52 protein-coding genes and 2 pseudogenes (2 of these 54 cut by a window edge) are annotated in these 57,671 nt (G+C 57.8%); 17 read left to right on the top strand and 37 right to left on the bottom strand.

Annotated features, from left to right (window positions below):
* A protein-coding gene (locus DBP26_RS03065) for an MFS transporter (RefSeq protein ID WP_108236314.1) crosses the window boundary here: on the top strand, nucleotides 1–1,085 show its 3' portion. Its footprint begins 136 nt before the window's first position; 1,085 of the gene's 1,221 nt are visible here — the last part of the coding sequence; the start codon falls outside the window, past its left edge; the stop codon is at nucleotides 1,083–1,085.
* Here the strand turns inward: DBP26_RS03065 and DBP26_RS03060 are convergent.
* The 23 genes and pseudogenes from DBP26_RS03060 to rpmH form a co-directional block, all read right to left on the bottom strand.
* Nucleotides 1,075–1,299, bottom strand: a pseudogene (locus DBP26_RS03060) (hypothetical protein); the annotation flags it as partial. The gene DBP26_RS03065 and the pseudogene DBP26_RS03060 sit on opposite strands and share 11 nt — an antisense overlap.
* 118 nt (nucleotides 1,300–1,417) lie before the next feature.
* Nucleotides 1,418–1,555 (bottom strand): annotated as a pseudogene (locus tag DBP26_RS27190) (IS3 family transposase); the annotation flags it as partial.
* Nucleotides 1,556–1,638: 83 nt separating this feature from the next.
* Nucleotides 1,639–3,474: a glutamine--fructose-6-phosphate transaminase (isomerizing) gene (gene glmS, locus DBP26_RS03050; RefSeq protein ID WP_108236316.1), complete on the bottom strand. Its 1,836-nt coding sequence runs from the start codon at nucleotides 3,472–3,474 to the stop codon at nucleotides 1,639–1,641.
* Between the two features lie 9 nt (nucleotides 3,475–3,483).
* Nucleotides 3,484–4,254, bottom strand: a complete 771-nt coding sequence (locus DBP26_RS03045; RefSeq protein ID WP_177411001.1) for a DeoR family transcriptional regulator — start codon at nucleotides 4,252–4,254, stop codon at nucleotides 3,484–3,486.
* A gap of 148 nt (nucleotides 4,255–4,402) precedes the next feature.
* A complete protein-coding gene (gene glmU / locus DBP26_RS03040; RefSeq protein WP_108236318.1) occupies nucleotides 4,403–5,767 on the bottom strand; it encodes a bifunctional UDP-N-acetylglucosamine diphosphorylase/glucosamine-1-phosphate N-acetyltransferase GlmU in 1,365 nt (454 codons plus the stop codon).
* Between the two features lie 114 nt (nucleotides 5,768–5,881).
* Nucleotides 5,882–6,307, bottom strand: a complete 426-nt coding sequence (locus tag DBP26_RS03035) for a F0F1 ATP synthase subunit epsilon (RefSeq protein WP_108236319.1) — start codon at nucleotides 6,305–6,307, stop codon at nucleotides 5,882–5,884.
* 44 nt (nucleotides 6,308–6,351) lie between these two features.
* The gene (gene atpD / locus DBP26_RS03030; protein ID WP_108236320.1) at nucleotides 6,352–7,728 is read right to left on the bottom strand and encodes a F0F1 ATP synthase subunit beta; all 1,377 of its coding nucleotides are present in this window, start codon (nucleotides 7,726–7,728) and stop codon (nucleotides 6,352–6,354) included.
* Nucleotides 7,729–7,756: 28 nt separating this feature from the next.
* Nucleotides 7,757–8,617, bottom strand: a complete 861-nt coding sequence (gene atpG / locus DBP26_RS03025; RefSeq protein ID WP_108236321.1) for a F0F1 ATP synthase subunit gamma — start codon at nucleotides 8,615–8,617, stop codon at nucleotides 7,757–7,759.
* A gap of 50 nt (nucleotides 8,618–8,667) precedes the next feature.
* Nucleotides 8,668–10,212 (bottom strand): F0F1 ATP synthase subunit alpha, encoded by a 1,545-nt coding sequence (gene atpA / locus DBP26_RS03020; protein ID WP_108236322.1) that lies wholly within the window; start codon nucleotides 10,210–10,212, stop codon nucleotides 8,668–8,670.
* Nucleotides 10,213–10,233: 21 nt separating this feature from the next.
* The gene (locus tag DBP26_RS03015) at nucleotides 10,234–10,770 is read right to left on the bottom strand and encodes a F0F1 ATP synthase subunit delta (RefSeq protein WP_108236323.1); all 537 of its coding nucleotides are present in this window, start codon (nucleotides 10,768–10,770) and stop codon (nucleotides 10,234–10,236) included.
* A gap of 12 nt (nucleotides 10,771–10,782) precedes the next feature.
* Nucleotides 10,783–11,253, bottom strand: coding sequence for a F0F1 ATP synthase subunit B (locus DBP26_RS03010; RefSeq protein WP_108236324.1), 471 nt, complete (start codon nucleotides 11,251–11,253; stop codon nucleotides 10,783–10,785).
* A 57-nt stretch (nucleotides 11,254–11,310) separates the two neighbouring features.
* Nucleotides 11,311–11,568 carry a F0F1 ATP synthase subunit C gene (gene atpE / locus DBP26_RS03005; protein ID WP_002555987.1) on the bottom strand — a complete coding sequence of 86 codons (258 nt, stop codon included), beginning with the start codon at nucleotides 11,566–11,568 and terminating at the stop codon, nucleotides 11,311–11,313.
* Between the two features lie 135 nt (nucleotides 11,569–11,703).
* Complete coding sequence (atpB, locus tag DBP26_RS03000) at nucleotides 11,704–12,573, bottom strand: F0F1 ATP synthase subunit A (RefSeq protein ID WP_108236325.1); 870 nt, start codon at nucleotides 12,571–12,573, stop codon at nucleotides 11,704–11,706.
* A 16-nt stretch (nucleotides 12,574–12,589) separates the two neighbouring features.
* The gene (locus DBP26_RS02995) at nucleotides 12,590–12,997 is read right to left on the bottom strand and encodes a F0F1 ATP synthase subunit I (protein ID WP_108236326.1); all 408 of its coding nucleotides are present in this window, start codon (nucleotides 12,995–12,997) and stop codon (nucleotides 12,590–12,592) included.
* Between the two features lie 146 nt (nucleotides 12,998–13,143).
* Nucleotides 13,144–14,016, bottom strand: coding sequence for a ParB/RepB/Spo0J family partition protein (locus tag DBP26_RS02990; RefSeq protein ID WP_108236327.1), 873 nt, complete (start codon nucleotides 14,014–14,016; stop codon nucleotides 13,144–13,146).
* Between the two features lie 9 nt (nucleotides 14,017–14,025).
* Nucleotides 14,026–14,820, bottom strand: coding sequence for a ParA family protein (locus DBP26_RS02985; RefSeq protein WP_108236328.1), 795 nt, complete (start codon nucleotides 14,818–14,820; stop codon nucleotides 14,026–14,028).
* A gap of 18 nt (nucleotides 14,821–14,838) precedes the next feature.
* Nucleotides 14,839–15,483 (bottom strand): 16S rRNA (guanine(527)-N(7))-methyltransferase RsmG, encoded by a 645-nt coding sequence (gene rsmG, locus DBP26_RS02980; RefSeq protein WP_108236329.1) that lies wholly within the window; start codon nucleotides 15,481–15,483, stop codon nucleotides 14,839–14,841.
* Nucleotides 15,480–17,378 (bottom strand): tRNA uridine-5-carboxymethylaminomethyl(34) synthesis enzyme MnmG, encoded by a 1,899-nt coding sequence (gene mnmG, locus DBP26_RS02975; protein WP_108236330.1) that lies wholly within the window; start codon nucleotides 17,376–17,378, stop codon nucleotides 15,480–15,482. The genes rsmG and mnmG overlap by 4 nt, the downstream gene beginning before the upstream one ends.
* Before the next feature lie 519 nt (nucleotides 17,379–17,897).
* Complete coding sequence (mnmE, locus tag DBP26_RS02970) at nucleotides 17,898–19,268, bottom strand: tRNA uridine-5-carboxymethylaminomethyl(34) synthesis GTPase MnmE (RefSeq protein ID WP_108236331.1); 1,371 nt, start codon at nucleotides 19,266–19,268, stop codon at nucleotides 17,898–17,900.
* An 80-nt stretch (nucleotides 19,269–19,348) separates the two neighbouring features.
* The gene (gene yidC, locus DBP26_RS02965) at nucleotides 19,349–21,025 is read right to left on the bottom strand and encodes a membrane protein insertase YidC (protein WP_108236332.1); all 1,677 of its coding nucleotides are present in this window, start codon (nucleotides 21,023–21,025) and stop codon (nucleotides 19,349–19,351) included.
* 2 nt (nucleotides 21,026–21,027) lie between these two features.
* Nucleotides 21,028–21,273 carry a membrane protein insertion efficiency factor YidD gene (gene yidD / locus DBP26_RS02960; RefSeq protein ID WP_108236333.1) on the bottom strand — a complete coding sequence of 82 codons (246 nt, stop codon included), beginning with the start codon at nucleotides 21,271–21,273 and terminating at the stop codon, nucleotides 21,028–21,030.
* The gene (gene rnpA / locus DBP26_RS02955; RefSeq protein ID WP_108236437.1) at nucleotides 21,266–21,667 is read right to left on the bottom strand and encodes a ribonuclease P protein component; all 402 of its coding nucleotides are present in this window, start codon (nucleotides 21,665–21,667) and stop codon (nucleotides 21,266–21,268) included. Before rnpA ends, yidD begins: the two co-directional genes overlap by 8 nt.
* A 16-nt stretch (nucleotides 21,668–21,683) precedes the next feature.
* Complete coding sequence (rpmH, locus tag DBP26_RS02950) at nucleotides 21,684–21,818, bottom strand: 50S ribosomal protein L34 (protein WP_003290924.1); 135 nt, start codon at nucleotides 21,816–21,818, stop codon at nucleotides 21,684–21,686.
* A 587-nt stretch (nucleotides 21,819–22,405) separates the two neighbouring features.
* Here rpmH and dnaA point away from each other — a divergent pair.
* The 6 genes from dnaA to DBP26_RS02920 all read left to right on the top strand — a co-directional run bounded on the left by dnaA (nucleotide 22,406) and on the right by DBP26_RS02920 (nucleotide 32,808).
* Nucleotides 22,406–23,947, top strand: a complete 1,542-nt coding sequence (gene dnaA / locus DBP26_RS02945) for a chromosomal replication initiator protein DnaA (RefSeq protein WP_108236334.1) — start codon at nucleotides 22,406–22,408, stop codon at nucleotides 23,945–23,947.
* A gap of 35 nt (nucleotides 23,948–23,982) precedes the next feature.
* Nucleotides 23,983–25,086, top strand: a complete 1,104-nt coding sequence (gene dnaN, locus DBP26_RS02940) for a DNA polymerase III subunit beta (protein ID WP_108236335.1) — start codon at nucleotides 23,983–23,985, stop codon at nucleotides 25,084–25,086.
* Between the two features lie 14 nt (nucleotides 25,087–25,100).
* On the top strand, nucleotides 25,101–26,204 hold the full coding sequence (recF, locus tag DBP26_RS02935; protein WP_108236336.1) for a DNA replication/repair protein RecF: 1,104 nt from the start codon (nucleotides 25,101–25,103) through the stop codon (nucleotides 26,202–26,204).
* A gap of 4 nt (nucleotides 26,205–26,208) precedes the next feature.
* Nucleotides 26,209–28,626 (top strand): DNA topoisomerase (ATP-hydrolyzing) subunit B, encoded by a 2,418-nt coding sequence (gene gyrB, locus DBP26_RS02930; RefSeq protein WP_108236337.1) that lies wholly within the window; start codon nucleotides 26,209–26,211, stop codon nucleotides 28,624–28,626.
* 280 nt (nucleotides 28,627–28,906) lie between these two features.
* Entirely contained in the window at nucleotides 28,907–31,549 is a 2,643-nt protein-coding gene (locus DBP26_RS02925) for a glucosidase (protein WP_108236338.1), read from the top strand.
* 71 nt (nucleotides 31,550–31,620) lie between these two features.
* Nucleotides 31,621–32,808 (top strand): MFS transporter, encoded by a 1,188-nt coding sequence (locus DBP26_RS02920; RefSeq protein ID WP_108236339.1) that lies wholly within the window; start codon nucleotides 31,621–31,623, stop codon nucleotides 32,806–32,808.
* Nucleotides 32,809–32,992: 184 nt separating this feature from the next.
* On the opposite strand, the gene DBP26_RS02915 is transcribed toward DBP26_RS02920, so the two are convergent.
* Genes DBP26_RS02915 through glyQ form a run of 4 tightly spaced genes read right to left on the bottom strand, consistent with a single transcriptional unit; the run spans nucleotide 32,993 to nucleotide 37,387 of the window.
* The gene (locus DBP26_RS02915; protein WP_108236340.1) at nucleotides 32,993–33,763 is read right to left on the bottom strand and encodes a lysophospholipid acyltransferase family protein; all 771 of its coding nucleotides are present in this window, start codon (nucleotides 33,761–33,763) and stop codon (nucleotides 32,993–32,995) included.
* Between the two features lie 57 nt (nucleotides 33,764–33,820).
* Entirely contained in the window at nucleotides 33,821–34,372 is a 552-nt protein-coding gene (gmhB, locus tag DBP26_RS02910) for a D-glycero-beta-D-manno-heptose 1,7-bisphosphate 7-phosphatase (protein WP_108236341.1), read from the bottom strand.
* A 16-nt stretch (nucleotides 34,373–34,388) separates the two neighbouring features.
* Complete coding sequence (glyS, locus tag DBP26_RS02905) at nucleotides 34,389–36,443, bottom strand: glycine--tRNA ligase subunit beta (RefSeq protein WP_108236342.1); 2,055 nt, start codon at nucleotides 36,441–36,443, stop codon at nucleotides 34,389–34,391.
* Nucleotides 36,440–37,387, bottom strand: coding sequence for a glycine--tRNA ligase subunit alpha (gene glyQ, locus DBP26_RS02900; RefSeq protein WP_108236343.1), 948 nt, complete (start codon nucleotides 37,385–37,387; stop codon nucleotides 36,440–36,442). The genes glyS and glyQ overlap by 4 nt, the downstream gene beginning before the upstream one ends.
* Nucleotides 37,388–37,469: 82 nt before the next feature.
* Here glyQ and DBP26_RS02895 point away from each other — a divergent pair, with 82 nt between their 5' ends.
* Nucleotides 37,470–38,024 (top strand): DNA-3-methyladenine glycosylase I, encoded by a 555-nt coding sequence (locus tag DBP26_RS02895; protein ID WP_108236344.1) that lies wholly within the window; start codon nucleotides 37,470–37,472, stop codon nucleotides 38,022–38,024.
* A 69-nt stretch (nucleotides 38,025–38,093) separates the two neighbouring features.
* Nucleotides 38,094–38,981 carry a lysophospholipid acyltransferase gene (locus tag DBP26_RS02890; RefSeq protein ID WP_108236345.1) on the top strand — a complete coding sequence of 296 codons (888 nt, stop codon included), beginning with the start codon at nucleotides 38,094–38,096 and terminating at the stop codon, nucleotides 38,979–38,981.
* Between the two features lie 135 nt (nucleotides 38,982–39,116).
* Here the strand turns inward: DBP26_RS02890 and DBP26_RS02885 are convergent, their stop codons facing one another.
* The 5 genes from DBP26_RS02885 to def form a co-directional block, all read right to left on the bottom strand.
* Nucleotides 39,117–39,428 (bottom strand): tetratricopeptide repeat protein, encoded by a 312-nt coding sequence (locus DBP26_RS02885; protein WP_108236346.1) that lies wholly within the window; start codon nucleotides 39,426–39,428, stop codon nucleotides 39,117–39,119.
* Nucleotides 39,429–39,442: 14 nt separating this feature from the next.
* A complete protein-coding gene (gene trkA / locus DBP26_RS02880) occupies nucleotides 39,443–40,816 on the bottom strand; it encodes a Trk system potassium transporter TrkA (RefSeq protein WP_108236347.1) in 1,374 nt (457 codons plus the stop codon).
* Between the two features lie 133 nt (nucleotides 40,817–40,949).
* Nucleotides 40,950–42,269 carry a 16S rRNA (cytosine(967)-C(5))-methyltransferase RsmB gene (gene rsmB, locus DBP26_RS02875; RefSeq protein ID WP_108236348.1) on the bottom strand — a complete coding sequence of 440 codons (1,320 nt, stop codon included), beginning with the start codon at nucleotides 42,267–42,269 and terminating at the stop codon, nucleotides 40,950–40,952.
* The gene (gene fmt / locus DBP26_RS02870) at nucleotides 42,266–43,225 is read right to left on the bottom strand and encodes a methionyl-tRNA formyltransferase (protein ID WP_108236349.1); all 960 of its coding nucleotides are present in this window, start codon (nucleotides 43,223–43,225) and stop codon (nucleotides 42,266–42,268) included. The genes rsmB and fmt overlap by 4 nt, the downstream gene beginning before the upstream one ends.
* Nucleotides 43,226–43,357: 132 nt before the next feature.
* Entirely contained in the window at nucleotides 43,358–43,864 is a 507-nt protein-coding gene (gene def, locus DBP26_RS02865; RefSeq protein ID WP_108236350.1) for a peptide deformylase, read from the bottom strand.
* A gap of 136 nt (nucleotides 43,865–44,000) precedes the next feature.
* On the opposite strand from def, the gene DBP26_RS02860 reads away from it, so the two are divergent.
* The 3 genes from DBP26_RS02860 (at nucleotide 44,001) to DBP26_RS02850 (ending at nucleotide 46,860) form a co-directional block, all read left to right on the top strand.
* Nucleotides 44,001–45,026 carry a LysM domain-containing protein gene (locus tag DBP26_RS02860; protein WP_108236351.1) on the top strand — a complete coding sequence of 342 codons (1,026 nt, stop codon included), beginning with the start codon at nucleotides 44,001–44,003 and terminating at the stop codon, nucleotides 45,024–45,026.
* 124 nt (nucleotides 45,027–45,150) lie between these two features.
* Complete coding sequence (gene dprA, locus DBP26_RS02855; RefSeq protein WP_108236352.1) at nucleotides 45,151–46,263, top strand: DNA-processing protein DprA; 1,113 nt, start codon at nucleotides 45,151–45,153, stop codon at nucleotides 46,261–46,263.
* A gap of 39 nt (nucleotides 46,264–46,302) precedes the next feature.
* Nucleotides 46,303–46,860 (top strand): L-threonylcarbamoyladenylate synthase, encoded by a 558-nt coding sequence (locus DBP26_RS02850; protein ID WP_108236353.1) that lies wholly within the window; start codon nucleotides 46,303–46,305, stop codon nucleotides 46,858–46,860.
* Nucleotides 46,861–46,973: 113 nt separating this feature from the next.
* On the opposite strand, the gene DBP26_RS02845 is transcribed toward DBP26_RS02850, so the two are convergent.
* Nucleotides 46,974–47,951 carry an NADPH:quinone reductase gene (locus DBP26_RS02845; protein ID WP_108236354.1) on the bottom strand — a complete coding sequence of 326 codons (978 nt, stop codon included), beginning with the start codon at nucleotides 47,949–47,951 and terminating at the stop codon, nucleotides 46,974–46,976.
* Between the two features lie 158 nt (nucleotides 47,952–48,109).
* Here DBP26_RS02845 and hemF point away from each other — a divergent pair, with 158 nt between their 5' ends.
* Both hemF and aroE read left to right on the top strand, forming a co-directional pair.
* Nucleotides 48,110–49,030 (top strand): oxygen-dependent coproporphyrinogen oxidase, encoded by a 921-nt coding sequence (gene hemF / locus DBP26_RS02840; RefSeq protein WP_108236438.1) that lies wholly within the window; start codon nucleotides 48,110–48,112, stop codon nucleotides 49,028–49,030.
* Complete coding sequence (gene aroE / locus DBP26_RS02835; protein WP_108236439.1) at nucleotides 49,030–49,857, top strand: shikimate dehydrogenase; 828 nt, start codon at nucleotides 49,030–49,032, stop codon at nucleotides 49,855–49,857. Before hemF ends, aroE begins: the two co-directional genes overlap by 1 nt.
* 107 nt (nucleotides 49,858–49,964) lie before the next feature.
* Here the strand turns inward: aroE and choX are convergent, their stop codons facing one another.
* A complete protein-coding gene (gene choX, locus DBP26_RS02830) occupies nucleotides 49,965–50,894 on the bottom strand; it encodes a choline ABC transporter substrate-binding protein (RefSeq protein ID WP_108236355.1) in 930 nt (309 codons plus the stop codon).
* A 38-nt stretch (nucleotides 50,895–50,932) separates the two neighbouring features.
* Nucleotides 50,933–52,438, bottom strand: coding sequence for a choline-sulfatase (gene betC / locus DBP26_RS02825; RefSeq protein WP_108236356.1), 1,506 nt, complete (start codon nucleotides 52,436–52,438; stop codon nucleotides 50,933–50,935).
* A gap of 114 nt (nucleotides 52,439–52,552) precedes the next feature.
* Here betC and DBP26_RS02820 point away from each other — a divergent pair, with 114 nt between their 5' ends.
* From DBP26_RS02820 to DBP26_RS02810, 3 genes are all read left to right on the top strand, one after another.
* Nucleotides 52,553–53,503 (top strand): LysR family transcriptional regulator, encoded by a 951-nt coding sequence (locus DBP26_RS02820; RefSeq protein WP_108236357.1) that lies wholly within the window; start codon nucleotides 52,553–52,555, stop codon nucleotides 53,501–53,503.
* Between the two features lie 447 nt (nucleotides 53,504–53,950).
* Nucleotides 53,951–54,877 (top strand): hypothetical protein, encoded by a 927-nt coding sequence (locus DBP26_RS26825; RefSeq protein ID WP_146749659.1) that lies wholly within the window; start codon nucleotides 53,951–53,953, stop codon nucleotides 54,875–54,877.
* A 171-nt stretch (nucleotides 54,878–55,048) separates the two neighbouring features.
* Nucleotides 55,049–55,378, top strand: coding sequence for a DOPA 4,5-dioxygenase family protein (locus tag DBP26_RS02810; RefSeq protein ID WP_108236359.1), 330 nt, complete (start codon nucleotides 55,049–55,051; stop codon nucleotides 55,376–55,378).
* Nucleotides 55,379–55,795: 417 nt separating this feature from the next.
* Here the strand turns inward: DBP26_RS02810 and trpA are convergent, their stop codons facing one another.
* Nucleotides 55,796–56,608, bottom strand: coding sequence for a tryptophan synthase subunit alpha (gene trpA / locus DBP26_RS02805; protein WP_108236360.1), 813 nt, complete (start codon nucleotides 56,606–56,608; stop codon nucleotides 55,796–55,798).
* Nucleotides 56,608–57,671 carry the 3' portion of a tryptophan synthase subunit beta gene (gene trpB, locus DBP26_RS02800; RefSeq protein ID WP_108236361.1) on the bottom strand. The gene runs 163 nt beyond the window's last position, so 1,064 of the gene's 1,227 nt are visible here — the last part of the coding sequence; its start codon lies beyond the right edge, outside the window; its stop codon occupies nucleotides 56,608–56,610. The genes trpA and trpB overlap by 1 nt, the downstream gene beginning before the upstream one ends.

The raw sequence follows: 57,671 nt of genomic DNA, 5'->3' as shown, positions 1-57,671 counted from the left end.
ATCCGATTTATCAAAGCACTTGGCATTTTTCAGCGGTCATCATCACGATCATTTTCAGTGTCTATGCGCTCTCGGTTCTAGCGGCGTTGCTAGTATTCGGCAGAGTGTCGGATTACATCGGTCGCCGACCTGTCTTGCTTGTGACGACGATCATGCAAGTTGTGGCCATGTATTGGTTAGGAACCGCCTCGGGGCTGTGGGACTTGATCGCCGGACGGGTGCTTCAGGGACTTTCCACAGGCGCCGCCGTGTCAGCTGTCGGCGCCGGGCTGATTCAGCTTCACGCACAGCGTGGCGCCATCGCAAATGCAATCGCGCCTGTGAGCGGCAGCGCTATTGGCGCGCTTTTGGGAAGTCTGATGGTGCAATTCATTCCTTTCCCCACCCATACGGTATTTGCCTTCCTTGCCGTGGTACTGACGATTCAGTTCATTGGGCTGGTGTTACTGAGAGACACTCAACCCGTCCGACCCGGAGCGTTGCGTTCGCTGATTCCTCAATTCGGCGTGCCTCCTCAAGTACGCTCTGCAATGCTGATTGCGGCATCAGTCTTTATTGCCGGGTGGGCAGTCGCCGGCTTCTACGCCTCACTGGGGCCTGCGCTGATCAAGCATGTTTTTGAAGTCTCTTCGTCCTCGATAGGCGGCTTGGCACTGGCGACGTTTTCAGGCAGCGGGGTGGCAGCGATTCTTGTATTGCGCTCGCGTTCTGCGCGCACGTTTGCCTGGGTTGGAAGCCTGGCACTCATGCTCGGGATGATGACTGTACTCGTCTCATTGCAATTGAAATCGTTCGTGTTTTTCTTCTACGGCATTGGTATGGCTGGGATTGGGTTCGGAGCGGGGTTTCAAGGCGGTATCCGTATGGTCGTTGCTGCCGCACGCCCTGCTGAACTGGCGGGTGTGCTGTCTGTTTCGTTCCTGTGCTGCTACCTGGGCATGGGCGTTCCCGCGATTGCAGCGGGATATGAGGTGGCTAAAGGTGCCGACATCATGTTTACCGCGCAGATGTTCGGTGCGGTAATCGTAGTGCTGGCCGCTTTAGCAACGTTTGGACTTATCTGGACACGAACCGTTAAAGATTGAGTGATGCAGTGGTCAACTCATTCCGGACACAGTTTTGAGTTTCTTCAGCTTTCGCCGGAGCCAGCCCATCGTTGAATTGATGCAGGCGGATCCAGTTGTAATAGGTCATCAAATTCTGGCTGATGTCCCGCTGTGCTTGCTGCCCGATCAGGTAGCCTGTGGCCGGTTTCCACTCCGATTTCAAGCTGCGGAAGACTCGTTCCATTCGCGCATTGACGCTCCTATGTCAACCAGCGCCTCGACTCGCTCAAGTCGGCCAGAATCAGTGGATACACGCCTCGGATGATGTAGCGCTTCAGACCTCTTTGTATTTTCTTTGCACGATAGCCCCTCGGCCGCTCCGCTGCGGCCTTTTTGTATGCCTGCGACCCTGGCTGTTCGGTGACTAACGCCAGCTCACGCATCAGGCTGCGCACCTTGAACCGCGTTCGCTCACCTTCTTTCATCATTGCCTTGATGCTTCTGCGTCCCCTCCCGGCCAGCCCCTGTATTTACTGAATCCCATGCGTCAATTTTTTACTTCGTAGGATCATATCCCCCGCCTGTGACAGGCTTATTCCACTGTCACCGACTTCGCAAGGTTCCGCGGCTGGTCGACATCCGTCCCTTTGAGCACAGCAACGTAATACGACAGCAGTTGCAGCGGGATGGTGTACAGGACTGGCGCCAGGGCGTCGACGATGTGTGGCATGGCGACGACATGGGTCCCCTCACCGTTAACAAGGCCTGCTTGCTCATCGGCGAAGACAATCAGCTCACCGCCGCGTGCGCGGACTTCCTGCAGGTTGGACTTCAGCTTTTCCAGCAATTCGTTGTTCGGTGCGACTGTCACGACGGGCATGTCGCTGTCGACCAACGCCAACGGACCGTGTTTGAGTTCGCCTGCGGGATAGGCTTCGGCGTGGATGTAGGAGATCTCTTTGAGTTTCAGCGCGCCCTCCATGGCCACGGGGAATTGCGCACCCCGGCCAAGGAACAGGGTGTGGTTTTTCTCGGCGAACAGTTCCGCGATCTTTTCCACGGTGCTGTCCATGGCCAACGCTTCGCCAAGGCGGGTGGGCAGGCGACGCAGCTCTTCGACCAACTCGGCTTCAACACCGGGTTCAAGCGTGCCTTTGACTTGGCCCAACGACAAGGTCAGCAACATCAGAGCGACCAGTTGAGTCGTGAAGGCTTTGGTCGACGCAACCCCAATTTCCGGCCCCGCCTGGGTCAGCAGGGTCAGGTCCGATTCACGCACCAGCGAGCTGATGCCGACGTTGCAGATCGCTAGGCTGGCGAGGAATCCCAGCTCCTTGGCGTTGCGCAATGCCGCCAGCGTGTCCGCCGTTTCGCCGGATTGTGAGATCGAAACGAACAGGGTGTCGGGCTGAACCACGACCTTGCGGTAGCGGAACTCGCTGGCCACTTCGACCTGGCATGGAATACCCGCCAGGCCCTCCAGCCAGTAACGGGCAACCATACCGGCATGGTAGCTGGTGCCGCAGGCGACGATCTGAACGTTGCGCACTTGGGCGAACAGCTCCGCCGCTTGGGGGCCGAACGCTTGTGTCATGACCTGCTCGTGGCCCAGGCGGCCTTCGAGGGTGCGCTGAACGACCTTGGGCTGCTCATGGATTTCTTTGAGCATGAAGTGGCGGAACTCGCCTTTGTCAGCGGCTTCCGCACCTTCGCGGTATTGCACGACCTCGCGCTCGATCGGCAATCCGGCGGCGGTCCAGATCTGCACGCTGTCGCGGCGGATTTCAGCGATGTCGCCTTCTTCCAGGTACATGAAACGGTCAGTGACTTGGCGCAATGCCAACTGATCGGATGCCAGGAAGTTTTCGCCCAGCCCCAGGCCGACAACGAGCGGGCTACCGCTGCGGGCGGCGACCAGCCGATCCGGCTGCTTGGCGCTGATCACGGCCAGACCGTATGCACCGTGCAATTCCTTGACGGTGGCTTTCAATGCGGCGGTCAGATCAGCCGTGTCTTGGAGCTTGTGGTGAAGAAGGTGGACGATGACTTCAGTGTCAGTGTCCGAAGTGAAGAGATAGCCAAGGTCCTTGAGGCGATTACGCAGTGGCTCGTGGTTTTCGATGATGCCGTTGTGGACGACGGCCAGTTCCCCACCCGAAAAGTGTGGGTGCGCGTTGTGTTCCAGCGGCGCACCGTGGGTGGCCCAGCGGGTATGGGCAATACCTAGACGGCCCACCAGAGGCTCGCCTGCGAGCGATTGCTCCAGTTCATTGACCTTGCCGACGCGACGACGGCGCTCCAGCACCCCGGCGTTGCTGAACAGCGCGACACCGGCGCTGTCGTACCCGCGGTACTCCAGGCGCTTGAGGCCTTCCAGCAAAATGGCAGTGACATTACGTTCAGCGACAGCGCCGACAATTCCACACATAGTCTTCTCCTAGGAAACAGCGGCGCAGATCACTGTCACGCCGCGGGCCTGAATCTGGTCGCGTGCCGATTGCGGCAGGCGATCATCGGTAATGAGGGTATGGACGCTGCTCCATGGCAGCTCCAGGTTGGGAATTTTTCGGCCGACTTTGTCTGCCTCGACCATCACAATGACTTCGCGGGCAACTTCCGCCATGACGCGGCTCAGGCCCAGCAGCTCATTGAAGGTCGTAGTGCCTCGCTGCAAATCGATGCCATCGGCTCCGATGAAAAGCTGGTCGAAGTCGTAGGAGCGCAAGACCTGCTCGGCCACCTGGCCTTGAAAAGACTCTGAATGAGGGTCCCAGGTCCCGCCGGTCATCAGCAGCACAGGCTCATGTTCCAACTCACCGAGGGCATTCGCGACGTGGAGGGAATTGGTCATGACCACCAAGCCCGGTTGTAGACCGAGTTCAGGAATCATCGCGGCAGTGGTGCTGCCACTGTCGATGATGATGCGTGCATGTTCGCGAATCCGCTTCACGGCTGCGCGGGCGATCGCCCGTTTATAGGGCGAAATGGGCTGGCCGGGTTCACCGATCAGTTCCTGAGGCATTGGCACCGCGCCACCGTAGCGACGCAGCAGAAGACCGTTGCTTTCCAGCGCCGCTAGGTCCTTACGAATCGTAACTTCGGAGGTTTCGAAACGTTTGGCCAAGGCCTCAACGCTGACCTCGCCCTGGTCATTGAGCAGGGCGAGGATGTTGTGACGACGCTGGGGGGTATTGCGTTTCGACATGATCGCTTTAAGTTTCGTTTCGAAAGATAACGAAGCGAATGTAAGCGCATCGAAACGCTTCCGTCAAGGAGTGAGGCACTGAACATGCGGAAGCCGACGACAAATGGCTTGGTCCACGCTGCTCTTCCATGCCGAACAACCTGTGGATAATTTACTTCTTGATCTTCACTGGGCGTTTCCAGCCATCGATATTGCGTTGACGCGCGCGAGCCACAGCAAGCTGCTCAGCCGCGACGTTCTGAGTGATCGTCGAACCGGCTGCAGTGCTGGCGCCGTCCAAGATATCCACAGGTGCTACCAGTGAGTTGTTGGAGCCGATGAACACGTCCTTGCCCAACACCGTTTTGTGCTTATTGGCGCCATCGTAGTTGCAGGTAATCGTGCCCGCCCCGATGTTGGTCCGTGCGCCGATCACAGCATCCCCCAAGTACGTCAAGTGACCCGCTTTGGCGCCCTCGCCCATTTCGGCGTTTTTCAATTCAACAAAGTTACCCACATGTGCATGTGCTCCGAGCACACTGCCAGGCCGCAAGCGCGCGAAGGGCCCCGCGTCAGCGGATTCGCCAACGATCGCGCCTTCCAGGTGGCTGCTGGCCTTGATGATCGCGCCCTTGCGCAAAGTACTGTCTTTGATCACACAGTGAGGGCCGATGGAGACGCCGTCTTCAATGACCACGCGCCCTTCAAGAATCACGTTGACGTCTATTGTGACGTCGCGGCCCACAATCACTTCCCCCCGGACGTCAAACCGGGCCGGGTCACGTAACGTTACGCCCTGAGCCATCAGCCGATGTGCTGTGCGCAACTGATAGTGCCGCTCCAACTCCGAAAGTTGCTTGCGGTCGTTTGCACCCTGCACTTCCATCGCGTCCAGCGGCTGGGCGGTTGCAACCGTCAACCCATCGTTGACGGCCATGGCAATGACGTCAGTAAGGTAATACTCGCCTTGAGCATTGTTGTTCGACAGACGCCCAAGCCACTCCGCCAGGCGCTTGCCCGGGACGGCCAAAATGCCGGTATTGCCTTCCTTGATGGCTTTCTGCGCGTCGGTCGCGTCTTTATGTTCGACGATCGCGCTGACACGGTGTTCGGCATCTCGCACGATTCGGCCGTAGCCCGTTGGATCGTCCAGATTGACGGTCAGGAGGCCCAATTGCTGATCGTTGACCAACGTCAGTAAACGCTCGAGCGTTTCTACTTCGATCAAGGGGACGTCGCCGTAAAGAATCAGCACGGTGTCTGCGCTCAGCATGGGAACTGCTTGAGCGACGGCATGGCCAGTGCCCAGCTGTTTGTCCTGAAGAACGAAATTCAGGTCATCCGCTGCCAGTTGTTGGCGGACCCGTTCGGCACCATGGCCAATCACCACTTGAATGCTTTGCGGAGAAAGTTGCCGAGCGCTGTGGATAACATGTCCGAGCATGGAATTGCCGGCGACCGGGTGCAAAACCTTTGGCAGGGCCGAACGCATACGAGTGCCCTGACCTGCAGCAAGAATGACGATATCGAGAGACATGAAGGGATTCCAAGCGGGCACAGCGTGTGCTGAGCGGTGATTCGGGAGACGCGAAAAAAGAAAAAGGGTAGCCGAGGCTACCCTTTTACTCAATTGCACATGAACGCCGTGGCCTTAGCCGCCGAACTTCTTGCGAATTTGCTGAACGGTGCGCAGCTGAGCTGCGGCTTCCGCCAGACGTGCTGCGGCAGATCCATAATCGAAATCTGCGCCTTTTTCATTCAGGGCGCGCTCAGCCGCCTTAACGGCTTCCTGAGCGGAGGCTTCGTCCAGGTCGCTAGCACGTTGCACGGTATCGGCAAGCACTTTGACCATGTTCGGTTGAACCTCAAGGAAACCACCGGAGATGTAGAACACCTCGGTTTCTCCACCCTGCTTGGTCAGCGTGATCGGACCCGGATTCAAGCCGGTGATCAGCGGTGCGTGGCCCGGAGCGATACCCAGATCGCCCAGGCTACCGTGCGCAATCACCATCTCGACCAGACCGGAGAAAATTTCCCCTTCCGCGCTGACGATATCGCAATGGACTGTCATAGCCATTTGCCTGCCTCAACCTGATGAGCGCCCGTTTCCGGGCGCCATGATTACAGTTTCTTGGCTTTCTCGATCGCTTCTTCGATGCCGCCAACCATGTAGAACGCTTGTTCTGGCAGGTGGTCGTAGTCACCGTTGAGGATGCCTTTGAAGCCAGCAATGGTGTCTTTCAGGGAAACGTATTTACCCGAAGCACCGGTGAAGACTTCAGCCACGAAGAACGGCTGCGACAGGAAGCGCTGAATCTTACGAGCACGGGCAACCAGTTGCTTGTCGGTCTCGGACAATTCGTCCATACCCAGGATCGCGATGATGTCTTTCAGCTCTTTGTAACGCTGCAGCACGTACTGAACGCCACGAGCAGTTTCGTAGTGTTCGGTGCCGATCACGTTCGGGTCCAACTGACGCGACGTGGAGTCCAGAGGATCGACCGCCGGGTAGATACCCAGGGAAGCGATGTCACGGGACAGAACGACGGTGGCGTCCAAGTGGGCGAAGGTGGTCGCTGGCGACGGGTCGGTCAAGTCGTCCGCAGGCACGTAAACGGCCTGGATGGAAGTGATCGAACCTTGCTTGGTCGAAGTGATGCGCTCTTGCAGCACGCCCATCTCTTCCGCCAGAGTCGGTTGGTAACCTACTGCCGAAGGCATACGGCCCAGCAGCGCGGATACTTCAGTACCGGCCAGGGTGTAACGATAAATGTTGTCAACGAACAACAGAACGTCGTTACCTTCGTCACGGAACTTCTCGGCCATGGTCAGGCCGGTCAGAGCTACGCGCAGACGGTTTCCCGGCGGCTCGTTCATCTGGCCGTATACCAGGGCAACCTTGTCCAGAACGTTGGAATCCTTCATCTCGTGGTAGAAGTCGTTACCCTCACGAGTACGCTCACCTACACCGGCGAACACGGAATAACCGCTGTGCTCGATGGCGATGTTACGGATCAGTTCCATCATGTTTACGGTCTTGCCGACACCGGCGCCACCGAACAGACCGACTTTACCGCCTTTGGCGAACGGGCAGACCAGGTCGATAACCTTGATGCCGGTTTCCAGCAGGTCATTCCCACCCGCCTGTTCGGCGAACGAAGGCGCAGCGCGGTGAATGCCCCAACGCTCTTCGGCCTCGATCGGACCGGCTTCGTCGATCGGATTGCCCAGGACATCCATGATGCGACCCAGGGTGCCCTTGCCGACTGGCACGGAGATGGCTGCCTGGGTGTCGACGACGTCCAGACCACGTTTCAGGCCTTCGGTCGAACCCATCGCAATGGTACGAACCACGCCGTCACCCAACTGCTGCTGGACTTCCAGAGTGGTTTCCGCGCCTTGCACTTTCAGCGCGTTGTAGATGCTCGGTACGCTGTCGCGTGGAAATTCCACGTCGATCACGGCGCCGATGATTTGAACGATACGTCCGCTACTCATTAGCTGGATCCTCTGAATATTTGAACCGTTAAACCGCGGCAGCGCCGCCGACGATTTCCGAGATCTCTTGGGTGATCGCTGCCTGACGCGCCTTGTTGTAGATCAGCTGCAAATCGCTGATCAGGTCACCGGCGTTGTCGGTGGCGTTCTTCATTGCGATCATCCGCGCCGCTTGTTCAGCAGCGTTGTTCTCGACCACCGCCTGGTAGACCTGCGACTCCACGTAACGCACCATCAAGCCGTCCAGCAGCTCTTTGGCGTCGGGTTCGTACAGGTAATCCCAGTGGTGCTTGAGTTCTTGATCCGGGGTCGCGACCAACGGAACCAGTTGCTCGACCGTGGGCTGCTGAGTCATGGTGTTGATGAACTTGTTGGATACCACGGAAAGGCGGTCAATACGGCCCTCCAGGTAGGCATCCAGCATCACCTTGACGCTGCCGATCAGATCATTGATCGACGGCTCTTCGCCCAAGTGGCTGATCGCAGCGACGACGTTACCGCCGAAGTTGCGGAAAAACGCCGCACCTTTGCTGCCGATCACACACAGGTCGATCTCGACACCGTTGTCACGGTTCTTAGCCATGTCCTTGACCAAGGCCTTGAACAGGTTGGTATTCAAGCCACCGCACAGACCACGGTCACTGCTCACCACGATATAACCGGCGCGCTTCACGGCGCGATCGATCATGAACGGGTGACGGTATTCCGGGTTAGCGTTGGCAAGATGACCAATCACCTGGCGGATGCGCTCCGCGTAAGGGCGGCTAGCAGCCATGCGCATTTGAGCTTTGCGCATTTTGCTGACCGCCACTTTTTCCATGGCGCTGGTGATCTTTTGCGTGCTTTTGATGCTCGCAATCTTGCTGCGAATCTCTTTTGCGCCTGCCATGTAACACCTATCAGGTTAGCAAGCGGGAGCCTCGCGGCTCCCACTGCGGCTTACCAGGTTTGGGTGGCCTTGAACTTCTCGATACCGGCTTTCAGGCCAGAATCGATTTCGTCGTTGAAGTCACCCTTCACGTTGATCTTGGCCATCAAATCGGCGTGATCGCGGTTGAAGTAAGCAATCAGCGCTTGTTCGAAGCTACCGACCTTGGCGATTTCAACGTCAGTCAGGAACCCACGCTCAGCGGCATACAGCGACAGCGACATGTCGGCGATCGACATTGGCGCATATTGCTTCTGCTTCATCAGCTCGGTAACGCGCTGACCATGTTCAAGCTGCTTACGGGTCGCTTCGTCCAGATCAGAAGCGAACTGGGCGAATGCTGCCAGTTCACGGTACTGAGCCAGCGCGGTACGGATACCACCGGACAGCTTCTTGATGATCTTGGTCTGAGCGGCACCACCCACACGGGATACCGAAACACCGGCGTTAACTGCCGGACGGATGCCGGAGTTGAACATGGCCGATTCCAGGAAGATCTGACCGTCGGTGATGGAGATCACGTTGGTCGGAACGAACGCGGAAACGTCACCCGCCTGGGTTTCGATGATCGGCAGTGCGGTCAAGGAACCGGTCTTGCCGGTCACTGCGCCGTTGGTGAACTTCTCGACGTACTCTTCCGAAACGCGGGATGCGCGCTCCAGCAGACGGGAGTGGAGATAGAACACGTCACCTGGGTACGCTTCACGTCCTGGTGGACGACGCAGCAGCAGGGAGATCTGACGATAAGCCACAGCTTGTTTGGACAGATCGTCATAGACGATCAGCGCATCTTCACCGCGGTCACGGAAGAACTCGCCCATGGTGCAACCGGCATAAGGAGCCAGGAATTGCAGCGCAGGGGATTCGGAAGCACTGGCAGCCACGATGATGGTGTTCGCCAGAGCGCCGTTTTCTTCCAGCTTGCGCACCACGTTGGCAATGGTCGATTGCTTCTGACCCACTGCGACGTAGACGCAGAAAATGCCGCTGTCTTTCTGATTGATGATCGCGTCGATTGCCAGAGCGGTTTTACCGATCTGACGGTCGCCAATGATCAGCTCGCGCTGGCCACGGCCGACAGGGATCATGGCATCGACAGCCTTGTAGCCGGTTTGCACAGGCTGGTCTACCGACTTACGCCAAATAACGCCCGGAGCAACTTTCTCGACCGCATCGGTCTCGGTGTTGTTCAGAGGGCCCTTGCCGTCAACCGGGTTACCGAGCGCGTCGACGACGCGACCCAGCAGTTCCTTACCAACCGGAACTTCAAGGATACGGCCGGTGCACTTGGCACTCATGCCTTCAGCCAAGGAGGTGTAAGCGCCCAGTACCACCGCACCCACGGAGTCTTGCTCCAGGTTCAGTGCCATACCGTAGACGCCGCCCGGGAACTCGATCATTTCGCCGTACATCGCATCGGCCAGACCGTGAATCCGCACGATACCGTCAGACACGCTGACAACGGTGCCTTCGTTACGGGCTTGGGAGGCCACATCGAGTTTCTCGATGCGGCCCTTGATGATTTCACTAATTTCGGAAGGATTGAGTTGCTGCATTGCTCTGCTGCCCCTTCAAACTCAAGATTTCAATGCTTCGGCTAGTTGCGCGAGTTTGCCGCGAACTGAGCCATCGATAACCAGGTCGCCGGCGCGGATGGTGACACCGCCTATAAGGGCAGCATCCTCCGCAGCGTGCAGGCGCACTTCCCGGCCGAGCCGTGCACTGAGAACCTTGGCGAGTTTGTCTTGCTGTTCTTGGTTCAATGCAAAAGCACTGGTGACATCCACATCGACCGATTTTTCCTGCTCAGCCTTGTACAGCTCGAACAGGTCAGCGATCTCCGGCAGAAGCTGGAGACGGTCGTTTTCGGCAACGACGTGGATGAAATTCTGTGCCTGGGCATCGAACTTGTCGCCGCACACTTCAATAAAAGTGGCGGCCTTGTTTGCGCTCGTCAGTCGCGGGGCCTTGAGCAGGCGCTGCATCGTCTCGTCTTGAGACACTGCAGCAGCCAGGCCGAGCATGGCTGACCAATTGGCCAGTTGCTGGTGGGCCTGGGCATGCTCGAAGGCTGCCTTAGCGTAAGGTCGGGCCAACGTGGTCAGTTCTGCCATGATCGCCCTCGCTTAAATTTCTGCAGCCAGTTTATCAACCAGCTCCGCGTGCGCGTTTTGATCGATTGTGGCACCCAGGATCTTCTCGGCACCGTTGACAGCCAAGCTACCCAACTGGGCGCGCAGCGCGTCTTTAACGCCGTTCAGTTCCTGCTCGATCTCGGCCTGAGCCTGAGCCTTGATGCGGTCAGCATCGACACGAGCCTGTTCACGGGCTTCGTCGACAATCTGAGTACCGCGCTTCTTGGCCTGCTCAATGATCTCGGCTGCCTGAGCTTTCGCATCGCGAAGTTGCTGGGCCGCTTTATCTTGGGCCAGCTCCAGGTCGCGAGCTGCTCGGGTGGCAGCGTCCAGTCCATCCGCGATCTTCTTCTGACGTTCGTGCAAAGCCGCGATGACCGGAGGCCACACGAACTTCATGCAGAACAGCACAAAAATGAAGAACGCAACGGACTGGCCAATCAGGGTTGCATTAATGTTCACGCCAACACCTCGCTCGTTCGTTGTCCATCACACCAATCAACTCGAAAATTCGAGCGATTAGCCAGCGAGTTGACCAACGAAGGGATTCGCAAAAGTGAAGAACAGAGCGATACCAACACCGATCATGGTCACGGCGTCGAGCAGACCAGCGACGATGAACATTTTAACTTGCAGCATTGGAACCATTTCTGGTTGACGCGCAGCGCCTTCCAGGAATTTACCGCCCAGCAGGCCGAAACCGATTGCAGTACCCAGAGCGCCCAGGCCGATCAGCAGTGCAACAGCGATAGCAGTTAGACCAACTACAGTTTCCATCTTTCCTCCCGACTTTTACGTCGTATTGGTTAGGTTTTCTTAGATTAAAGCGGTAAAACAAAATCGTTTTTACATCAGCCCTTGCGGGCGGCCCCCCACCGCAATGAGGGGCTCATCAGACTCGCTGAGCGCGTCTTAATGGTTATCTTCGTGAGCCATCGACAGATAGACGATGGTCAGCATCATGAAGATGAACGCTTGCAGGGTGATGATCAGGATGTGGAAGACCGCCCACGCCCATTGCAGAACCACGCCCAGTCCGCTCAGCCAGAGCAACCCGCTGCCGAACATGACTGCAATCAGGATGAACACCAATTCACCGGCGTACATGTTGCCGAACAGTCGCAGCGCCAGGGAAATTGGCTTGGCGACCAGCGTCACGAATTCAAGCAGGAAGTTCACAGGAACCAACAGCGCCTGGACCAGCACGTTCTTGCTGCTGAACGGATGCAGGGTCAATTCACCGATGAAACCGCCAATGCCCTTGATCTTGATGCTGTAGAAGATGATCAGCGCAAAAACAGACAGGGCCATGCCCAGCGTAGCGTTCGGATCGGTAGTCGATACGGCACGGAACGGGATGTGATGGTCACCGGAAATCATGATGGCCAGTTGCGGGATCCAGTCGACCGGAATCAGGTCGACGGCGTTCATCAGGAACACCCAGGCGAAGATCGTCAGCGCCAGCGGAGCAATCACGGCGCTGCGGCCATGGAAGCTGTCTTTAACACTGCCGTCGACAAATTCGACCAACACTTCGACGAAGTTCTGCAAGGCGCCCGGCTGACCCGAGGTCGCCTTTTTCGCGGCCATGCGGAAAAACAGAACGAAGATCAGGCCCAAGGCAACCGACCAGCCGAGCGTGTCGAGGTGGAAAGCCCAAAAGCCCATTTCTTTTGCTTCTGCTGCGGAATGAGCGAAGCCCCAAGTGCCGTCAGGCAAATGACCGAAGGTCAAGTTCTGCAAGTGGTGCTGGATATAGCCCGAAGCTGTTTGCTCTGCCATGGTTGCCTCAAACGCCCTAAGGTCTCAAAAGTCTTGTTCTCATTAGCAGGGGTGCGAACCAGCTGACCAACTGGGTCAGCATGAATACGCCGAAAACCGCCAGTGGTACCAGCGGCTTTACGCCTGCAAAGGTCAGTGCGAACAGCACTGCCGTAAAAATCAGTTTGCCCGCCTCGCCGGCATAGAACGACCGAACGATGGCTTGCGCTGCCCTGGCCCCGGAAAACCGGAACGCCTTATGGGCGAAGTACAAATTGGGCAGCCACGCTATCAGGCCTCCGCAAAGCCCTGAGTATCCAGCTACGACTCCATGCCACTGCCAAAGCGTCACCGCCGCCAGTAGCAGGACAATCAGCTGAGCCAGCAAGACCGGGAAAACAGCCAGGCGATGAAACGGCAGGCGGTTTGGCGTGCGTGTCTCCATCACATGGGCTCCTCGTATGCCAGCCGCCAAAATCAATAACTTGGCATAATTTGTGCCGACAAAATGCGCGCAGAGTATAGGGGCGGTTCAGCCCCTATTCAACTGCCGGGTCGTGATTTCCGACTACACGCTACGCACGATGTGTTTCAGCGGATGTGAGCGAGGACGCCTTGCAGCTCGTCCAGTGAGTTGTAACGAATCACCAGTTGGCCTTTTCCCTTCTGGCCGTGGCGAATCTGCACCGCAGAGCCCAGCCGCTCGGCCAGACGCTGTTCGAGGCGGGCGATATCCGGATCGGCTTTCACAGGCGCCGCGGCCTCCTGTTTACCACTCAACCATTGACGCACCAGCGCCTCAGTTTGGCGCACAGTGAGGCCGCGTGCGACAACGTGTCGCGCCCCATCGACCTGGCGCTCTTCCGGCAAACCCAACAGCGCGCGGGCATGGCCCATTTCAAGATCACCGTGAGAGAGCATCGTCTTGATCGCTTCAGGTAACGCAATCAGACGGAGCAGATTCGCCACACTCACACGTGACTTACCCACAGCCTCTGCCACTTGCAGTTGGGTCAGTTGAAATTCACTCTGTAGCCGCTGCAGCGCAATGGCTTCTTCGATGGGGTTGAGGTCTTCACGCTGAATGTTTTCGATCAGCGCCATGGCAATGGCTGCTTCGTCCGGCACATCGCGGACCATGGCAGGGATGGTGTCGACGCCGGCCTGCTGGCTGGCGCGCCAGCGGCGCTCCCCGGCGATGATCTCGTATCGATTTTCGCCAATCGGACGCACCACGATGGGCTGCATCACACCTTGAGCTCTGATCGAGTTGGCGAGTTCTTCAAGTGCCTGTGGGTCCATGTCCCGACGCGGCTGGTATTTGCCACGCTGTATAAGATCCAGCGGCAAATTCTGCAGATCGCGTTTGTCAGCCTTGACTGCCTGTTCCTCCAGCGTGCTGACGGTGGGACTGCTCAGAAGTGCGTCCAGCCCACGTCCGAGTCCTCGTTTCTTGACGGCCATGACGTTTCCTTAGGTGGGCTGGGCAACAGCGCGGGAAGTCCGGCGCTGACGACGAACCATTTCGCCAGCCAGTGCCAGGTAAGCCAGCGCGCCGCGCGAAGTCTTGTCGTAGGCCAATGCAGGCATGCCGAAACTCGGCGCCTCCGCGAGACGAATGTTCCGCGGGATGACCGTGTCATAAAGCTGATCGCCGAAATGTTCCTTCAGCTGTGCCGATACGTCGTTGATCAGGCTCAGACGCGGGTCATACATCGTGCGCAGAAGTCCTTCGATCTTCAGGGCCGGATTCAGCAGTTCGCCTATACGCTTGATGTTATCCACAAGGTCGCTCAATCCCTCGAGCGCAAAGTACTCACACTGCATGGGAATGATGACACCGTCGGCAGCGACCAACGCATTGAGGGTCAGCATCGACAGCGAGGGCGGGCAATCGATCAGGATGTAGTCATAGTTCTCGCGGATCGGCGCCAGTGCAGTTCGCAGCCGCGACTCTTTCATCTGCATTTCCAGCAGCACGACCTCGGCGGCAGTCAGATCCCGGTTGGCCGGCAACAACTGATAACCACCGTGTTCGGAAAAGTGCATGGCCTGGTTCAGGTCGCACTCGCCGATTAGCAGATCGTAGACGGAATGCTCCAAGGCGTGCTTATCCACACCGCTGCCCATGGTGGCGTTGCCTTGTGGATCGAGATCGATCAACAGCACCCGTCGCTTGGTGGCCACCAGCGACGCCGCCAAGTTGATGCAGGTGGTGGTTTTGCCCACCCCTCCTTTTTGGTTCGCTATCGCGAATACCTTAGCCATTCTTGCGTGTGTTCCCTGTCATGCCGTGCGGCGCAGTATCAGCAGATGCCGTTGGCCTTGGCAACCCGGTACGGCCAAGGCTTGCGCGCTTTCCAGATGAAAATCAGTCGGCAATGCTACCAGTTCGTCCGCTGGATGCAGACCTTTCATTGCCAGCCAGCGCGTTTTGACGTCGCCCATGTGACGCGTCCATTGCGTGAAATCTTCCAAGCTGCTGAACGCGCGGGAAACGATGCCGGTGAAAGGCAACTCCGGCTGGAAGGCCTCCGCTCGGCTGTGGATAACCGTGAGATTGACCAGCTGCAACTCAAGTTTCACCTGAGTCAGAAAGCGGGTTTTCTTACCGTTGCTGTCCAGCAAGGTCACGTCCATGTCTGGAAACATGATGGCCAGCGGGATGCCAGGCATCCCGCCGCCACTGCCGACGTCCAACTGCCGTTCACCTTGGATGAACGGGACCAAGCTCAGGCTGTCGAGCAGGTGGCGAGACACCATTTCATCCGGATCACGCACTGCGGTCAGGTTGTAGGCCTTGTTCCATTTGATGAGCAGTGCCAGATAGCCCAATAGACGTGAGTGTTGAACCTCGGTCAATTCGACGCCTAGCTCACGTGCACCAAGGGTCAGTTCTTCTGCATGCTGCGGGGTGACCAACGAATTCAAGCGCTTTGCTCCAATTGACGGCCCGCGCCGCGTTTTTTCAGGTGAATCATGAGCAGTGAGATTGCCGCCGGGGTAACGCCAGGAATGCGTGAAGCTTGGCCAAGCGTCTCAGGCCGGGTTGTCCCCAATTTGCTCTGGATCTCTTTCGACAGGCCCGAAATGCCCGAGTAGTCGATATCCACAGGCAGCTTGATGTCTTCGCTAGCCCGCAGCCGAGCGATTTCGTCCTGTTGGCGGTCGATGTAACCGGCGTATTTGGTTTTGATCTCCACCTGCTCGGCAACTTGAGGATCCACCACCTGTTCGCCGGTCAGCGCGACGAGGCTGGCGTAGTCGATTTCAGGCCGGCTCAGCAGGTTGAGCAAATTGTATTCGTGGGTCAGCGGCGTACCGAAATGAGCGGATACAGCATCGCCTTGCTCTGTACCGGGACGAATCCACGTCGTCTTGAGGCGCTGCTCCTCCTGTTCGATGCCTTCGCGTTTTGTGCAGAAAGCGGCCCAGCGGGCATCGTCGACCAGCCCAAGCTCCCGGCCTTTTTCCGTCAGCCGCAAGTCCGCGTTGTCCTCGCGCAGGATAAGCCGGTATTCCGCCCGAGAAGTGAACATGCGGTACGGCTCCTGAGTACCGAGCGTGATCAGATCATCCACCAACACACCTATGTACGCTTCGTCACGGCGCGGGCACCAGCTCTCCTTGCCTTGAGCGCGCAGCGCCGCGTTGGTGCCCGCGAGCAACCCTTGGGCCCCAGCCTCTTCGTAACCAGTGGTACCGTTGATTTGGCCGGCAAAAAACAGCCCACCAATGACCTTGGTTTCCAAACTGTATTTCAGGTCACGCGGATCGAAGTAATCGTACTCGATCGCATAGCCTGGGCGGACGATGTGTGCGTTTTCCATGCCGCGAATCGATCGGACGATCTGCAATTGCACGTCGAAGGGCAACGAAGTGGAAATGCCGTTCGGGTAGAGCTCGTGCGTCGTCAGCCCTTCTGGCTCGATGAATACCTGATGGCTTTCCTTGTCCGCGAAGCGGTGGATCTTATCTTCGATCGACGGGCAATAACGCGGGCCGACGCCCTCGATTTCACCAGCAGCCGAGTACATCGGCGAACGATCGAGGTTCTTTGCAATGATTTCGTGGGTACGCGCGTTCGTGTGCGTGATCCAGCAACTGACCTGCCGAGGGTGTTGCTGCTTGTTGCCAAGGAATGACATCACAGGGATCGGTAAATCGCCTGGCTGCTCGGTCATCACCGAAAAATCGACAGAACGTCCGTCGATGCGGGGCGGAGTTCCAGTTTTCAACCGCCCAACACGCAGCGGCAACTCGCGCAGACGCCGCGCCAGCGCGATGGAAGGCGGATCCCCCGCGCGCCCCCCCGAATAGTTCTGCAACCCGATGTGGATAAGTCCACCGAGGAACGTGCCCGTGGTCAACACCACCGAATCCGCCATGAAACGCAGACCCATCTGGGTCACTACGCCTCGTACCTGATCCTGCTCAACGATCAGATCGTCGCAGGACTGCTGAAATATCCACAGGTTTGGCTGGTTCTCAATGATCTCGCGGATCGCGGCCTTATACAGAATCCGGTCTGCTTGCGCACGGGTAGCCCTTACGGCTGGGCCTTTGCGACTGTTGAGTACACGAAACTGGATGCCGCCAAGATCGGTTGCCACCGCCATCGCTCCACCGAGCGCATCAATCTCTTTGACAAGATGACTTTTACCGATGCCGCCAATGGCGGGGTTGCAGCTCATTTGCCCGAGGGTTTCCACGTTGTGCGTCAGGAGCAGGGTTTTCACACCCATGCGAGCTGACGCAAGTGCTGCCTCGGTACCGGCATGACCGCCGCCGATGACGATCACTTCAAAACGGGAAGGGAAATCCACCACGCACCTCGTGCCTGTTAAATGGGGGGAATTGGAAATTGGCGGCAAGTATAGGGACTTCAACCTGTTGAAAGAAACCTTTTGCGCAAAATTTAACCAGCTGTGGACCGATGGGAATAAAAAAATAAGAAAGAAGAGAAATTTATAAAAGCTCTGTTTTTATGTTTATGTTTATACCAGCTGCTTTCTGTGGATAGATTCATGTATCCCTTGTAAAACGGGGTGTACAGAGAAACTGAACCCTGTGCCTAGGTGGATCGGAGCGCTCTGGATAACGACGTTAAGCCTGTGAATAAAATCACCCGTTATCCACAGAGGCACTTGTGCTCATCTTTCAGACGCACTTATCTACGGAGCTGACAGGAGGTTATGCACAGACCTTATCCCGGTCAGGGGCAGTCCTTTCTTGAGATGCAAGCGTGCGGAAGCGACCGGCGGTGCTGTCGCACGGCCGGAGATCCAAGAGGTGTGAGGTATTAGGGAAGATGGCCCCGGTAGGGGCCAAGAAGGGGAATTGAACTACTTACCGATGCAGAAGCTGGAGAAAATTCGGCCCAGTAAGTCGTCGGAACTGAACGCTCCTGTAATTTCTCCCAGGTTCTGCTGGGCTAGACGCAGGTCCTCTGCCAGAAGCTCACCGGCTCCCGCCATCGTCAATTGAGCGTGGCCATGTTCAAGAAAGGCATCGGCCCTATGCAATGATTCCAAATGGCGTCGCCGTGCGCTGAAGCTGCTTTCAGCGGTCTGTTGATAACCCATGCAGGCCTTAAGGTGTTCACGCAACAGTTCAAGGCCTTTTCCGCCGGATTTCGCACTCAAGCTGACGATTGCATGACCATCCTCACCCTGCTTAAGGGTAATAGGATCGCCGCTTAGGTCAGCTTTGTTGCGAATGAGTGTGACATGGGCAGGATTGGGACGCTGTTGAAGAAATTCTGGCCACAGTGCGAAAGGGTCGCTCGCCTCGGGGGCCGTGGCATCTACAACCAGCAGAATTCGGTCAGCGTCGTTAATGGCTTTCAGTGCTCGCTCCACGCCAATTCGTTCCACCTGGTCCTGCGTATCGCGCAGCCCTGCCGTGTCCACGATATGCAGCGGCATGCCGTCTATGTGGATATGTTCGCGCAGAATGTCGCGGGTGGTGCCGGCGATTTCGGTAACGATCGCTGCCTCGCGCCCCGCGAGAGCGTTCAGCAGGCTGGATTTGCCTGCATTGGGCCTTCCCGCAATGACGACGGTCATACCGTCGCGCAGCAGTGCGCCTTGATTGGCTTCGCGCAGAACTGTGGATAATTCTTCGCGCACTTCATTCAGCTTGTTCAGCACATGCCCGTCAGCAAGGAAATCAATTTCTTCTTCGGGGAAATCGATGGCTGCTTCAACGTAGATCCGCAGCCCGATCAACTTCTCGGTAAGGCTATGGACGCGTTGGGAGAAGGCACCTTGCAACGAGCGCAGGGCATTTCGAGCTGCCTGTGCAGAACTGGCCTCGATCAGATCAGCGATCGCTTCAGCCTGTGCCAGATCGAGTTTGTCATTCAAGAATGCACGTTCGCTGAATTCGCCAGGCCTGGCCAGGCGACTGCCGAGTTGTACACAGCGTTGTAGCAGCATGTCCAATACGACCGGGCCGCCATGGCCCTGAAGCTCCAGCACATCTTCACCAGTGAATGAGTTCGGCCCCGGGAAGTACAATGCAATTCCCTCGTCGATGACAGAGGTGTCGGCATCGTGGAAAGCTCCGTAATGGGCGTGACGAGGCTGCAGACTCCTGCCCGTGACGGCGGTTGCGATATGGCTCGCCAACGGACCGGAAATACGCACGATACCGACGCCTCCGCGGCCCTGAGCAGTGGCGATGGCAACGATGGTTTCACGAGGGACGCTCATGTCCGCCTCCTGGATAAAACTGACGGATAGCAAAACGCCCCACAGAGGGGGCGCTTCGCACTACTTATTCACAGGGTAGATCAAGCCGCCGCTTTGTTGGCTTTGGCCTCGATGCTCCGTGTGATGTACCACTGCTGAGCGATCGACAGGGTGTTGTTCACCACCCAGTACAGCACCAGACCCGCAGGGAACCACAGGAAGAAGAAGGTGAAGATGATCGGCATCAGCTTCATGACCTTCGCCTGCATAGGATCGGGCGGAGCGGGGTTGAGACGCTGCTGAATGAACATCGTAGCGCCCATGATGATTGGCAGAATGAAGAAAGGATCCTTGATCGACAGGTCAGTTATCCACAGCAGCCAAGGTGCTTGACGCATTTCAACGCTTTCCAGCAGCACCCAGTACAACGAGAGGAAGACCGGCATTTGGACTAGGATCGGCAGGCAACCACCCAGGGGGTTGATCTTCTCCTTCTTGTACAACTCCATCATCGCTTGCGAGAGCTTCTGACGATCATCGCCATGCTGCTCTTTTAGCGCCGCAAGGCGTGGTGCAACAGCGCGCATGCGTGCCATGGACTTGTAACTGGCGGCCGACAGCGGGAAGAACAGCGCTTTGATGAGCATGGTCAGGAAAATGATCGACCAGCCCCAGTTACCCACAATGCTGTGGATATGTTGCAACAACCAGAAGATTGGCTGCGCGATGAACCAGAGGATGCCGTAGTCCACAGTCAATTCCAGACCTGGAGACAGCTCTTTCAGAACGGCCTGACTCTTCGGACCGGCGTACAGCGTCGCGGTGGTCTCGGCTTTGGCACCTGGAGCGACGGTCAGCCCTGGGCCGGTGAAGCCGATGATGTAGTTGCCCACACTGTCTTTACGGGTAGTGACAGTATTGCTATCTGTCTTGCTCGGGATCCAGGCGGTCACGAAATAGTGCTGCAGCCAGGCTACCCAACCACCTTGAACGGTTTCTTTGAGCGAGCCTTTGTCGATGTCCTTCATCGATACCTTTTTGTAAGGTTCCGAAGGTGTCCACATGGCCGCGCCCAGATAAGTGGCGGTACCGGTTGCGGTGGTCGACGAAGGGTCAGCGCTCGCATCGCGTTTCAATTGGGCAAACAGATTGCCATTCCAGGTTTGCCCACTCTGGTTGTCGATCAGATACGTGACAGTCAGGTCGTACAGGCCGCGCTTGAATGTGAAGCGCTTGATGTAGTTGACGCCTGCATCGGAGTATTTCAGGTCGACGACCAAATCATTCTGGCCTTCAGCCAGTTGGTAATTTTTCTGAGCGCTGATGTAAACAGGACGTCCACCGGCGCGGGCGTCTGGCCCGTTCATACCTGTCAGGCCGCTTTGCGCAAGAAAGGTACGCTCACCGCCGTTATCGAACAGTTGGAACGGGATCTCTGGATGGTCCTGCCGACGTGGATAGAGAGGCAGCCTCAGCTGGACCACATCGCCACCCACTGGGTCAATCGCCAAGTTCAATACGTCAGTTTTGACCTGAATGAGGTCTTTGCTGACGGCCACCGGTGTTTCGGCAGGGGCTGTCACTTCTCCGGTCGCACTGGGCACGTCCGCATTTGCGGCTGTACCTTGTGGTGTGTCGGGCAGCGCGGCGGTATTGGTGCTGGCGGCAACATTCTGAGTCGGCAGGGCAGCCTGACCATAGTCCTGGTTCCATTTCAGGACACCGACGTAGGTCACGATTGCCAGGGCGACGATCAGGATTGTGCGTTTGATATCCATGATTACTCGGCCATCGAAGAGGAACGGGGTTTGGGAGCGGGTGGAACCGGGTCGAAACCACCGGGATTCCACGGATGACAGCGACCTAGGCGACGCAGAGTCAGCCAGCCGCCGCGTACCAGGCCATAGGTTTCAATGGCTTCGTACGCATAGCAGGAGCAACTGGGGTAGAAACGACAGTGACTGGCCATCAGGGGACTGATGGCATAACGGTAAAACTGGATCGGAACGAGTGCCAGTTTACGCATCAGGACTGTTTACCCCCGCAGTTTCGGTTTTCGCTTCTGGACTGGATCGGCTGCGCGCCAGACGTTTCCAGAGCTTGCCGAAATGCTGAATCAATTCGGGGTTATCAATGTCACCCAAGCCTTTGCGTGCGACGACCACGATATCTACGCCTGCCAGGTTGTCCTGGTGGAGACGGAAGGACTCGCGCATCAGACGCTTCAGGCGGTTACGCTCAACGGAGAGCTTTACGCTCTTTTTCCCAATCACCAAACCCAGCCGGGCGTGATCGAGTTCGTTGTCGCGTACAAGGAGCAGGAGATTTTTTCCCGGAACCTTGCCGGTTGGGGAGTCAAAGACTGCCTTGAAATGCCGGGGCGTCAACAGACGTTTTTCCCGACTGAAGTCTCGACTCACCACCTGTGCCGACTGATCAAACTGTCAGACGCTTACGGCCTTTGGCGCGACGACGCGACAGAACCTGACGTCCGTTTTTGGTTGCCATGCGAGCACGGAAACCGTGGGTGCGGGCGCGCTTGATGGTGCTCGGTTGGAAAGTACGTTTCATGGTGTGTTACCTGGTTCGTCCACAACGGGCCGGAATGACCCCGTTTTAAGAGAGCGGGGATTCTAGAGAAAGCAAGCCCTCAGGTCAATTTCCAGCCAACGATTCCTGCACGGTCTTCTTAATTAGAGGAAGGGCTGACAACCCGGCGCTCGGGCAAACGGATCACTGAGCCAAAGATAGAAATAAAGAAAGGACATATTTAAAGCTTTTTTGAAGAGCTTATAAGAGCTAGAGGCCCCATTCTCTGTGGATAACCTACCAACCGCCTTTTTCTACAAGGTGTACAGAGGATCACAACTCTGTCTGAAAACGGTGCTGCGACTGTGTCGACCCTGAGGAAAGGCTGTGCATGGAATGCTGTTTTATCCACAGAAGTCTTATCCACAGATTTGCGGCGTGAGTTATGCAGAGTAGCCAGCGAGGTTTATCCACAGAGCTTATTCACATTCCACCCATGGTCATTTCGATCCATTAACGCCTGATTTTCAGTTCCTCACGGCTGTCCGTATGTGGATAAGTCCGCCCGGGGTGGGTACAATGGCCGCCTGTTTTTTTGCCTCATGGCTTTCGATACTTAGGGGATTTCCGTGTCAGTGGAACTTTGGCAGCAGTGCGTGGAGCTTTTGCGCGATGAGCTGCCGGCCCAGCAATTCAACACCTGGATCCGTCCGCTACAGGTCGAAGCCGAGGGCGACGAGTTGCGCGTGTATGCGCCTAATCGGTTCGTGCTCGACTGGGTGAATGAAAAGTACCTGGGGCGGCTGCTGGAGCTGCTAGGCGAGCAGGGTCAGGGGATCGCCCCGGCACTCTCCTTATTAATAGGCAGCAAGCGCAGTTCTGCTCCTCGAGCAGCGCCGACGGCTCCACTGGCGGCAGCTGCTGCGGCCTCGCAAGCTGCCCAACATGCAGGCAGCGTCCAACCTAATGGCGTGACGCCGCCTGCGGATGCACCTGCACAAGCGCCCGCACCTGCCCTGCAAACCTCGCTGCAGACCGACGACGAACCGTCGCGAGCCAGTTTCGATCCCATGACGGCCGCCAACGCGCAACCGGTAGCGGCTGCCAAAACGGAACAACGCAGCGTACAGGTCGAGGGTGCGCTCAAGCACACCAGCTACTTGAACCGTACCTTCACTTTCGAGAATTTCGTCGAAGGTAAATCCAACCAGCTTGCGCGGGCTGCCGCTTGGCAGGTAGCGGACAATCCCAAGCACGGTTACAACCCCCTCTTTCTTTATGGCGGCGTCGGCTTGGGTAAGACTCACTTGATGCATGCTGTGGGTAACCACCTGCTCAAGAAAAACCCGAACGCCAAAGTCGTGTACTTGCATTCCGAGCGCTTCGTCGCGGATATGGTCAAGGCGCTTCAGTTGAACGCCATCAATGAGTTCAAGCGTTTCTACCGGTCGGTGGACGCCTTGCTAATCGACGATATCCAGTTTTTTGCTCGCAAAGAGCGCTCTCAGGAAGAGTTTTTTCACACCTTCAACGCCTTGCTCGAAGGTGGTCAGCAGGTCATCCTCACCAGTGACCGCTATCCTAAAGAGATCGAAGGGCTTGAGGAGCGGCTCAAGTCTCGTTTTGGCTGGGGTCTGACCGTTGCAGTGGAGCCGCCCGAGCTTGAGACTCGAGTGGCGATCCTGATGAAAAAAGCGGACCAGGCGAAGGTCGAGCTTCCCCACGATGCCGCTTTCTTCATTGCCCAGCGCATTCGTTCGAACGTCCGTGAGCTCGAGGGCGCCCTCAAACGCGTCATTGCTCATTCTCACTTCATGGGACGAGACATCACCATCGAGCTGATTCGAGAATCCCTCAAGGATCTGCTAGCGCTTCAGGATAAGCTGGTCAGTGTGGATAACATTCAGCGCACCGTCGCTGAGTACTACAAAATCAAGATTTCCGACCTGCTGTCGAAACGTCGTTCGCGGTCAGTTGCCCGCCCACGACAGGTCGCGATGGCGCTCTCCAAGGAATTGACCAACCACAGCCTGCCGGAAATTGGCGACGTGTTTGGAGGCCGTGACCACACTACCGTGCTGCACGCGTGCCGGAAGATCAATGAACTGAAAGAATCCGATGCGGATATCCGCGAGGACTACAAGAACTTGCTGCGGACTCTGACAACTTGATGCCGACGCAGCTTATCAAGGCAAGGGACTAGACCATGCATTTCACCATTCAACGCGAAGCCCTGTTGAAACCCCTGCAACTGGTCGCCGGTGTCGTAGAACGCCGCCAGACCTTGCCGGTTCTGTCCAACGTACTGTTGGTCGTTGAAGGCCAGCAGTTGTCGTTGACCGGCACGGACCTTGAGGTCGAGCTCGTTGGTCGCGTTCAGTTGGAAGAGCCCGCTCAATCGGGCGAAATAACCGTCCCGGCGCGCAAGCTCATGGACATTTGTAAAAGCCTGCCGAACGATGCCTTGATCGACATCAGGCTCGACGAACAGAAACTGGTGGTCAAGGCCGGACGTAGCCGTTTCACGCTGTCTACGCTGCCTGCAAACGACTTCCCGACGGTGGAAGAAGGGCCAGGTTCGCTGACGTTCAATCTGGTCCAGAGCAAGCTGCGCCGACTGATCGAGCGGACCAGTTTTGCAATGGCGCAACAAGATGTGCGGTATTACCTCAACGGCATGCTGCTCGAAGTGCAGTCGGGTGTGCTGCGTGCGGTGTCGACAGACGGTCATCGTCTGGCCATGTGCTCCATGGCAGCGGAGATTGAGCACGCTGATCGCCACCAAGTGATTGTGCCTCGCAAGGGCATTCTTGAATTGGCACGTCTGCTCACCGAGCAAGACGGCTTGGTCAGCATTGTCCTCGGGCAGCACCACATCCGTGCGACAACCGGTGAATTCACGTTCACGTCAAAGCTGGTGGATGGCAAATTCCCTGACTACGAGCGCGTGTTGCCTAAAGGCGGTGACAAACTGGTGGTGGGCGACCGTCAGGCATTACGTGAAGCCTTCAGTCGCACGGCGATTTTGTCCAACGAAAAATACCGGGGCATTCGTCTTCAACTCGCTAGCGGTCAGTTGAAGATTCAAGCGAATAACCCCGAGCAAGAGGAAGCGGAAGAAGAGATTGGCGTCGACTACAACGGTGGATCGTTGGAAATCGGCTTCAACGTCAGCTACCTGCTGGACGTTCTCGGCGTTATGACCACGGAACAAGTTCGTCTGATATTGTCCGATTCCAACAGCAGTGCGCTGGTTCAGGAGTCGGGCAACGACGATTCGGCTTACGTCGTCATGCCAATGCGCCTGTAACCAGCGGGCGCTCGATGTCTCTTAGCCGCATCTCGGTCACCGGGGTGCGCAATTTGCACCCGGTGACCTTTTCCCCTTCCCCCCGTATCAATATTCTTTACGGCGCTAACGGCAGCGGCAAGACCAGTCTGCTTGAGGCTATCCATCTTCTCGGCCTTGCTCGCTCTTTTCGCAGCACCCGGTTGCAGCCCGTTATCCAGTATGACCAGCCTGCCTGCACTGTGTTTGGGCAAGTTCTCTTGAATGAGGGCGGACAAAGCAATCTCGGTATTTCACGAGATCGACAAGGCGAATTCCAGATTCGCATAGACGGCCAGAACGCCAAAAGTGCAGCGCAGTTGGCAGAAACGCTGCCTCTTCAGCTCATTAACCCAGACAGCTTCCGCTTGTTGGAAGGGGCGCCCAAGATACGGCGACAGTTCCTGGATTGGGGAGTGTTCCACGTGGAACCTCGCTTCATGGCCACTTGGCAGCGCTTGCAGAAGGCCCTACGGCAGCGGAACTCATGGCTGCGGCATGGTACACTTGACGTCGCCTCGCAGGCCGCCTGGGATCGGGAATTGTGCCTGGCCAGTGACGAAATTGATGTGTTCCGCAGAGCCTACATCAAAGCCCTGAAGCCCGTTTTTGAAAAGACACTCAGTGAGCTCGTTCAGTTGGATGGGCTGACCCTTAGTTACTTCCGCGGCTGGGACAAGGAAAAAGAGTTGAGCACGGTTCTCGCCTCTTCCTTGCACCGAGATCAGCAGATGGGGCATACCCAATCCGGCCCGCAGCGCGCAGATCTTCGCCTTCGATTGGGCGGCCACAACGCCGCGGACATTCTGTCCCGCGGCCAGCAGAAATTGGTGGTTTGCGCGTTACGCATTGCCCAGGGCCATCTGGTCAATCAGGCTCGCCGAGGCCAATGTATTTATCTCGTCGACGACTTACCGTCCGAGCTCGACGAACACCATCGCAGCGCATTGTGTCGGCTGCTTGAGGAATTACGCTGCCAGGTGTTTATCACCTGTGTAGATCATGAATTGTTGAGGGAAGGCTGGCAGGCGGGTACGCCAGTCGCTTTGTTCCACGTGGAACAAGGCGATATCACCCAGACCCACGACCATCGGGAGTGAATGCATGAGCGAAAATCAAACGTACGACTCGTCCAGCATCAAGGTGCTTAAAGGACTTGATGCCGTACGCAAGCGTCCCGGTATGTACATCGGCGATACGGATGATGGCAGTGGTCTTCATCACATGGTATTCGAAGTGGTGGACAATTCCATCGACGAAGCGCTGGCCGGTTATTGCGATGACATCACCGTTACCATTCACCCGGACGAGTCCATCACCGTGCGCGACAACGGCCGGGGCATCCCGGTCGACGTGCATAAAGAAGAAGGTGTGTCAGCCGCGGAAGTCATCATGACCGTTCTGCACGCAGGCGGTAAGTTTGATGACAACTCGTACAAGGTCTCAGGCGGACTGCATGGGGTAGGTGTATCGGTCGTAAACGCATTGTCGGAAGAACTGAACCTCACGGTTCGTCGCAGTGGCAAGATTTGGGAACAGACGTACGTTCACGGCGTGCCAAAGGAACCGATGAAGATCGTCGGCGACAGCGATACCACGGGCACTGAGATCCATTTCAAGCCCTCAGCGGAGACCTTCAAGAATATCCACTTCAGCTGGGATATTCTCGCCAAGCGCATTCGTGAATTGTCGTTCCTCAACTCCGGTGTTGGCATCGTTCTCAAGGACGAACGTAGCGGGAAAGAGGAGCTGTTCAAATACGAGGGTGGGTTACGCGCCTTCGTCGAATACTTGAACACCAACAAGACCGCGGTCAACCAAGTGTTCCACTTCAGCGTCCAGCGTGAAGATGGCGTGGGTGTCGAAATCGCACTGCAGTGGAACGACAGCTTCAATGAAAACCTGCTCTGTTTCACCAACAACATTCCTCAGCGCGACGGCGGCACTCACTTGGTGGGTTTCCGTTCGGCATTGACGCGTAACCTCAATAACTACATCGAGCAGGAAGGTCTGGCGAAGAAGCATAAAGTCGCCACCACTGGCGACGATGCGCGTGAAGGCCTGACCGCGATTATTTCAGTGAAGGTTCCCGATCCTAAGTTCAGCTCGCAGACCAAAGACAAGCTGGTATCGTCCGAAGTCAAAACCGCGGTGGAACAGGAGATGGGTAAATACTTTTCTGACTTCCTCCTGGAAAACCCAAATGAGGCCAAGGCTGTTGTCGGCAAGATGATAGACGCCGCGCGTGCTCGGGAAGCCGCCCGTAAAGCGCGGGAGATGACCCGCCGCAAAGGTGCCCTCGACATTGCAGGCCTGCCCGGCAAACTCGCAGATTGTCAGGAAAAGGATCCTGCGCTGTCGGAACTGTATCTGGTCGAGGGTGATTCTGCGGGCGGTTCCGCCAAGCAGGGTCGCAACCGCAAGACTCAGGCAATTCTCCCGCTCAAGGGCAAGATTCTGAACGTCGAAAAAGCTCGCTTCGACAAAATGATTTCGTCCCAAGAAGTGGGCACTCTGATCACTGCACTCGGCTGCGGCATCGGCCGGGAAGAATACAATATCGAGAAGCTGCGCTATCACAACATCATCATCATGACCGATGCTGATGTTGACGGTTCGCACATTCGGACGTTGCTCCTAACGTTCTTCTTCCGCCAGCTCCCTGAGCTGGTCGAGCGAGGCTACATCTACATCGCTCAGCCGCCGCTGTATAAGGTGAAGAAAGGCAAGCAAGAGCAATACATCAAAGACGACGACGCCATGGAAGAGTACATGACGCAGTCGGCGCTGGAAGACGCGAGCCTGCATCTTAGTGAATCGGCACCTGGTATCTCCGGTCCGGCGCTCGAAAAACTCGTCAATGATTTCCGTATGGTCATGAAGACCCTGAAGCGTCTGTCGCGTCTTTACCCCGAAGACCTGACTGAGCATATGGTGTATCTACCTGCGGTCCCAATGGAGCAGCTGTCGGATCATGCGCAGATGCAATCCTGGATGGCTTTGTTCGAAGCGCGTCTGAGGGCGACCGAGAAGTCGGGCATGGTTTACAAGACCAGTCTGCGGGAAGATAAAGAGCGCAATGTCTGGCTGCCAGAGGTCGAAATCGTCTCTCATGGTTTGTCCAACTACATCACATTCAACCGTGATTTCTTCGCGAGCAACGACTACAGAACTGTCACTGCGCTCGGTGCGCAAATCGGTTCGTTGCTCGAGGAAGGCGCCTATGTGCAACGTGGCGAACGCAAGAAATCAGTCACTGAGTTCAAGGAAGCGCTGAACTGGCTGATGACTGAAAGTACCAAGCGCCATACCATTCAGCGATACAAAGGATTGGGTGAAATGAACCCGGATCAGTTGTGGGAAACCACAATGGACCCGACCGTGCGCCGCATGCTGAAGGTGACGATCGAGGACGCGATCGCTGCGGATCAGATCTTTAATACCTTGATGGGCGATGCCGTCGAACCGCGTCGTGACTTCATTGAAGCCAACGCTTTGGCCGTCTCGAACCTGGATTTTTGACGCCGCTGTTTACCACCCCGAGCAGCCGTTTTCCTGTAATGGATTCTTAAGCCTGCCCTTCACCTCAAAGCCCGCATTAGCGGGCTTTTTGGTTTTTCCCGTCGGATGACCAAGCGTCGTCGGGTCATTGGCTAACACCGTATTCCGCTTCTGTTCCACGTGGAACATATCTCACCTTCAGGCTGGCTCGACACACGCCGCTCTGACTCGCTGCGTTAATGATAGATTGCTCCTGACATCGTTCTATTACGACTACAACGCCAATGACTGGAAATTGACTATGCCTGCCAACGCTGCTCGGAAGACCTTGCAACAGACGACTGAAGGGCTACGGCTGAAAGGCGAGGAAGCGGCAGGTTGGCGGGAATGGGGGCCCTATCTGAGCGATCGTCAGTGGGGAACCGTCCGAGAGGACTACAGCGCTGATGGCAACGCTTGGGACTATTTTCCGCACGACCACGCCCGCAGTCGTACCTACCGCTGGGGCGAGGATGGCTTGGGCGGTTTCTCGGACAAAGCGCAGTACTGGTGCCTTGGGCTCGCGTTGTGGAACGGGCGCGACCCGATAATCAAGGAGCGCTTGTTCGGATTGAACAACAGCGAGGGCAATCACGGCGAGGATGTAAAGGAGCTTTACTTCCATGTGGATGGTGTGCCGAGTCACGCTTACATGCGCATGCTCTACAAATACCCACACTCAGCATTCCCCTATAGTGATCTGGTTGAAGAAAACGCGCGTCGCGGTTTGGATGACCCGGAATACGAAGTGCTGGATACCGGTGTTTTCAACGACGACCATTATTTCGATGTCAGCATCGAATACGCCAAAAACACTCCCGACGATATATTGATGCGGGTGACAGTCGTCAACCGGTCAGATTGCTCTGCGCGATTGCATGTCCTCCCCCACGTCTGGGCGCGAGATACATGGAGTTGGGCACTGGACGCTGAGCGCCCTTCCCTCTCGCTCATTGGCGACCGTGTTGTGGCTCGCCATCCTCAGCAGGCAGAACGAGAAGCATCGGCCTGGGGGATGGACGCATGTGAGTGGATATTTTGTGAAAATCGCACGAACTCCCCCAAGCTGTTTGGCCTTGAGGAAGCCGGGCCCTTCAAGGATGGTATCAATGACTGGCTCGTCGACGGCAGAGAGGACGCGATACGTCGTGACACAGGCACCAAAGTGGCTGCGGATTTTGTCCTGGAATTGACCGGCGGAAGTTCTTCATCCGTCTATATGCGCTTCGCACCGGCTGGCTCTGCTCGAGTGAATACGAAGAAGCTGTTTGAAAGACGTCGGCAGGAAGCGGATGAATATTATGGTGTGTTGCAAGCGGACTTGATGGACCCCGACGCGCGCAATGTTCAACGCCAAGCCATGGCAGGCCTGCTGTGGTCCAAACAGCTTTACGCTTTCGATGTGAAAGCCTGGCTTGATGGCGACCCGGGTCTCCCGCCGCTTCCGAAGGAACGCGCTCATCTGCGCAACAGTCAATGGAGGCACCTGTGCAACTTCGACATCGTCTCAATGCCCGATAAATGGGAATACCCGTGGTATGCCTCGTGGGATCTGGCTTTTCAAGCGGTGGCCTTCGCGCTCATCGATGTGGATTTCGCCAAAGACCAATTGCTGCTGCTGGTCAAGGACCGTTTCATGCACCCTAACGGCCAGCTTCCTGCGTATGAGTGGCGGTTTGACGACGCGAATCCCCCTGTGCACGCCTGGGCATCGTGGCGCGTTTATCAAATGGAAAAGGCTCAAAAAGGCTTCGGCGATGTGGCCTTTCTCGAGCGGGTTTTCCACAAGCTGCTGTTGAATTTTTCTTGGTGGGTCAATCGAAAGGACGCCGAAGGCCACAATATCTTCCAAGGGGGCTTTCTTGGGCTGGACAACATCGGGCTGTTCGACCGTTCCGCTGCCCTCGCCCCTGGCTACCAGCTCGATCAGGCGGACGGTACGGCATGGGTCGGCGCCTACGCCCTGGACTTGATGCGCATTTCCCTAGAGCTCGCGCAACACAATGAGGTTTACGTCGATATTGCTGTGAAGTTCTTTGAGCATTTCCTGTATATCGCTGGTGCCATCAATGAAGTTGATCAAGCGGAGGTAGAAGGCCTCTGGAACGATGACGATGGTTTTTTCTATGACGTATTGCATCGCCCGGATGGTCAGCGGGAATCGGTCAAACTTCGATCCTTCGTAGGGTTGATTCCGCTGTTCGCCGTGAGGGTATTGGAGCAGCGCGAGCATGAGGGCTTGAAAGGCCTGAGAGAGCGTTTGTTGGGTTTTTTACACCATCGACCAGACTTGGCGGCGTTGGTCTCGCGATGGACCGAACCGGGAAAAGGCAACCGTCTGCTATTAGCGCTGCTGCGCGGGCAGAGAACCAAGGACCTGATCACACGCATGCTCGATGAGCACGAATTTCTCTCGCCTTACGGCGTGCGTTCTTTATCCAAGTTTTACGCCAAGCAGCCGTTCAGCATGCACATCAATGGCAACACACTGTCGGCAGATTATGAGCCTGCGGAGTCCGGCTCTCGATTGTTTGGCGGCAATTCCAATTGGCGGGGCCCGGTCTGGATACCGTTGAATTACATGCTTATCGAGTCACTGCGGGAGTTCCACCGCTACTACGGCGAGAACTTTTCCGTCGAATATCCGAGCGGCTCGGGCTATCTCGCCTCGCTCAAGGAAGTAGCAGACGGGCTGAGTCAGCGGATCAGCCAACTTTTCCTTCGTAACGACGAGGGGAACCGCCCGGTCATGGCAGGTTATGCGCAGCTTCAACGAGACCCTCTTAGCCGAGATCTGGTGCTGTTTCATGAGTACTTCCACGGTGAGAACGGACGTGGTCTCGGGGCCTCGCACCAGACGGGTTGGAGCGCATTAGTGGCCCTGCTGCTTCAGCCTTCCATTTAGAATCGTCGATCATTCGGCGAGGAGGAACCTCGCTGTGCCAAAGCGGATGCGGATCAAGGAGACGTAAACGGATGTCGTTCCGGAAGTACCAAAAGGTGTTGGCCATCCCGCGTGTCATGTCGGCCACATTGTTCATGTTCGTAGCAGGCCTGCCCCTCACGATCATGACGTTGACTTTGAGCCTGCATGTGCTCAATGAGATGGGACGCAGTTACTTCGATGCCGGTGTGGTCGCAACAGCCACCGCACTGGGGTTTGCCGTAGGCTCGCCGTTGGTGGGACGGATGATGGATCGGCATGGATTACGGCCTGTCGTGGCCCTCTGCGGGGCGCTGTCCACCCTCGCCTGGGTTTCGTTGCCCGTGGTTAACTACGCCCCCTTCGTGGCCCTCGCCTTCGCCGCGGGCGTGTTCACGATCCCGACAGGTTCGTTATCCCGACAGTTCGTCGCCAGCCTTGTGCCTGAAGACCAACGGCGGCCGGCGTACTCATTGACCACCATGTTGATGGAGTTGTCATTCGTCATCACGCCTGCTTTAGGCATTCTGCTGATTACCACCTATTCGGCAACGGCTGTGCTGTTCGGTATCGGCGCATGGCGTGCTGCGTCTTATATCGCCCTGTATGTGCTGAATTGGCCGATACGCGACGTCGGTGAAAGCGCCCCCTCCCCCGACAAGGTCGGGCTGAAATGGCGGCAGTGGTTCAGTGCTCGCTTGTTGAGTGTTTTGCTCGTCAGCGCCGGCGCACTGTTCGTGCTGTTCGGTACCGAACTGGCGCTGATCGCAGTCCTTCGCGAAAACGGGGAGATTGCCTACACGGGCTACGTCATTGCGGTCATGTCGATCGCTTCGATAACCGGGGGCTTCGTTCACGGCCTGGTTCACCGATCCTGGTCTCTTATGCGGCTAGCAGTGACGATGAGCCTGCTTTTGCTTCCCGTAGTCTTCTTCGATCAAGTCTGGTGGCTGTTGATGCTGGCGCTGTTGCCCACCAACCTGCTGTGCACACCCACGCTGGCTGCCAGTTCGGAAGCGGTCGCAAAGTTGGCGCCCGCCAGCGTACGGGGCCAGGTCATGGGCCTGCAGGACTCCGCGAACCGTCTAGGGCAGACGCTTTCGATGCCACTGGTTGGCTTCGCTATCGACACCTCATCTCCTGCGATGGGCTTCGTTGCGGCGGCAAGTGGAGGGCTGGTGTTGATCGGGGTGGCGGCGCTGTTTGATCGGTGGGTGACACCGACTAACCCATCGGCGTGAACACAAAACGTCAGTCTTGGCTGGAAGGCTCAAAACCGGCGTTATTCGGGATAGATAGGCACCCTCATAAAAACTTATGCACGTTTTTGGGTCTTTAATCTCAAAGAGAAATAAATCGTTAAATCAATGAGTTATCGATATTAAATTGAAAATTCTCACAATTGGTGCACAGGTTATCCACAATTCAGGCCGGTGATTTTTCCGAGACGGTGACTGGCTCTACGGGCGACCCCATAGCCTTTTGCGTCTCCTCATTCCATGCGGCCACTCGGTCATTCAACGCTGCGATGGCGCGTGGGCCACTGCCTTCGGCATACATGGGAGCACCAATCACCACTTCGATCGTACCCGGCTTTTTGCCCCACCCTTCTTTTGGCCAGTACCTTCCTGCGTTATGCGCCACGGGCAAAACAGGCAATTCAGCGTTTACGGCCAGCGCAGCGCCGCTGCGAGAAAACTTCCCGATCTGGCCATAGGGGACGCGAGTCCCTTCAGGAAAGATCAAGACCCAAACACCGTCCTTGAGCAGTTCGTCGCCCTTCTTGGCCACGACCTTCAAAGCCGCTTTGGGGTTGTCGCGATCAATGGCAATGGGTCGCAGCATCGCCATGGCCCAGCCAAAAAACGGCACGTATAGCAGTTCGCGCTTGAGCACTTGGCTCAAAGGCTGGAAATGAGCGGAGAGGAAGAACGTTTCCCACGTACTTTGATGATTGGACACGATCACGCAAGGCGTCGTGGGAACGTTCTCCTGGCCGGTGACGTTAACCTTGATGTTTAGAAACACCTTTGTCAGCCAGACTGCGCAGCGACACCAGTAGACGTTGATGAAACGATAACGGACAGGAAACGGCAGGAAAGGCGCGACGAAGAAACTCAGTGAACACCACAGCAAGGCGCTGGTGCCCAGCAGCAGGTAAAAGATGAAGATCCTGATGGCCTGCACTATCGACATGGCTGCATTTACCATTACGGGCATTTGCCCGAAGTGAGCATGGCGCCACACGACCGGTCAGTCGTGCGACGACGCGCTGTTGTGAATAAGTTCCGCGGCAACGGCCGCCAGATCGTCGAATACCAACGTTCCAGCAGGCAAAGAGTTGCTCCGCGTCTTGTGACCTTTGCCTGTCATGACCAGAACAGGTTGACAGTCGACGGCCATCGCCGCCTCCAGGTCACCCCTGCTGTCGCCAACGAACCATATTCCGCGCAAATCGACGGAATAATGATTGGCGATGGTGCGAAGCATTCCCGGTTTGGGTTTGCGGCAGTCGCACCCCGTGTCAGGGCCATGAGGACAATATACGATCAGACCGACCTTGCCACCCCGCTCGGCTACCAACGCTCGCAACTGTGCGTGCATGGCATCCAAGGTAGCCAGATCATAGTAACCACGAGCAATGCCAGACTGGTTGGTGGCCACCGCCACCGTCCAGCCGGCCTTGCTCAATTGCGCGATGGCCTCGATCGAGCCGGGAATCGGAATCCATTCCTGCACCGATTTGATGTAGGCGTCGGAATCCTCGTTGATCACTCCATCTCGATCGAGAATCAGCAGCTTCAAATCAGTCGCTCCCGCGTTAGCCCAACAGGGAGATGTCGGCCACGCCGAGGAACAGATTGCGCAGACGTGCCAACAATGCATACCGGTTGGCACGTACGCTGGCGTCTTCGGCATTGACCATCACTGCCTCGAAGAAGGCATCCACCGGTTCGCGCAGCGCTGCCAGGCGCGCCAGTGCTTCGGTGTACTGGCGATTTGCGGCCATCGGCCCCACCGCCTGATCGGCCTGCTGAATGGCCGAATACAGCGAAAACTCGTTGGCGTTGTCGAAATACTTCGGCTCCACCGTCTGGGCGATATTCCCCTCGGCCTTGCTCAACAGGTTTGACACGCGCTTGTTGACCGCGGCCAGCGACGCTGCTTCCGGCAATTTGCGGAAGGCTTGCACGGCTTGCACGCGCTGGTCGAAATCCAATGCCGAGCCTGGCTGCAGCGCGCGCACCGACAGATAAACGGAAGCGTCCACGCCCTCGTCTTCGTAACGGGCGCGCAGGCGGTCGAAGATGAACTCGAGCACTTGGTCAGCCAGGCCGGCAGCCTTGACCTTGTTGCCGAACTGAGTGACCGAAAACTGAACAGCCTTGATCAGGTCAAGGTCCAGTTTCTTCTCGATCAGAATCCGCAGGATCCCCAAGGCGGCGCGCCGCAACGCGTACGGGTCTTTGCTCCCGGTCGGAAGCATGCCGATGCCGAAGATACCGACGAGGGTGTCGAGTTTGTCGGCAATCGCCACGGCCGCGCCGGTCAAGGTGCTCGGCAATTCAGCGCCAGCGCCGCGCGGCATGTATTGCTCGTTCAACGCCAGCGCCACGTCCTCAGGCTCACCATCGGCCAACGCGTAGTAGTAGCCAGCCACACCTTGCATTTCGGGGAACTCGCCGACCATCTCGGTCGCCAAGTCGCATTTGGACAGCAGACCGGCACGCCCTGCGCGCTGAGCGTCGCCACCGACATGAGGCGCAATGAACGCAGCCAGCCGGGAAACACGTTCTGCTTTTTCGAACACAGTACCCAACTGCGCTTGAAACACGACGTTCTGCAAGCGCTGGTTGAAGGTTTCCAGGCTCTGCTTCTTGTCTTGTTTGAAGAAAAACTCAGCGTCGGTCAGCCGTGGGCGAACGACTTTTTCGTTACCCAGGATGATCTGCGAAGGGTCTTTGCTTTCAACGTTGGCCACTGTGATAAAGCGTGGCAGCAGCTTGCCGTCAGCATCCAGCAGGCAGAAATACTTCTGGTTGTCCTGCATGGTGGTGATCAAGGCTTCCTGCGGCACTTCGAGGAAGCGCTCTTCGAACGAGCACACCAGTGGAACAGGCCATTCGACCAGCGCGGTCACTTCGTCGAGCAACGCAGGCGGTACGATGGCGGTGCCCTCGTGGCGGGTTGCCAGTTCGTCGACACGTTTGCTGATCAGCGCACGGCGCTCGTTGAAGTCGGCCAGAACGTTCGCGGCGCGCAGATCGCTGGCGTAGTTGGCTGGCGAGGTGATGCGTACGCTTTCCGGGTGATGGAAGCGGTGGCCTCGGGACTCACGGCCAGCGGTTTGGGCAAGGATGGTGCAATCGATGACCTGATCGCCGAACAGCATCACCAGCCACTGGGTCGGACGTACGAACTCTTCCTTGCGTGCACCCCAGCGCATGCGCTTGGGAATAGGCAGGTCGTTGAGCGAATCCTCGATGATGGTCGGCAGCAGGCTGGCCGTCGGCTTACCGGCGATGTTCTGGCTGTAACGCAACTTCGGGCCGCTCTGATCGATTTCACTCAGATCGACGCCACATTTCTTGGCGAAGCCCAATGCGGCTTGCGTCGGGTTGCCGTCGGCGTCGAACGCGGCCTGGCGAGGTGGACCGTCCAGATTGACGCTGCGATCCGGTTGTTGCGTGGCCAACTGAGTGATCAGCACTGCCAGCCGACGCGGGGCCGCGTACACCTGCTTGGCGCTGTAGGTCAGGCCCGCAGCCTGCAGGCCTTTTTCAATGCCGGCCAGGAATGCTTCGGCCAACGTGTTCAGGGCCTTTGGTGGCAGTTCTTCGGTGCCCAGTTCAACCAGAAAATCTTGAGCACTCATTGTGCAGCCTCCAGCTTAGCCAACACTTCATCGCGAATATCAGGGGCAGCCATCGGGAAGCCAAGCTTGGCCCGGGCCATCAGGTACGCCTGGGCCACGGAACGGGCCAGGGTGCGTACGCGCAGGATGTATTGCTGGCGAGCAGTCACGGAAATCGCGCGGCGGGCATCCAGCAGGTTGAAGGTGTGCGAAGCCTTGAGCACCATTTCGTAGCTCGGCAACGGCAGTTCGGCGTCGATCAAGCGCATGGCTTCGGCTTCGTAGAAATCGAACAGCTCGAACAGTTTGTCGACGTTGGCGTGTTCGAAGTTGTAGGTCGACTGTTCCACTTCATTCTGGTGGAACACGTCGCCATAAGTGACTTTGCCAAACGGCCCGTCCGTCCAGACCAGGTCGTAAACGGAATCGACGCCCTGCAGATACATGGCCAGACGCTCCAGGCCGTAGGTGATCTCACCGGTCACCGGATAGCACTCGATGCCGCCGACTTGCTGGAAGTAGGTGAACTGCGAGACTTCCATACCGTTGAGCCAGATCTCCCAACCCAGGCCCCATGCGCCCAGCGTAGGCGACTCCCAGTTGTCTTCGACGAAACGCACATCGTGGACCAGCGGATCCAGACCTACGCGTTTCAGCGAGCCTAGGTACAGCTCCTGGAAGTTGTCCGGGTTGGGTTTCAGAACCACTTGAAACTGGTAGTAGTGCTGCAGGCGGTTAGGGTTTTCGCCATAACGGCCATCGGTAGGACGACGGCTTGGCTGGACGTAGGCGGCGTTCCAGGTTTCCGGGCCGACGGCGCGCAGAAACGTGGCGGTGTGGAAAGTACCGGCGCCCACTTCCATATCGTAGGGCTGAAGTACCACACAACCTTGCTCGGCCCAGTATTGCTGAAGGGCGAGGATCAAGTCTTGGAAGGTACGCACGGCTGGCGTAGGCTGGCTCACGAAATTCACCTGTACTGGGGGGCTGCGATTTAAAGAGCGGGAGTATACCCGATTCGGCAGCGCCTCCACCCTTGGGGGCCCTATGCCACGCTGCTTTTGGTGCAACGATGACCCGCTTTACATGGCCTACCACGATCAAGAGTGGGGTGTGCCGCTGCGCGACGCGCAGAAGCTGTTCGAGTTTCTGTTGCTCGAAGGGTTCCAGGCCGGTCTGTCGTGGATCACCATTCTGAAGAAACGCGCCCGTTACCGAGAGGTCATGTTCGACTTTGATGTGAGACGCGTGGCTGCCATGACCGACGCAGAAATCGAAGAGCTCATGCTCGAACCCGGCATCGTGCGCAATCGCCTGAAACTCAACGCCGCACGCAAGAACGCCCAGGCCTGGCTGCGGCTGGACGACCCGGTGGCGTTTGTGTGGTCATTTGTGGGCGGCAAGCCCAAGGTCAATCATTTCAAGGACCGCAGCGAAGTCCCGGCGGTCACACCGGAGGCCGAGGCGATGAGCAAGGCCCTGAAGAAAGCCGGGTTCACGTTCGTGGGGCCAACCATTTGCTACGCCTACATGCAGGCGACAGGGATGGTGATGGACCACACCACCGATTGCGATCGGTATGCGCAGTTGGTTACGTCGTAGGAGCGCGCTTGGTCTGCGTTGCTCGCAGGAGTGGTTACAATGCTCGCCTCATCGATGCAGGAGTGATCTGTGGATAAGTTCAAAGGCGCCATGATGGTCGGAGCGTTGCGGTTGTTTGCCCTGCTCCCCTGGCGCGCGGTGCAATGGGTAGGCACGGGTATCGGCTGGCTCATGTGGAAGCTGCCGAACCGTTCGCGCGAGGTCGCCCGGATTAACCTTTCCAAGTGTTTTCCAGAACTGAGCCCTGCCGAACTCGAGGCATTGGTGGGTCGCAGTTTGATGGACATCGGCAAGACGCTGACCGAAAGTGCCTGTGCTTGGATCTGGCCTGCGCAGAAATCGATCAACCTGGTCCGTGAAGTCGAGGGGCTGCACATTCTTAAAGATGCTCTGGCGTCTGGCAAAGGCGTGGTCGGCATCACCAGCCATCTGGGCAACTGGGAAGTGCTCAACCACTTTTACTGCAGCCAGTGCAAACCGATCATTTTCTACCGCCCGCCCAAGCTCAAGGCTGTGGATGAATTGCTGCGCAAGCAGCGCGTGCAGTTGGGCAACCGCGTGGCGGCCTCCACCAAGGAGGGCATTCTCAGCGTCATCAAGGAAGTGCGTAAAGGCGGCTCGGTGGGTATTCCGGCGGACCCGGAACCGGCAGAATCGGCCGGCGTCTTCGTGCCCTTCTGCGGGACGATGGCGCTGACCAGCAAGTTCGTGCCGAACATGCTGGCGGGTGGTAAAGCGGTAGGCGTGTTTCTCCATGCGATGCGTCTGGAGGACGGTTCAGGCTACAAAGTGGTACTGGAAGCCGCACCGGATGACATGTACAGCCCAGATACCGATACCTCGGCGGCGGCGATGAGCAAGGTCGTGGAGAAATACGTGCGTGCTTATCCGAGCCAGTATATGTGGACCATGAAGCGCTTCAAAAAACGTCCTGAGGGGGAGAAGCGTTGGTATTGAGGCCTTGCGCCGCCCACTGTTGGAGTGCGCTTGCCCGCGATTGCGTCATATCAGCCACATTTTTGTTACCTGAGACACCGCAATCGCGGGCAAGCGCGCTCCTACAGGAAATGCATTTAAAGGCTGGATTTTGGATCAGGCCTTTCGATCCAGCTTCTTGATGAATACCGTCATTTCCTTCTCGGCCTGCTTGTCGCCATGGCCGACGGCTGCGTCGATACCTTGCTCCCATGCCTTTCGAGCCTGCTCGCCGTTTCCCGTCGCGAGCCACGCTTTGCCGAGCAGCTTCCACGCTGCTGAATAGTTGGGATCGAATTCAACACAGCGCTGTAAATGCTCGACCGCCTTGTCGTGATCGCCGGCATCCAGATAACCCTTGCCCAGACCGAAGCGCAGCAAGGCGCTGTCCATGCCCTTGGCGAGCATTTTTTCCAGTGATTCGAGCACGCTGCCCCCCCTTTTTAGAAAAAGCTCAACCCCACCTGAAACAGTCGCTCGACGTCGCGTATGTGCTTTTTATCCACGAGGAACATGATCACATGGTCGCCGGATTCGATAACCGTGCTGTCGTGGGCGATCAATACCTGCTCTCCCCGTGTAATTGCGCCAATGGTGGTGCCTGACGGCAGGTTGATGTGCATGATCGCTTTGCCGATCACCTTGCTGGACTTCGCGTCTCCGTGGGCCACGATTTCGATCGCCTCTGCCGCGCCCCGTCGCAGTGAGTGCACACTGACAATATCGCCGCGCCGAACATGGGCCAGCAACGTGCCAATGGTCGCCAGTTGGGGGCTGACCGCGATATCGATTTCTCCCCCTTGCACCAGATCCACGTACGCCGGATTGTTGATGATGGTCATGACCTTCTTGGCGCCCAGTCGTTTGGCCAGTAGCGAGGACATGATGTTGGCTTCGTCATCGTTGGTCAGGGCCAAGAACAGGTCGGCATTGTCGATGTTCTCCTCCATCAGCAAATCTCGATCTGAGGCGCTGCCTTGCAGGATGACCGTGTTGTCGAGTGTGTCGGACAGGTAACGGCAGCGGGCCGGGCTCATTTCCACGATCTTCACCTGATAGCGACTCTCGATGGCCTCAGCCAACCGCTCGCCGATCTGGCCGCCTCCTGCGATGACGATACGTTTGTAGCTTTCGTCGAGACGACGCATCTCGCCCATGACGGCACGAATGTCTGCCTTGGCCGCAATGAAGAAGACCTCGTCATCCGCTTCGATCACTGTGTCCCCTTGAGGACTAATCGGACGGTCACGGCGGAAAATGGCAGCGACCCGTGTCTCGACATTCGGCATGTGTGCGCGCAACTGACGCAACTGCTGGCCCACCAGCGGTCCGCCGTAGTACGCCTTGACTGCCACCATTTGCACCTTACCCTCGGCGAAGTCGATGACCTGCAATGCGCTCGGGTATTCGATCAGACGCTTGATGTAGTGAGTGACCACCTGTTCGGGGCTGATCAGCACGTCGACCGGGATCGCCTCGTTGTCGAAGAGTCCCGCGCGTGTCAGGTAAGCGGACTCACGCACTCGGGCGATTTTGGTCGGTGTGTGGAACAGCGTGTACGCGACCTGGCAGGCGACCATATTGGTTTCGTCGCTGCTGGTGACGGCCACCAGCATGTCAGCGTCGTCGGCGCCCGCCTGGCGCAGTACGGTGGGAAAGGAACCGCGGCCTTGGATGGTTCGGATGTCGAGGCGATCCCCAAGCGCACGCAGGCGGTCGGCATCCGTATCGACTACCGTGATGTCATTTGCCTCGCTGGCCAGGTGCTCCGCAAGTGTTCCGCCAACCTGCCCTGCACCGAGAATGATGATTTTCAATCAGTCTCTCCCTGAAATGATGTTCTGCAACGCCTCAATCTGTAGGAGCGCGCTTGCCCGCGATTGCGATTTGTCTGATACGTCAATGTCGACTGCCACCCCGCAATCTCGGGCAAGCGCGCTCCTACAGGGATCAGCCTGCAGCGATCTTGATGAGCTTGGCGTAATAGAACCCATCATGCCCGCCTACCTGAGCCAGCAGTTGTCGGCCATGGGGTTGTTTCAGCCCGGGCGGCGGATTGCCTGCTTGCCCGGCAATGTCCAGCTCCCTGGCACCCGGTGTCCGGGACAGAAACGCCTCGATCACCTCCGTATTTTCGGTCGGCAGTGTGGAACACGTCGCGTAGAGCAGAATCCCGCCCACTTGGAGGGTTGGCCATAATGCGTCGAGTAACTCGCCCTGCAGCGTCGCGAGGGCCGGAATGTCATCGGCCTGGCGTGTCTGCTTGATGTCGGGATGACGACGGATTACGCCGGTGGCCGAACAGGGCGCGTCCAGCAGGATGCGTTGGAACGGCTTGCCATCCCACCATTGCTCGGTATCGCGGGCGTCGGCGGCAATGAGGTCTGCACTCAGCCCCAGACGATCGAGGTTCTCTTTGACGCGGACCATGCGCTTGGCTTCCAGGTCCACCGCTACCACGCCGGATAACCCCGTTTGTGCTTCCAGCAGATGGCAGGTCTTGCCTCCCGGCGCGCAGCAGGCATCCAGCACGCGTTGTCCCGGCGCCAGCTCCAGCAGCTCGGCGGCCAGTTGGGCTGCTTCGTCCTGAACGCTGATCCAGCCCTCGGCAAAGCCCGGCAGCGAGCGCACGTCGCCCGGCTCGGTCAGGACGATACCGTCCTGGCTGAAAGTGCTGGCCGTCGCTGCAACGCCTGCGTCCTCCAGCAACTGCAGGTACTGATCGCGGGTTTTGTGGCGGCGACTGACCCGCAGAATCATCGGCGGATGCGCGTTGTTGGCGGTGCAGATGGCTTCCCAGTGCTCAGGCCATGCGGCCTTGAGCGCTTTTTGCAACCAGCGCGGATGCGCGGTTCGGACTACCGGGTCGTGCTCCAGCTCAGTCAACAACGCCTCGCCCTCACGCTGGGCGCGCCGCAGTACGGCATTGAGTAAGGCCTTGGCCCAGGGCTTTTTCAGTTTGTCAGCGCAACCGACCGTTTCGCCGATGGCAGCGTGGGCTGGGATGCGTGTGTAGAACAGTTGATACAGCCCCACCAACAGCAGCGCCTGGACGTCGGTGTCCGCCGCTTTGAACGGCTTCTGCAGCAGTTTTGCCGCCAGGGCCGACAGCCGTGGCTCCCAGCGGGCGGTGCCGAAGGCGAGGTCTTGAGTCAAACCCCGATCTCGGTCATCGACCTTGTCCAGTTGAGCGGGCAGCGAGCTGTTCAGCGATGCCTTGCCGCTGAGCACCGCAGCGAACGCCTTGGCGGCGGCTAAACGCGGGTTCATTGAGCTTCAACCGAAAGGCCGAGCACAGTCCCCGTCGCGAATTTTTCGCGGCGGCTGTTGAACAGGTCGGCGAAGCCCAGCGGCTTGCCACCCGGCAGTTGTAGACGTGTCAGGCGCAAGGCGTGTTGTCCGCAGGCGACGAGCAGGCCCTCCTTGCTGGCATCAAGAATGGTGCCCGGTTCACCCCGCCCTTCGGCGACCTGCGCGGCGAGCACTTTCAAGGTTTCGCCGTTGAGGGTGCTGTGGCAAATGGGCCAAGGATTGAAGGCGCGCACCCGCCGCTCCAGCTCATCGGCCGGACGCGACCAGTCGATACGCGCCTCATCCTTGTTCAGCTTATGGGCGTAGGTAGCCAAACTGTCGTCCTGTACTTCGCCGACCAGCGTACCGTCGGCCAGGCCGGCAATGGCCTGCACCACTGCGTGGGGGCCCAGTTCAGCGAGACGATCATGCAAGCGGCCGCCCGTGTCGTCGGCGCTGATCGGGGTGGTGACCTTGAGCAGCATAGGACCGGTGTCCAGACCCGCTTCCATGCGCATCACGGTCACACCGCTCTCGGCATCACCTGCCTCGACAGCGCGCTGAATCGGCGCGGCACCACGCCAGCGTGGCAGAAGCGAGGCGTGACTGTTGATACAGCCCAGACGCGGGATGTCGAGGACCCCTTGCGGGAGGATCAGACCGTAGGCGACCACCACCATCAAGTCGGGCTGGAGCGCGGCCAGTTCTGCCTGAGCCTCCGGCGCCCGCAAGGTCGGTGGTTGGCGCACAGGAATGGCGTGTTGCAGCGCGAGTTGCTTGACCGGGCTGGGCATCAGCTTCTGGCCTCGGCCTGCAGGGCGATCCGGCTGGGTGTAGACCGCGACCACTTCATGAGGGCTGTCCAGCAGGGCTTTGAGGTGTTCGGCGGCGAATTCCGGGGTCCCGGCGAAGACGATGCGCAGTGGCTCGGTCATGGGGTTCTCTTGGGAGGTAGCTTTGAGGAGCGCGCTTGCCCGCGAATAGAGGGTGCTGATGATACGAAGGTGACTGACACAATCGCGGGCAAGCGCGCTCCTACGGTCTGGAAGGCATGGGACGAAACCCGATCAAGCGTTCTGCCTGTGTTGCTTTTCGAGCTTTTTCTTGATCCGGTCACGCTTCAGGGTAGACAGATAGTCGACGAACAGCTTGCCATTCAGGTGATCGCATTCGTGTTGAATGCATACGGCGAGCAGGCCTTCGGCGATCAACTCGTAGGGTTGCCCGTCGCGGTCAAGGGCTTTGACTTTCACCCGCTGTGGACGGTCTACGTTCTCATAGAAGCCGGGCACCGACAGGCAGCCTTCCTGATACTGATCCATCTCGTCGGTCAGCGGTTCGAGCTCGGGGTTGATGAAAACCCGGGGCTCGCTGCGGTCTTCCGAGAGATCCATTACAACCACGCGCTGGTGTACGTTAACCTGCGTCGCCGCCAGCCCGATGCCTGGCGCTTCGTACATGGTTTCAAACATGTCGTCGACCAACTGGCGAATGCCGTCGTCCACGGCCGCCACCGGTTTGGCGATGGTGCGCAGGCGCGAATCGGGAAATTCGAGAATGTTTAAAATGGCCATATACGTAAGAGTTGCACTTGTAGGGTAAAGTCAAAATCGGCTGCTAGGCTTGGGACGTCGCCAGCGCGGGCAGCCACAGAAGTCTCGCGAGACTCCATGTTTCACGCGAAGCCAACATGATAAAGGGATTCACCGCATGAGGAAATCACTACTCGCCCTGCTGCTGTTGGCCACCACGGGCCTTGTTCAGGCGCAAGTACAACTCAGGGAAGGCCATCCAGAGCAGTACACCGTTGTCGCCGGTGACACCCTTTGGGACATTTCCGGCAAATTTCTCAGCCAGCCATGGCAATGGCCGCAGATCTGGAGGGCCAATCCCCAGGTCCATGATCCCGATCTCATTTACCCCGGCGACACCCTGAACCTCATTTATGTCGACGGCCAGCCCCGAATCGTCGTCAACCGTGGCGAATCACGTGGCACCATCAAGTTATCCCCCCGGGTGCGCAGCACCCCGATCGCCGAAGCCATCCCCACGATTCCCCTGGGCGCGATCAATGCGTTTCTGCTGAACAACCGCATCATGGACCGTGCTCAGCAGTTCGACGATGCGCCGTATGTCGTCGCGGTCAATGGCGAGCGGGTCCTCAGTGGCGCAGGTGACCGCATCTATGCTCGGGGCCACTTCAGCCCTGAACATGTGTCCTATGGCGTTTTCCGCAAGGGCAAAACCTACTTCGATCCCGACACGAACGCTGTGTTGGGCATCAACGCGGACGATATCGGCAGCGGCGAGATCGTTGCCAGCGAGGGTGACATCGGTACGCTGCAGATGCAGCGCTCGACCGAAGAGGTGCGGTTGGGTGATCGCTTGTTCGTCAGTGAGGAGCGCGCGATCAATTCCACATTCGTCCCCAGCGAGCCAAAGCAGCCGATTCAGGGGGTGATTCTGGACGTGCCCCGCGGTGTCACGCAGATCGGCGAATTCGATGTGGTAACGCTGGACCGCGGCAAGCTGGACGGCCTGGTCGAAGGCAATGTGCTGGCGATCTATAAGACCGGCGAAAGGGTGCGTGATCGGGTCACCGGAGAACAGGTCAAGATCCCTGACGAGCGCGCAGGCCTGCTCATGGTATTCCGCACCTATGATCGGCTGAGTTACGGGATGGTCCTGCACGCTACCCGTTCTCTGGCGGTGTCTGACAAGGTCCGCAATCCGTAATCCTATGTATCAGCTTTGAAACGCATTTTCCCACCGGCATGCTTCACTTATCTAAACGTTGTTAACAGAGTTATCCACAGGCTGTCTTGCCGATTGAGGCAGGCGCCCCATCAAGGAAGAACTCATGCCGTTGTTCGAAAATGCCGGGCAGTCGCCTGCCGAGCTGGAAGCCCGCTTGCGCCTTCATCGATTGCCCGAGATCGGTTCCAGACGTTTCAAAATCCTCATCGATGCCTTCGGCAGCGCGTCCGCCGCGCTCAGTGCGCCTGCCTCGGCCTGGCATTCATTGGGCCTGCCCACCGCCAGCGCGCAGGCCAGGCGCGACCCGGCTGTAAGGGATGGCGCCAGCGCCGCATTGGCCTGGCTAGAGCGGCCGGGCCAGCATTTACGGATGTGGGACGACGCTGATTACCCCGCGCTACTCGCAGAAATCCCCGACCCTCCACCCCTGCTCTTCGTCGCCGGCGATCCCGCGCTTCTGGACCGTCCACAGCTCGCCATGGTCGGAAGTCGACGCGCTTCCAAGCCAGGTTTGGATACCGCCGCTGCCTTTGCCCGCAGCCTGGCAAGTGCTGGATTCGTCATCACCAGTGGCCTTGCACTGGGCATCGACGGCGCCGCCCATCGAGGGGCGCTTGAGGGAAATGGCGCCACAATCGGCGTACTGGGAACGGGCCTCGAAAAACTTTATCCACAGCGGCATCGCGCGTTGGCGGCTGACATGATGGCCCGAGGGGGCGCGGTCATTTCCGAGTTGCCGCTGGATACTGAACCTCAAGCGAGCAATTTCCCGAAACGCAACCGTATCATCAGCGGGCTCTCGCTCGGCGTGTTGGTGGTCGAAGCCAGCGTGGCCAGTGGCTCGCTGATCACGGCGCGGCTTGCTGCGGAACAAGGTCGAGAGGTGTATGCGATTCCTGGGTCGATTCATCACCCTGGCGCCCGAGGCTGCCACCAATTGATTCGAGACGGCGCCATACTCGTTGAAACCATCGAGCACATTCTCGAGGGGGTACAGGGTTGGAAAAACCTTCCGCCCTCGCCGGCACCGGGGCAAGGACGGGCAGTGCCCGATCATCCGCTTCTCGCCTTGTTGCACGCGGCGCCGCAGACCAGCGAGACCTTGGCGAGCAACCTTGGCTGGTCATTGCCCCGGGTTCTGGCTGCGCTGACGGACTTGGAACTCGAGGGTTGCGTGGTGTGTGAGGCTGGACGATGGTTTGCCCGGGCGCGCTGAGGTTACACTGCCCGCCAGCGTTAAATCGGAGAGCGAACGATGGTCAGCAGTTGGCGTGTGCAACAAGCCGCACAAGAGGTTCGGGCCGGGGCGGTGATTGCCTATCCAACCGAAGCGGTTTGGGGGTTGGGATGCGATCCCTGGAATGCCGAAGCGGTGTACCGCTTATTGGCAATCAAAGAGCGGCCGGTGGAGAAGGGGCTGATTCTGATCGCGGACAACATTCGCCAGTTCGACTTTCTCTTCGAGGACTTTCCCGAGCTGTGGATTGACCGCATGGCCAGCACCTGGCCTGGGCCGAATACCTGGCTGGTGCCGCATCAGGGGCTATTGCCCGACTGGATCACTGGAGGGCGCGATACCGTTGCTCTGCGTGTCAGCGATCATCCCCAGGTCCGCGAATTGTGTGCACTGACTGGCCCGCTCATTTCAACGTCCGCCAACCCGACCGGCCGGCCAGCCGCCCGCTCTCGCTTGCGCATCGAGCAGTACTTTCATGGGCAACTGGACATGGTGCTCAACGGTGCACTGGGCGGACGGCGCAACCCCAGTGTGATTCGGGACTTGGTGACCGCCGAAGTGCTTAGAGCTGGCTGAGTTCGCTTCTTATTCTGGCCGAAGGCCGTAGGAGCGCGGCCCAGAGACGAGCGTGCTCCTACGCCCTTCGGGCAGAAGCGTAACGGGTGATGGCCACGCTCCGCGCCAATGCCTCATGGCACCAGAATGATTGACCCGGTGGTGCGCCGTCCGGAAAGGTCGGTATGCGCTTGAGCTGCGTCCTTCAACGCATATTTCTTGAGGTCATCGACCTTCACCTTGCCACTGGTGACCATTGCAAAAACCTCGTCGGCCATCGCTTGCAGGGCTTCAGGGCCGTTGGCGTAGGAGCCGAGCGTCGGACGGGTGACGTACAGCGAGCCCTTGGAAGCCAGGACGCCAAGGTTCACCCCCGTCACTGCCCCTGACGCATTGCCGAAGCTCACCAGCAATCCTCGTAGCTCCAGGCAATCCAGCGATGTTTCCCAGGTGTCTTTACCCACGCCGTCGTAGACGACCGGGACCTTCTTGCCATCTGTCAGTTCGAGCACCCGCTTGACCACATCTTCCTTGCTGTAATCGATCACTTCCCAGGCACCCAGCGCTTTGGCATGAGCGGCCTTCTCCGCGGAACTGACGGTGCCGATCAAACGCACGCCAGCCGCCTTCGCCCATTGGCAGGCAATGGACCCGACCCCACCGGCCGCCGCGTGAAACAGGATGGTTTCTTCAGGACGGATTTCGTAGGTCTGACGGAACAGGTATTGGACCGTCAGGCCCTTGAGCATGATCGCAGCTGCCTGTTCGAAACTGATGTCGTCTGGCAGCTTGACGACGTTGGCAGCGGGCGTCAGGTGCAATTCTGCGTAGCTGCCCAGCGGGCCAGTGCCGTAGCCCACGCGGTCGCCCACCTTGACGTGAGTGACTTCACTGCCGACGGCCTCGACCACGCCAGCCCCTTCATTTCCCAAGCCCGACGGCATGGAGGCAACGGGGTACAGGCCGGTGCGGAAGTAGGTCTCGATGAAGTTGACGCCAATCGCCTTGTTGCGCACGAGGACCTCTTTCGGCCCCGGTCCGGCAGGTTCGAAGTCAACGTATTCGAGGACTTCAGGGCCGCCATGGGCGCGGAACTGGATACGCTTTGCCATATGCTTTCTCCGTCATGGATCGAAACGGCTGGAACAAAACTGAATGCCGTGAAGGGATGTATCGGACTCCTTCGTTCGGACTTCGTCAACTGCGAGGCTGGTCGAGCAGGTGTATGCTACGCGCCAATTTCGAAGCACCGTTACTTCAAGGTACCGCCATGTCTTTCCGTACTGATGCCGTCAAAGCCTACCTGCTCGATCTACAAGACCGGATCTGCGCGGTCCTGGAACACGAAGACGGCAGCGCTCGTTTCGTCGAAGACGCATGGGAGCGCCCAGCCGGTGGAGGTGGCCGGACCCGGGTGATCGAAAACGGCGAGGTGTTCGAGAAAGGCGGCGTGAATTTTTCCCATGTTTTCGGCGCGGGCCTGCCGCCTTCCGCCAGCGCCCACCGCCCCGAGCTGGCGGGCCGGGGCTTCGAAGCGCTGGGCGTGTCGCTGGTGATGCACCCACATAACCCTCATGTTCCGACCTCCCATGCCAACGTGCGCTTTTTCATCGCCGAGAAAGAGGGCGAAGAACCGGTCTGGTGGTTCGGCGGTGGTTTTGATCTGACCCCCTATTACGGGGTGGAGGAAGACTGCATCCACTGGCACCGTGTGGCCGAGCAGGCTTGTGCTCCGTTCGGGGCCGATGTCTATCCGCGTTACAAGGCCTGGTGCGATCGGTACTTCCACATCAAGCACCGCAATGAACCGCGTGGTGTGGGCGGTCTCTTCTTCGATGATTTGAACGAGTGGGATTTCGACACCAGTTTTGCCTTCTTGCGCGCCATCGGTGACGCGTACATCGAGGCGTACCTGCCCATCGTGCAACGTCGAAGATCCGCGCCGTACACGCCGCAGCAACGCGAATTCCAGGAGTTCCGGCGGGGACGTTACGTGGAATTCAACCTGGTCTACGACCGTGGCACGCTGTTCGGTCTGCAGTCGGGCGGGCGTACAGAGTCGATCCTCATGTCATTGCCGCCTCAGGTTCGCTGGGGTTACGACTGGAAAGCCTCGCCAGGCAGCGAAGAAGCGCGTTTGACGGAGTATTTCCTGCAAGACCGGGACTGGTTGGCCGAGGAGGCCCGATGATGACAGATCAATACGTGGTTTTTGGCAATCCCATCGCTCACAGCAAGTCGCCATTGATCCATCGCCTGTTCGCCGAGCAGACCGGTGAAACCCTGGAGTACCGAACGTCGTTGGCACCCCTGGATGACTTCACGTCTTTTGTCAGGCGGTTTTTCGAAGCGGGTCGTGGTGCCAACGTCACCGTGCCATTCAAGGAAGAGGCCTATCGTCTGGCCGATCACCTGACTGAGCGAGGCCGTCGCGCGGGTGCGGTGAATACCTTGGCACGTCAGGCGGACGGCAGTTTGTTGGGAGACAACACCGACGGCGCCGGGCTAGTGCGGGACTTGAAAGTGAATCATGGCGTGGCGTTGAGCGATAAGCGCATTTTGTTGCTCGGTGCGGGCGGCGCGGTGCGAGGTGCGCTGGAGCCGTTGCTCGCGGAAACGCCCCACGTACTCGTCATCGCTAACCGCACGGTGGAAAAGGCCGAGCAATTGGCAAAGGAATTCAGTGATCTTGGCCCCGTGCTGCCTGCCGGTTATGACTGGCTCGAAGAGCCTTTCGATATCATTGTCAACGCGACCTCGGCCAGCCTGGCGGGGGCGCTTCCGCCGATTGCTCCCAGCCTGATTCAGCCGGGCAAGACCTTCTGTTACGACATGATGTATGCCAAGGAGCCAACCGCGTTCTGTCGTTGGGCCTCGGAGCATGGTGCCGCACAAGCGGTCGACGGTCTTGGGATGCTGGTTGAGCAGGCCGCCGAGGCCTTTTACCTATGGCGTGGCGTCCGTCCGGAATCGGGGCCGGTGCTGACAGCATTGCGGCGGCTGATGGCTGAGGCGTGATCTGACCTCTGCCGTACGTTCACCCAATCCCTTTGACCAAATGATCGTTCCCGCGCAGAGCGTAGGAACGATCACAGACCCACCGCGCTTTCAAAGGGCTGTCAGGATCACAGCTTCGCTTTGACGGCTGGCAACGCCTCCTTGCCGTCGATGGTTTTCACCCCTTCGAGCCATTTTTCCAGCACCGCCGGGTTGGCCTTGACCCAGCCTTTGACGGCGTCGGCGTTGCTGATTTTCTTGCTGTCCACTTCCTGCATGATGCTGTTTTCCATGTCCTGGGTGAACATCAGGTTGGCGAACAGCTTGGCCACATTGGGGCAGGCGTCGGCGTACCCTTTACGGGTCACGGTGTAAACACTGCCGGTATCACCGAAGTACTTTTCCCCACCCTTGAGGTAGTGCATACCTTGGATCTGGACGTTCATCGGGTGCGGCGTCCAGCCGAGGAAAACCACGAATTCCTTCTTCTTCACGTTGCGCTTCACTTCGGCGAGCATCGCCTGCTCGCTCGATTCGACCAGCTTCCAGTCGCCCAAGTCGAATTCGTTTTTCTTGATGATTTCCTGAATCGAGGCGTTGGCTGGAGCCCCCGACCCGATGCCATAAATCTTCTTGTGGAATTTGTCGGCGAATTTGTTCAGGTCGGCGAAGTCATGCACGCCTGCGTCATAGACATAGTCCGGGACGGCCAGGGTGAACTCGGTGCCCTCAAGGTTTTTTGCGTATTGCGTCACATCCCCGGTGGCGATGAACTTGTCGTAGAACCCCTGCTGCGCAGGCATCCAGTTACCCAGGAAGACGTCCATCTGACCGTCCTTGAGGCCACCGTAGGCAATGGGTACTGCCAGCGTGTCCACCTTGGTCTTGTAACCCATGCCGTCCAGTAGAAAACCCGCCGTCGCATTGGTCGCAGCGATGTCGCTCCAACCCGGATCGGCCATTCTCACCGTACTGCAGCTGGGTGCATCAGCGGCGTATGCGACGACGCTCCCCAGGCTCATCACCGCGACCGCCAGTGTTGTGAACAACTTCTTCATGGTGTGCCCCTTTTTGATTTTCTAGGTGTTGGCAGGGTTCAAGGTTGTGGATAACGGGCCTTGCGCTCCAGATCGTCCAGATCGATATGGTTGCGCATGTATTGCTGACTGGCGTCTACCAGCGGCTGGTGATCCCAACTCTTCAGCTTGCCGAGTGTCAGCGATTGGGCGACGAAGCGCCGACGCCGCTGACTGGCGAGCACCTGATGGTGTATCGCCGGAATGTCCCATTTGGCCTTCGCTTCGGCCAGGAACGCGTTGAACAGGTCGCGGTGGGTCTCGGAATGGCTCAGCTCCTCGCGTTCATTCGGATCGTTGTCCACGTCATACAGCAGACAGGGGTCTTGCTCCGAATAAATGAATTTGTACGCGCCGCGCCGAATCATCATCAGCGGGCTGGTGGTGCCCTCGGCCATGTACTCACCGAACACTTCGTCATGGCCGCCCTCGCCCTGCAGATGCGGCATGAGTGAACGTCCGTCCAGCGGCAGACCGGCTTCAAGCTCGCCATCGGCCAACGCGACAAAGGTCGGCAGCAGGTCAGCAGTGGAAACGGCAGCCTTCACCCGGCCGGGCTTGAACTGACCCGGCGCGTAAACCAGCAATGGCACGCGGGCGGACATTTCGAACCAGTGCATTTTGTACCAAAGGCCTCGTTCGCCCAGCATGTCGCCATGGTCGCCGGAGAACACCACGATGGTGTCGTCGGCCAGGCCGGTGTCTTCCAGGGTTTTCAGCAGCTTGCCGATGTTGTCGTCGATGTAGCTGCAAGCGCCGAAGTAGGCACGGCGGGCGTCGCGGATCTTGTCGTGCGACAGGGGCTTGTCCCACAGGTCGTAGACTTTCAACAGGCGCTGGGAATGCGGGTCCTGATCGGCCTGAGCAATGGGCGCGGCGGGCATCGGGATTTCGTCGTCGCTGTACAGATTCCAATAGTCCTTGGGAATGGTGTACGGGTCGTGCGGGTGGGTCATCGACACGGTCAGGCAGAACGGCTGGTTACGGTCTTCGCGTACCCGGTCGAATAGATATTGTTGAGCCTTGAATACCACTTCCTCATCGAAATCGAGTTGGTTGGTGCGCACACAGGGCCCGGCCTGCAGTACGGATGACATGTTGTGATACCAGGTTGGGCGCACGTCCGGTTCGTCCCAGTTCACGGCCCATCCGTAGTCGGCCGGGTAGATATCGCTGGTCAACCGTTCTTCGTAACCGTGCAATTGATCCGGGCCGCAAAAGTGCATCTTCCCCGATAGCGCGGTGTGATAACCCAGGCGACGCAGATAATGGGCATAAGTCGGTACATCGGCGGCGAAATCGGCCGCGTTGTCGTAGGCGCCGATCTTGCTGGGCAGTTGGCCGCTCACCAGGGTAAAGCGCGACGGTGCACAGAGCGGGCTATTGCAATAGGCAGCGTCAAACACCACGCCGTCGGCAGCGAGGCGACTCAAATTCGGCATCTTGATCGGGGATCGGGCGTAAATCGGCAACATCGGCGCGGCCATCTGATCGGCCATGATGAAAAGAATGTTCTTGCGCTTCATGTCTTCGCGGCATTCCATAGTGAATATTTATGCGAAATTGCTGGCTTAGAGAATGGAATCCAAGAAGTCAGCGGTAAAGCCCATAAAACGCAATGCCTAGGATAAGCCACGCTTATGTTTGATGCCCTTGGTGAGATCTCTTTGGATTTACTGCGAGGTTTCGAGGCCGCCGCCCGCCTGCGCAGCTTTACAGCGGCTGCCATCGAGCTCGGCACCACCCAGCCCGCCATTAGCCAACAAATCAAAAGGTTAGAAGAACAATTGGCAACGCGCCTGTTCGACCGCATTTATCGCGGCATTGAGCTGACCGACGCCGGCGAGATCCTCTTCAACCATGTACAAGCCGGTTTGCAGTCGATGGACGCAGGGCTGAGTCTCATCACTGAGCAGCATCAGCACGAGGTTTTGCAGGTCGCGACCGACTTCGCCTTTGCTGCCTATTGGCTGATGCCGCGTCTGCATCGTTTCCATAAGGAGAACCCCGACGTGGACGTCAGCCTCGTCACCAGCGAGCGCAGCCACAGCATGCTGCGTGCGGATATCGATGTGGCAGTGCTGTTTGGTGATGGACGCTTCAAACAGGGCGAGAGCCATTGGCTGTTCAGTGAGGAAGTGTTTCCGGTGTGCAGTCCTAAACTGATCGCCGGGCGTGAACTGCCGTTACGGCCCGAAGCGTTGAAGGAGTTTCCCCTGCTGCACTTGCGTGGCGAGGGCGGCAATAACTGGTTCGATTGGGGCGGCGTGTTTCGCGCCTTGAACATCGCTCAAGCGCCTGCGCCGGGGCAGTTGCGGTTCGACAATTACACGTTGCTGATTCAGGCGGCGATTGGCGGGCAAGGCGTTGCGATTGGCTGGCGGCATCTGGTGGATGATTTGCTGGATCAGGGCTTGCTGTGCCGTCCCGTCGAGGCTGCGGCTATTTCTGCTTACGGCTATTACATCGTTTTGCCCCAGCGCAAACGACGTGTACAGATTATGCAGCGGTTTGTCGATTGGTTAAGAAGTGAACAGACGATGAGCGGGGATTTGTTGGCGGGTAAGTCGTTGCCATCTATTGCGATCTGAAGCATTGACCTCAATTTATCCGTCCTGATTTTTGCCACTTAATCCAAATACCTAGGCCACTTCTAAAAATATATAAAGAAAACTCTTACAGCTTTGTCAGACGTGGCCGTATTGTCTAATTTTATAAAATGAGGCTACTTCGCCTCTTGAAGTTGTACTGATGTCAGGGAGGTCGCTCGATTGTTTAGCTAATGAAATCAGTGCGGGTATTGAGGAGGTACTACATGCAATTCAGGCTGCGGTTGATTTTGCTTGAAAGTAGAGTTGTTTTTATCGCGAGCTGGCGATGGCTCAACGAACGTTTGAGTCGCAGGGTTTTCAATGTCTTTCTCAATTTTATTCGATGGCTGCTCGTCGGGTATATCAGCCTGTTTTTTATCGGATTTTACAGCTTTGGATGGTTTCTTTAATTGAATCTTCTAACGGCGACTATAGGGAATTTAATAAATGCCTCAGAATTTAACAAAACAAGATTTGCAAACCTTGGATATACTGTTGACCTATGACTCTGTATCTACCATGTACGCAGTCCTGCAACAAAAAGGCTACCGTTATGCTGTTCTTGCGGAAAACGTGGTTAGCCAAAGCTCTGCCTCTGGCGCTGCTGCTGTTGGCTTTTTGAAAGCCACCGCGGAGCATGAAGGTGTTGCTGTATCAAGTGATACCCTCAATTTTATTTACACTAAAATGGCCCGAGGCTATCTGGATGCTCTCAATGCCCAATTTAATAGCCAAGGGGTCGTCAATAGGGATATCAACCATCGTGAGGCTTGGGATTTTCACAGCAAAGCCTTTGGCGCTTACGGTCTTTCAGCAGACGCCTGGACACTAAACTCGGTCTTCACTGTCGTGGCAAACGACGTTATGCGAGAGCGTTATTGGTCCGAGATACTGGCATCAGCGGGCGATCCAATAGCTGAAGCCGTGATCTTGGTAAAGACTGAAAACCTTATGGCGACTGCATCGGTAATTGGTAACTCTCAAATCAAAGCAATTGCGCAGGGCTGGCGTGCGCGAGTGGACACGCCCACGATGACTGCCGCCGTATTAAACGGCACCGCAGGAATGGTCGCTGATCGACTAAGTGGCCTCTTCAGAGATATATCCAACACTGTTTTGGGGCCGATTCCTCCTGAAACCGTCATCCCTGTTTGGGTACCTGCTCCGACGCCGACGCCATCGTCTACGCCAAACTCTACGGCTGCACCTTCGCCGATCCCACCTCCCCCTCGGCCGCCCGCTCCGCCAGTACGCAAGCCCCCGAAAAGGAGACCAAATCTGCCGCCTCCGACCACCCATCAAGGCCATCCTGGTAGTGGGTACGGACCCACTGTTTGGGGAAATACCGGACCGCGGTTCAGGCTAGACCCTTAAGCGACAGACATCCTGAAGTCTCCTCGCGCTACACGCGGGAAGCTTGAGGGTGTCAGGCGGTGTGATTCAGATGATCATTCTTCCCAACCCGCTCAGGGGATCGAGATGTAGCTATGGATACCTGATACCTTAACGCCACCCCTACTGACTGACTTCGACGGAGGAGTGAACATGTCATCCATTGAGGGCTATCACGCCCATGTTTACTTCGACGCCCAGACAATCGAGCAGGCGCGGGCTTTGTGTGAAACCGTTGCGGCGAAGTTTGGGATTCGCATGGGCCGTGTGCATGAACGCCCTGTCGGGCCGCATCCGGACTGGAGCTGCCAACTGGCATTTGCCCATGAGCAGTTCGCCGATGTGATGCTTTACCTAGCGCTGAATCGCAATGGATTGGTGATCTTTACGCATCCTCTGACCGGGGATGATCTGGCCGACCATACCGATCATGCGATATGGATGGGCGGCGTGCGCCAGTTGAATGTGGGGATGTTCAGGTAGTCATTGACTGGCGACAGCTGTCGTAGGAGCGCGCTTGTTCTGGGCCGCATTCGGACGATTGCGCAAGGTCAGTCAGTAGTGAGGGTGCAGACAGATCGCATCGCGGGCAAGCGCGCTCCTACAGTGCGTCATGCCCTAGTTCACAATGCCCCCCAGGATTTCATACACAATCCCGCTGCCCATCGCGACGAGCACGATGTCCGGACCCAGGAGGCGCCGCCTGCACCAGTGCGCTTGCGCTGACCAGCAACGCGCCCAGCCCGGCGACCAAACGCTTCGAGACTTTCATGCAGCGTGCTCCTGAGCAAATCCAATTCAGGCAAAAAAAGGGGCTCAGGCACAGGTCCTGAACCCCTTTGCTGTACTGCTTAGCGTGCTAACGAAGGTAGAGATTCCTCTGTATCAGGAACTTTACCTTCAGGATACGCGAGCCTTTCGAACGCCTTCAGCGAGGTCCGAACACAGTTTCAATACCCCGCTCACCGCCTGCTCAGGCGACTGTGCGTTGGCGATGTGATCGATCAGCGCCGAACCGACCACAACGCCATCGGCGACCCGTGCAATGGCGGCCGCCTGGTCCGGAGTGCGAATCCCGAAACCCACACTGATGGGCAGATCCGAGTGGCGACGCAGACGTGCTACCGCATCTTTGACGTGGTCGATGGTCGCCGACCCGGCGCCGGTCACGCCCGCCACCGACACGTAATACACAAAACCCGAGCTGCCATTGAGCACTGTCGGCAGCCGACTGTCGTCGGTGGTTGGCGTGGTCAGGCGGATGAAGTCCAGACCGGCGTCCTGGGCGGGATCACACAACTCGGCGTTATGTTCTGGCGGCAGATCCACCACGATCAGGCCATCGACCCCCGCCTCGTGCGCTTCTGAAATGAAGCGCTCAACGCCGTAGTTATGAATCGGATTGTAGTAACCCATCAACACCAGCGGGGTGGTGCTGTCGTCAGCGCGGAACTCACGCACCATTTGCAGCGTTTTTGCCAGGTTCTGCTTGGCGCCCAGCGCGCGGATGTTGGCCAACTGAATGGCCGGGCCGTCCGCCATGGGATCGGTAAACGGCATGCCGAGCTCGATGACGTCGGCACCGGCTTTCGGCAGCCCTTTGAGGATTGCCAGCGAGGTGTCGTATGCCGGGTCACCTGCGGTGATGAAGGTCACCAGGGCGGCGCGGTTGTGTTGTTTCAGCTCGGCAAAGCGAGTCTGCAGGCGGCTCATCAATGTTTCTCCTGCTGGGACAGATCCAAGTGGTGCATCACGGTTTGCATGTCCTTGTCGCCGCGACCGGACAGGTTGACCACCATCAGGTGATCCTTAGGCAGCGTCGGGGCGCGTTTGAACACTTCGGCGAGGGCATGGGCGCTTTCCAGGGCCGGGATGATGCCCTCCAGACGGCAGCACTGGTGGAAGGCGGCCAAGGCTTCGTCATCGGTGATCGAGGTGTATTCGACGCGTCCGATGTCATGCAACCACGCGTGTTCCGGCCCGATGCCAGGGTAATCAAGACCGGCGGAGATCGAGTGGGCGTCGATGATCTGGCCATCTGCATCCTGCAGCAGGAAGGTGCGGTTACCGTGCAGCACGCCCGGCACGCCGCCGTTCAAGCTGGCCGCGTGTTGCCCTGTTTCGATACCGTGGCCGGCCGCTTCCACCCCAACGATGCGCACGGTGGTGTCATCCAGGAAGGGGTGAAACAAGCCCATGGCGTTGGAGCCGCCACCGATGCAGGCAATCAGGCTGTCGGGCAGACGGCCTTCCTGTGCCTGGAGTTGCTCACGCGTTTCCTTGCCGATCACCGCCTGAAAATCGCGGACCATGGCCGGATACGGGTGTGGACCGGCCACAGTGCCGATCAGGTAGAAGGTGCTGTCGACATTGGTCACCCAGTCACGCAACGCTTCGTTCATCGCGTCTTTCAGCGTGCCGGTGCCCGCTACCACCGGAATGACCGTGGCGCCGAGCAGCTTCATGCGGAATACGTTTGCCTGCTGGCGTTCGATGTCGGTGGTGCCCATGTAGATCACGCATTCCAGACCGAACCGTGCGGCCACCGTGGCCGTGGCCACGCCGTGCATGCCCGCGCCGGTTTCGGCGATGATGCGCTTCTTGCCCATGCGTCGCGCCAGCAGAATCTGGCCGATGCAGTTGTTGATCTTGTGCGCGCCGGTGTGGTTGAGCTCTTCGCGCTTCAGGTAAATCTTCGCCCCGCCGCAGTGCTCGGTGAGACGTTCTGCGAAATACAGCGGGCTTGGACGACCGACATAGTCACGCTGGAAATAGG

It is taken from the genome of Pseudomonas sp. RIT409 (assembly GCF_003052515.2).
In the GTDB taxonomy this organism is placed as follows: Bacteria; Pseudomonadota; Gammaproteobacteria; order Pseudomonadales; family Pseudomonadaceae; genus Aquipseudomonas.
This window is presented reverse-complemented; position numbering and strand designations above follow the sequence as displayed.

Coding starts and splice junctions, on each gene's coding strand:
- glmS (WP_108236316.1), bottom strand. CDS start 3,474: ATGTGTGGAATTGTCGGCGCTGTCGCTGAACGTAATGTCACTGCCATT.
- glmU (WP_108236318.1), bottom strand. CDS start 5,767: ATGTCTCTCGATATCGTCATTCTTGCTGCAGGTCAGGGCACTCGTATG.
- DBP26_RS03035 (WP_108236319.1), bottom strand. CDS start 6,307: ATGGCTATGACAGTCCATTGCGATATCGTCAGCGCGGAAGGGGAAATT.
- atpD (WP_108236320.1), bottom strand. CDS start 7,728: ATGAGTAGCGGACGTATCGTTCAAATCATCGGCGCCGTGATCGACGTG.
- atpG (WP_108236321.1), bottom strand. CDS start 8,617: ATGGCAGGCGCAAAAGAGATTCGCAGCAAGATTGCGAGCATCAAAAGC.
- atpA (WP_108236322.1), bottom strand. CDS start 10,212: ATGCAGCAACTCAATCCTTCCGAAATTAGTGAAATCATCAAGGGCCGC.
- DBP26_RS03015 (WP_108236323.1), bottom strand. CDS start 10,770: ATGGCAGAACTGACCACGTTGGCCCGACCTTACGCTAAGGCAGCCTTC.
- atpE (WP_002555987.1), bottom strand. CDS start 11,568: ATGGAAACTGTAGTTGGTCTAACTGCTATCGCTGTTGCACTGCTGATC.
- atpB (WP_108236325.1), bottom strand. CDS start 12,573: ATGGCAGAGCAAACAGCTTCGGGCTATATCCAGCACCACTTGCAGAAC.
- DBP26_RS02995 (WP_108236326.1), bottom strand. CDS start 12,997: ATGGAGACACGCACGCCAAACCGCCTGCCGTTTCATCGCCTGGCTGTT.
- DBP26_RS02990 (WP_108236327.1), bottom strand. CDS start 14,016: ATGGCCGTCAAGAAACGAGGACTCGGACGTGGGCTGGACGCACTTCTG.
- DBP26_RS02985 (WP_108236328.1), bottom strand. CDS start 14,820: ATGGCTAAGGTATTCGCGATAGCGAACCAAAAAGGAGGGGTGGGCAAA.
- mnmE (WP_108236331.1), bottom strand. CDS start 19,268: ATGAGCGTCCCTCGTGAAACCATCGTTGCCATCGCCACTGCTCAGGGC.
- yidC (WP_108236332.1), bottom strand. CDS start 21,025: ATGGATATCAAACGCACAATCCTGATCGTCGCCCTGGCAATCGTGACC.
- yidD (WP_108236333.1), bottom strand. CDS start 21,273: ATGCGTAAACTGGCACTCGTTCCGATCCAGTTTTACCGTTATGCCATC.
- rpmH (WP_003290924.1), bottom strand. CDS start 21,818: ATGAAACGTACTTTCCAACCGAGCACCATCAAGCGCGCCCGCACCCAC.
- dnaN (WP_108236335.1), top strand. CDS start 23,983: ATGCATTTCACCATTCAACGCGAAGCCCTGTTGAAACCCCTGCAACTG.
- recF (WP_108236336.1), top strand. CDS start 25,101: ATGTCTCTTAGCCGCATCTCGGTCACCGGGGTGCGCAATTTGCACCCG.
- gyrB (WP_108236337.1), top strand. CDS start 26,209: ATGAGCGAAAATCAAACGTACGACTCGTCCAGCATCAAGGTGCTTAAA.
- DBP26_RS02925 (WP_108236338.1), top strand. CDS start 28,907: ATGCCTGCCAACGCTGCTCGGAAGACCTTGCAACAGACGACTGAAGGG.
- DBP26_RS02920 (WP_108236339.1), top strand. CDS start 31,621: ATGTCGTTCCGGAAGTACCAAAAGGTGTTGGCCATCCCGCGTGTCATG.
- DBP26_RS02915 (WP_108236340.1), bottom strand. CDS start 33,763: ATGTCGATAGTGCAGGCCATCAGGATCTTCATCTTTTACCTGCTGCTG.
- glyS (WP_108236342.1), bottom strand. CDS start 36,443: ATGAGTGCTCAAGATTTTCTGGTTGAACTGGGCACCGAAGAACTGCCA.
- DBP26_RS02895 (WP_108236344.1), top strand. CDS start 37,470: ATGCCACGCTGCTTTTGGTGCAACGATGACCCGCTTTACATGGCCTAC.
- rsmB (WP_108236348.1), bottom strand. CDS start 42,269: ATGAACCCGCGTTTAGCCGCCGCCAAGGCGTTCGCTGCGGTGCTCAGC.
- fmt (WP_108236349.1), bottom strand. CDS start 43,225: ATGACCGAGCCACTGCGCATCGTCTTCGCCGGGACCCCGGAATTCGCC.
- def (WP_108236350.1), bottom strand. CDS start 43,864: ATGGCCATTTTAAACATTCTCGAATTTCCCGATTCGCGCCTGCGCACC.
- DBP26_RS02860 (WP_108236351.1), top strand. CDS start 44,001: ATGAGGAAATCACTACTCGCCCTGCTGCTGTTGGCCACCACGGGCCTT.
- dprA (WP_108236352.1), top strand. CDS start 45,151: ATGCCGTTGTTCGAAAATGCCGGGCAGTCGCCTGCCGAGCTGGAAGCC.
- DBP26_RS02850 (WP_108236353.1), top strand. CDS start 46,303: ATGGTCAGCAGTTGGCGTGTGCAACAAGCCGCACAAGAGGTTCGGGCC.
- DBP26_RS02845 (WP_108236354.1), bottom strand. CDS start 47,951: ATGGCAAAGCGTATCCAGTTCCGCGCCCATGGCGGCCCTGAAGTCCTC.
- hemF (WP_108236438.1), top strand. CDS start 48,110: ATGTCTTTCCGTACTGATGCCGTCAAAGCCTACCTGCTCGATCTACAA.
- aroE (WP_108236439.1), top strand. CDS start 49,030: ATGACAGATCAATACGTGGTTTTTGGCAATCCCATCGCTCACAGCAAG.
- choX (WP_108236355.1), bottom strand. CDS start 50,894: ATGAAGAAGTTGTTCACAACACTGGCGGTCGCGGTGATGAGCCTGGGG.
- betC (WP_108236356.1), bottom strand. CDS start 52,438: ATGAAGCGCAAGAACATTCTTTTCATCATGGCCGATCAGATGGCCGCG.
- DBP26_RS02820 (WP_108236357.1), top strand. CDS start 52,553: ATGTTTGATGCCCTTGGTGAGATCTCTTTGGATTTACTGCGAGGTTTC.
- DBP26_RS26825 (WP_146749659.1), top strand. CDS start 53,951: ATGCCTCAGAATTTAACAAAACAAGATTTGCAAACCTTGGATATACTG.
- DBP26_RS02810 (WP_108236359.1), top strand. CDS start 55,049: ATGTCATCCATTGAGGGCTATCACGCCCATGTTTACTTCGACGCCCAG.
- trpA (WP_108236360.1), bottom strand. CDS start 56,608: ATGAGCCGCCTGCAGACTCGCTTTGCCGAGCTGAAACAACACAACCGC.